Below are 57671 nucleotides of genomic sequence, written 5' to 3'. Positions count from 1 at the left end.
ATCCGGCAGTCACCGTGCAGTTCTCGCCGATCATGAAGATATGTCGTTTTGACGCCCGAGCGCGTCCTTAGACGCAGCCCGTATCCTCAGAATTGGGCAGCATTCCGACTCGAAGAGGGGCCAGCACCCCATCCTAGGCCGCGCACCGGTAGCGAGTTGACGGCCGTCAATATCGGCGCATAGCGGCCGCCTATCATCCTGCTGATGGTTGTAGTTGCGACGAGATCTGCCTTGCACCGCCCGACCGAACACCATTCTGCAGGCGTTGGTGTCGGCCCCGCAGTGTGGCCTGTTTCGGTCTCCAGACAAGGACCGCGGCGATGATGGAGCCTTCGTTCGATTTCAGCGAAGAAGTCGCTGTTTCGGTGGCGCGCTCAAGGCTGAGTCCGGAGCAAGATGTCCCGTCTTCTAGACGAGAACGGCTTGACGGATCGGGTCGGAACGCTCTGAAAGTGTTGTTTGCGAACAAGTTCTTCTTTCGCAACGGCGGCTCCGAAGTCGTGATGTTCGACGAGATGGAGTTGATGCGCAGGCGGAATGTTGACGTCGTCGAATTCTCCATGAATGACGATCGTAATATTCCATCACGCTTCCAATCGTACTTCGTTTCGCAGAAATCGTATCGCGCATCATCCAGACGCGAAAAGCTGAGATCGGCGTTATCCTTTATTCATTCATCCGAAGCTGTCTCGCAAATTGCGCGCCTCATCCGAGATGAGAAGCCGGACATATTGCACTGTCATAACATCTATCATCAGCTCACTCCCTCGATCGTCACCGCAGCGGCGGAAATGGGGGTTCCCGTCGTTCTCACGCTTCACGATTACAAACCGGTGTGTCCCGTCTATACGCAGCTTAGCAACGGACAGGTGTGTGCGAGATGCGGGGACGGCGCCTTCGAGACGATTCTCGCTCGCCGTTGCGCCGACGGTTCTCTAGGGCGCAGCGCTTTGCTTTGGGCGGAGGCGCGCTATCACGCGCTGCTGGGAAGCTATCATCGCGTCGGTAAATTCATTGCGCCGAGCAAGTTCATGTATGAGGCCATTGTCCGTCGGTTCGGTGCCGATAAGGTGGTTCATATTCCGAACGGGATAGACGCATCGCGTATCGATACCTCTGTCGGCGATGACGGATACGCACTGTATCTCGGGCGCCTGTCGCCTGAAAAAGGCGTTGAGGATCTCCTTAAAGCTCATGCGACAGCCCAAGGAGCCTGGCGGCTGGTGATCGCTGGCACTGGACCGCTTTTCGATGAGCTTCGGCGGAAATACCCTGCGGCGGAGTTCAGAGGGCATCTCACAGGCATCGACCTCGAGCGCACAATCAGGGGGGCGGGTTTGATTGTCGTGCCCTCCGTGTGGCACGAAAACAGTCCTCTCTCGATCCTTGAGGCGATGGCGCATGGCAAGCCGATCGTCGCTTCCCGCATTGGCGGAATTCCCGAATTGGTCAGGGACGGGACGACAGGTTTGTTGTTTGACCCTGGCGACGTTTCTCAACTCTCCGAAAACGTCAGAAGTCTTCTCGTCGATCGCAGTCGTCGCGAGGCGTTCGGCCGCAACGCACGCAAGATCGTCGAGAACGAGTACTCGCTTGAGGAACACGGTGCGACGTTGTTCTCGCTATACGAGGATCTGATTGCATCAGCCGGCCTACACAGGAAAGTTGGATCATAAAATGGACCTTACCGTCATTTCCACGTTCCGCTGCAACTCGAAATGTCAGATGTGTTACATCTGGCAGAATCCGACTGAGCCAAAGGAAGAGGTGTCGCTGGCTACGTTGTCGAAGCTTCCCTCCGGCTTCGACAATCTGAATGTGTCGGGTGGAGAGCCGACGCTTCGCAAAGACCTCGGAGAGATGATCGACCTTCTCTATCCGAAGGCAAGAGTGACGGAGATATCGTCGAACGGGCTGCATCCGGAGCGCCTCGTTCCGATCATCAAGAAACACCCCAACATCAAGGTACGCTTCTCGCTCGAGGGCGATCAGGAGACCAGCGATAGAATTCGCGGCGAGAAGGACGGTTACAGCACCAAGATCGCGGGACTTCGTATGTTGCGCGAAGCCGGCGGCACCGACCTTGGCTTTGCGATGGTCATCCAGGACGAAAACGTCGATCAGCTCGTCAATGTCTACGAGTTCGCTCGCAAGGAGGGATTCGAGCTGGCAACTTCCACGCTTCACAATGCGTGGCAGTTCTACAAGAACGACAATTACTTCTATGATCGGAAGGCAGTCGCGCGGAAGGTTGAGGGGCTTATTTCGGCGATGCTGCGTAGTCCGAAGCCAAAGAACTGGTTTCGGGCCTACCTGAACCTTGGCCTGATCGAGAAGATTCTCGGTCATGACCGGTTGATCCCGTGCAGTGCGGGTAAGGATTTTGCCTTCATCGACCCGTGGTCGGACGTATGGGCCTGCAACGTCCGCTCGGATCTCCCGATGGGAAATCTTGCGCGGGAATCATGGAACGACATCATGAATAGCGAGGCCGCTCAGCAGACACGGAAAAAGGTCGCGAGCTGTGGACAGAACTGCTGGATGGTGACGACCGCGCGGACCGCGATGCGGTCCAACGTGGTCCCTCAGCTTCCGAAAGGCGAGCCGTTGTTATGGGTCATCAAGAACAAGCTCAAGGTCTCGATCGGCAAGAGCATATGCTTTGACAGCTATATTGATTATTCCGACGTGCGTCCGTCGCCGCACGTCGAGCGAACGTCGTTCTTGAACAAGAATGTCAAGGCCCGGCTGGTCAAGGGCCGCATAACCCCGGACGAGCATTACCCGTTGCGAAAATTTATGAACAATTAGATTGGGAGGAAGTCCAGATGAGAAAGCGTGAGATCTACATGTTCGGCTTCCGTGGCTTCCCTCAAATTCAGGGTGGTATCGAGACACATGCGGAAAATCTCGCACCAAGGATGGTCGAGCTCGGCAGGCGGGTTACCGTCTGCATGCGGTCGCCCTATGTTCCGCCGGATGTCCCCAAAGTATGGAGGGGAGTGCGGGTACTGCGGCTGTGGACTCTAAGCAACAAGTACCTCGAGACTCTGCTCCATTCCGTAGTCTGCGCAATTGTTGCAATGGTGCGGCGTCCGGCACTGGTCCACATTCATGGCATAGGTCCTGCAATTGTAACGCCATTGCTTCGTGCTGCCGGCCTGCGGGTCGTCGTCACGCATCATGGTGAGGACTACAATAGAGAAAAATGGGGCCGGGCAGCGCGCATGGTGCTGAGGACCGGCGAAGCTCTCGGAATGCGCTACGCTACTAAGCGCATCGCGGTCAGCCGCAGCATAGGCGAGCTCATCACTTCCAAATATGGCAAACCCTGCGAGGTGGTGCCTAATGGCGTGGTATTCTCGGACTTGCCACAGCAGAGCGAAAAGGTGGTCGAGTTGGGATTAGAGCCAGGACGATACGTATTGACGGTCGGGCGGCTTGTTCCTGAGAAGCGACAACTCGATCTGTTGCGCGCATTCCTGGCAACAGCGCTGCCGGGATGGAAGCTCGCCATAGTTGGAAAGATCGACCACCGGAATGAGTACGCAGATCAGCTGGTTAGAGAAGCGGCCGGCCACCAGAACGTTGTCATGGCCGGATTTCAGACCGGCGACGGCTTGCGACAACTCTACGCCCACGCCGCGCTGTTCGTCTTGCCGTCGTCGCATGAGGGGCTGCCGATCGTGCTGCTTGAAGCCCTTAGCTATGGATTGCCGGTGCTGGTAAGTGATATCGCACCTAACCTGGAGGTGGTGGCTGATCCCGAACACATTTTCCATGTCGGTGATTGTGAGGAGTTGGGTACGAAGCTGTTGGCGCTGACGAAGACGCGTCTGAGCGCAACCGAGCGCGAAGTAGTACGCCGCGAGAGCGCCATGCGGTACGATTGGTCCGATATCGCATTGCGAACGCTGGACATCTACGATGACCTGCTTGGCCGCAAAGGGCAGCAAGGTGATCTGTCGCGCGCAAGCTGGGCCACCAGCGCAAGGTCGCAACATTCGGCATACGGCAGACCTGCCAACCATTGAGGTATTGCCAGAGCCTCTTGACGACAAAGTCTGGCAACATATGCGCGCCCCATGCGTTGATCGGGTTGAAGTGATGCTGCGCCCGGGCTGGCGGCGCAGAGGATTGTGGCGGTTACTCGGAGCCTGATTTCAGGTCGGACGTCCCCGGTTCGCAGTGCTGAGATCTCAGCTTTTGTGGTCGTCCCGCAACTATTGGGTAGGCGATGGCGCCGGCCATGGCCGACGGGCGTGGCGTCCAAAGTCTGCAGCCAGCGATCGAAATCCTGGCGAGTCACGGGCTTTTGCGACCGGATGCTATCGGTCGGCAAAGCTAGCCGCCAGCACTAGCTCGATTTCCCCCATTGCCTAGATAATGAACATAGATTGGGCTTCCGAAAGCGGCAGAACCCTGAAAGGCTCCGGGTTGGGGATTCGCAAGCCCGACGAAGCTAGCCAGGTGTCAAAGCGCCGGGCGTTGCTGGATTATGTGAGAATGAGCAGGGTGGATGAGCTAACGACCAGTGAGATTGACGAGCGGATCGTTTCGATCATGGAGCTGGCCGGTGAAAATTTAGTGCGCTTGTCCGATCCGTCATTCGAGTTCGTGCCGGAGCGGATGACAGGAGGGATATCGGCCATTCATCTGCGCCTGAAAGCGGAGCTGGCTGCGCTTCTTAAGCTTCGGACCGTATACGGCGATCTGATCCTTTGTCGCATTGTTGCCGGCAACTATCCTTGGACCCATGACCAATTGTCGCCGTATCAACATTTGAGACTCGCGTGGCTACAGCTCACGCAGCTGCGCAGCATGTTTGATCATTCCATGACTGAGCTCGAACGCCTTCACAACGAAACGCTAGAGTTGCTTTCTATCGATGTCGAAAGAGCAGTTTCTGATGGCTCTCCTCGAATGAGGGCGGTCGAGCGGAACACGCGGGCAGATCGCTGGTTCGAAGTTGTGCCGCAGCACGAAGCGCCAACGTTCGAGACCATGAGGATAGCAAGCGAGTTGTCGATCGATGACGCACTCATCGCGGAGTACTGTGACGCTGCGCGGCGCGAGCTATTGGGAGAGATCGACGCGACCGTACAAATCGTTAATTCCAGCATCGCTGGTTTTTTGTCGGACCATGGGGACGGTCTGATAGACCTTATTGGTCGTTACAACGACATGATCGAGAACCTCCAACTCCGGCATGGCCGGAAGTGAGGCAGGCTTCGAACTATCGATAATACGAAAGTTCTATTCATCCCGCAGAATTGGACTCATGGGATCCGACTCGCAGCTGACTGGCTGTTACCCTGCCTCCAGCGGAAACGAGCTCGTAGCTCACCCTTTGCCCTTCGATGAGCGTTGGCAGTCCGGCTTCCTCGACGGCGGACATATGAACGAATATATCCTTGCCTCCGCCGTCGGGCCTTATGAAGCCGTAACCCTTGAACTTATTGAACCAGACTACGAATCCGTTAGCCAAGGTTCCTCCGGCATCCGCATGATCTAGTCTGACGTAAAGATTGCGAAGCGTAGAAATTCACATCGGGCGTAGAATGACTTCTTTTTGCTCAAACACCGGTTGTTACCCCTTGGTCCGATGAGGGGTGAGTTTCGTTCATTCAGACTGACCAGCGCTGCAAAAATGCCGCGCATAAATCGAAACTCTGGGTCCAAGGGCTCACATCCCCACAATAGATATGCCAATTTTGCTGCGCAAATAAGCAATATGCCGCGTTTATTTGCAGATATGCTTCCTGCTTTGCGTGTGTTGTAGGCGCAAGCGCCTCTCGAAACTTCAATCAGCTTAAAATAGAATATGCTGCAGTTCGCTATTAGTTGCAAAGACGCAGTGGTAAAGTGATCGCGATCTGAAAGCCCGGTTAACTCAAAAAGAGCTACGGCAATATGGAATGTCGCGCAACGCACCCCTTTCGCGACAACCAGCTGGGGTCTGGGGCGAAATGCATCCGCGACGAGGAGGGATCAGCAGAGCAGGAGCCTGCCTTGGTCTCGTCGGGAGGCGCAAGTTTGACAGGTATTTGTGATATTCTACGACCGTCCGCGTGAGATGACGTCACTCGAGTGCCGGAGATTGAAGTCGAATCACCTCGTCAGATCGACAAGTCGGAGCGGGAGCTTTAGCCTACTAGCAATTTTCCTCACCGCCTGTGGCGTTCTTCCAAGGCTTCGTGAGACCGCGTGCAAGCTCTTTCCCTCTGAAATGAGCAGCCGTACCTGCTCGATTTCGTCATGGCTCCATGGCGGAGCAAGTTTTTGCTTGGCGGTCTGCGGGGTCAACACTATTGCGCTCCGTTTTAGGCGGTTACGAAGGGGCAGGGGTTTCGGGGCTAGGGAAGCGGCGTGAGCTGGTAAGTCGTGACAATTGGTCTTGTTTGCCCCGCATCATAGTTCTGGCTGGCTATAGCCTGGATGGCCTCGCGATGCCGATTATAGGTCGCGCGAATGTCCATTTCATCGGTGCCATCGACCGTTGCGCGATCAATAAGAGCGTCCCAATCAACTTTGCAGATCACTCGTTTGTGACCGTCAAACATCGCGAACAGGATACCGGAATGTAGGTCAACAACGGTCATCTCTCCGGAAGGGTCATGCCGAAGGGGCATCGCTGCGGATCTCCGTTGCGCACTTCGTCGCGCTGTTTGCTCCGGGGCTCAGGAGGTGCTCTCGCACTACGCCCTGTGCCGGCGGAGACTGCCTTGCACGAGCTGGAAGCTAGGGAAATGAAGCGATGTTGAATCTGATCACGGTCAAGTTGTGGGACCGGCCCCGGGCATCAAATTGCCTCATGCCAAAGGAGTTTGCTATCGACTCTCCGCAATAGCTGTCTCTGGTCCGCTTGTCCGAACCAGCGTCGCGCTCGATTGCGCCGCAAAGGATTCTGGATGGTTTGAGATCGCGCTGCTTGCGTTCTGCGCAGATTTTATGCTGTCGACGATTGATTGGGCGATTAGTGACTTCGCTTGGGGGGAGCAGCCATGACCGATCGACCGACTGTCCTCGTCACGGGAGGCGCCGGCTATATCGGCTCGCATGCCTGTCGGGCGCTGACTGCCGCCGGCTATCAGCCCGTCGTTTATGACCTCGGCAGGTCGCGTGCTGCCTGAGCGCGTGCTGGAGCTACGCGCGAGGTTGCAGGGCGAGGCGCACCACCTGCAGGTCTCTTCCATCGACAAGTTTCCGCGCATGACCGACTATGTAATCCCCGAGGGCGTACGCATTGCGGATGCCGACCGGGTTAGGTTGGGCGCACACCTGTCGCCTGGCACCACAATCATGCACGAGGGCTTCGTCAACTTCAACGTGGGCACACTGGGAGAGTCCATGGTCGAGTGGCGTGTCACACCAGGCGTGACTGTCGGCCGCAACAGTGATGTAGGTGCAGGCGCGTCCATTATGGGTACGCTGTCTGGTGGCGGCAAACAGGTCAACTCGGTGGGCGAAAGGAGCCTGATCGGCGCCAATGCCGGCATTGGCATCTCGTTGGGTGACGAATGCATTGTGGAGGCCGGGCTATATGTCACAGCAGGCAAGCAAGGTACGTACCCCCGAGGGCAAGATCGTGAAGGCAAAGGAACTGTCAGGTCGGTCAGGCTTGCTTTTTCGCCGCAATAGCCAGGGCGGCGCGATCGAAGGCGTCTACACAAACGGCGAACGCTGGGGCGGCCTCAACACCGAACTGCATGGCAATAGCTAGCATCCACCGATGGCTGAGGGAGTGCTGGGCAGCACCGTTCAGCCATGCGGTTCAGCATGATCAGAGCGCTTCGAGGAACGCGAGCATCCGGTCGTCAGGCCGGTGCGACCGGGCTAATTGCCACCTCGCCGACAGGGCCATGTGTGGACGGCTCCTGGTTGGCAAGGAGAATCTTCACTTTGCGGCGTTGGTCGGAGCGGCCATGTGTTCGGCCTGTTAGCGCGGTTCACGTGACCGCTGGCCATAATGCCCTCCGCGGATCAGGTCCCGGTCAAAACCACGCATTCGAAGATGCCATGGCCCATGTGGGTTGTCCTGATCGCCGGATCGACCGGCGCTGCATTAAGTGCTGTTCGCCCTTCCAACCGTTACGTCACACCCGAATGTCCGGCTGTGATCTCGTTCACGCCGTGAGAGCGGCGGGTTCCCTGTAGCGTTCGTTCCTGGCCATCATCGCCCATGCCATCCTGGCGAGCTTATTGGCGAGCGCGATCGCGGCGACCTTGGTGGGACGCCGCGCCAACAACGCTGTGAGCCAGGGCCGATGCCGCGCACCATGGATCTTGGCATAGCGGATCACGGCGAGTGCACCTGCCGTGAACAGGCTGCGTAAGTAGCGATCGCCTTGTTTGCTGATACTGCCAAGCTTGTCCTTGCCCCCGCTCGAGTTCTGCTTCGGCACGAGCCCAACCCAGGCCGAGAAATCCCGACCCGATCGGAAGGCCTTGGCATCGGCAACGCTCGCGACCAGAGCTGTCGCCAGCGCCGGCCCGACGCCAGGGATCGCGTCCAGCCGTTTGCTCGTCGCGCTTGATCGATGCCAGACGATAATGCGTCGGTCGAACTCCAGAATCTGAGCCTTCAGTGCCCGCAATTGACTGCCGAGAGCCGCAAGACATGCGCGGGCCACCTCCGGGAGCCGGCGGTCGGCTGTATCGGCGACGACTTCCAGCAATTGCTCGACACCCCGGCGCCCGACGGGAGCGACAATCCCGAACTCGGCAAGATACGCGCGGATCGAATTGATGACGGCGGTCTGCTGGCGAACGAACAGATGGCGCGCTCGATGAAGCATCAGGCCGCTCTGTTGCTCGACCGTCTTGGTCGGCACGAACCGCATGTTGGGTCTCGTGACCGCCTCGCAAATCGCCTCCGCATCGGTGGTGTCGTTCTTCTGCCGCTTGACGTAGGGCTTCACATAGGCCGGAGGCATCAACCGCACCGTATGCCCCAACGCCTGCAGTTCGCGGGACCAATAATGGGATGACGCGCAAGCCTCGATCCCCACCAAGCACGGTGACAACTTCTCAAAGAAGGACAGCACGAAACGGCGCTTGAGCTGGCGGCGGATCACCACCTGACCGGCTGCATCGACACCATGCACTTGAAAGACCGACTTCGCGATATCCAGACCAATCGTCGAAATTGACTGCATAGGCTGCTCCTCCGAATCGTGGGAGCCTCAAACGGCGCCCACTCCTTGGCACTCTCGTGCCCGTGGAGGAGCCGTCCACAGCATCAAAACCGGACCTCTCATCGCCAAGCCGTAGGGGCGATCCCGATATCTGCTACGGGAGCGCCTGTTTCGGCCGTGGGCAGTCAGGTCTGGTCTACCATCAAGTTCGGAAATCTCCGGGCAACGCGCAGACGGTCGCGAAGGGCCATGAAGCGACATTCAGACGCCCTTTACCGTTGCCTTCAGTTTGGTCATGGCGCCGGGACCTTCTCCACGTCCAGCAGGGCCCAAGCCTTGTCGAACAGCGACTTTGTTGGACCGTAGAGGCGGAATCTGATGGGCGGCGCGAACCCGCTGCATGGGTATTACGCGCCAGCGCGATGGATCAGACAGAACCGTACGTCGGAGTTTTCGGTCGCTCCGACCGTCAGCAGCATAACGTCCGAAGTGCGCTGCCCTTGGTTACGGCCCTAGCGATGCCCAATCGGCTGGACCTCATTTTTTCTGCTCGCAGCTTCGTGGTCGCGCATCTCGCACGGAGTGATCCTTACCGGACACCATTGAGCTATTGCTCATTTTTCGATCAGGCAAGCCTTCCAGGTTTGACTGACGGCGAACCCGTTCTTGAGAACCATCAACTTTGCTTGCCCGAAGACCGATACGCGTTGAGCGTGTGTGCGGGCGGAAATCAGCTTCTTCCTGAGCTTCAGTCCGTCGCGCGACCGTACTCTGGGGAGAGATGGGGGAGAATGTGATTGGATTTCGTTCAACGACCGGAATGACGTCTAACCTTCCCGATTGGCTCGATCTGGCGCGCGGGCTCGCAGCCGTCGAAGTCCTGATTTTTCATTCCTATCAACTACTGTTCGAAGAGCAGGTCCCCGGGCCAACCTACGGCGGCCCGATCGTTCTCGCCTATTCCTTGCTATGGGCTTTGAGCGGGCACGGTGTTGCGGCCGTCATCGTCTTCTTTGTGCTCAGCGGCTATCTGGTCGGCGGCCCGGCACTGGTTCGCGCGAAAAATGGTGAACTGAACGCCATAGATTATTTCTCCGCGAGAGCGTCGCGACTTTATGTCGTGCTGATCCCGGCGCTCGTGGTTTCCTTCTTCTTCTATGTATCGGCCAGGCACTCAGACAGATGGGAGGCATTTGTTGCGTCCCACCAATATCTCCTTGCAGCTTCTGGACTGTTCTCGGCCAGCGAGAGCCCGGCCGCAGCCCTGTGCAACGGGCTATTTCTTCAAACCATTGCCTGCTCAACATACGCAGGCAATCTTGCCTTGTGGAGTTTGTCCAACGAGTTCTGGTACTATGTGTTGATTTTTGCGTTGATATCAGTCCGCAAGAGGCCAGGCTGGAGTTTGGTGATCGTCGCGATCCTTGCGCTCTTCGTCGTAGCAGAGCGCGCGGATGTTCGCGGCTATCACACGGGACTGAAGTTCATCTTCTATTTTCTGATCTGGTGTGTCGGCGCCTTTGTCTATGCCATCGTGGCGCCGCTCTTGGTGTGGTTGCTCGGCTTTCTGATGTCCCTTGCCGGGATTTATCTCTTGCACGCCAAGGGGCTCTTGCCCGCGTGGGCAGCGTATCATCTGACGGTCGGCATACTCACCGCTACGGTTATCCTGAGCATAGAATTAACAAGTATATCGCTGCCGTCGTTTCTGCGTTTCGCGCGTGATCTCGCTAAATGGAGCTTTTCGCTCTACGCAATTCACTATCCGATCCTGGTCTTTCTCAATGTCGCCATGGCTGCCGACCATCGCGATTTTACGGTGGGGTCGCTTGGTCTCAACGTGCTCTTCATCGTGTGTTGCTTGCTGGCGTCGTTCATCTTCTATCTCCTGTTCGAGAGACACACGGACGCCGTTCGACCTTGGCTCAGGAACGTCATCAGGGAACGTCCATCCAAGCTGCGGGTGGAAAAGTCGCTACTTCCTTAGCGCATTTCATCCTAACCCTGCTCGACGACAGCCGAGCAATCGCCGACCGCGCAAAGGCCGCCGGCGTCGAAGTGCGCCTAGACGTATTTCCAGGGATGCTGCACTCATTCCAGATGATGGCTGGCCGCGCTTCCGAAGCCCTCGACGGTGAGGATCTCATGCAGGAGACGCTGTTCGAGGTCTTCGAATGCTCGCTTGCGCTTGCGGCGGGGGTGCTCGGGGATGTGTTTCCGTGCTTGGCTCTTGCCGACGATCCGGACCTGCCAACTCTCCACGATTACGCGTTGCGCGCGATGGAGCGCATCCTTCAACTCAACTCGATTGCTTGTCGAGAGAGCGCTCTACACGGGCTGGGACACTGGCAACGAGACTACAGTGAGAAGGTGACCCAAATCATCGATCGCCTTTGCGAGGCGCATTCTAAAGCCGACCTTCGGCTTTTGGCCTATGCTCAATCCGCCCGCTGCGGATGCGTGCTGTGATCCTTGAAACGGAGTCCGGCGCACATGGTGGAGCCGTGTCTAACGATCAGCACTGCGTCGCCAGTGTGGGAGTCCTGTTCGAACTTTGAGATTCCATCTACAAGATATCCGTTCGTTAGACGCCGCTGGCTGAAGCTAGCTCAAATTTGCCCATGATGGACTGGAGCGAGAGTTTAGTTGTTTCAATGAGTTAGAAGGCGGCGGGTGCACGATGTGTGCACCGGAAGATCAAAGAAAATCTAACAACAGCCAACGTGAGCAGCTTGAACTGAACGCGCTGCGGGTGTCAGCGGCGGGCTGATGTTCGGGAGGGGAGTGATCTAGTCTAGTTCGGCAAGCCGCGAATTTGCGTAGGTCAATTGCCGGGACTCAATTCACGGAATGGGCGGTTATGGAACGTGTCCATCGCTGCCAAACGCCACACGCCGTTAACGGGCCGAAATTTTTACGCGAGGTTATAAGTCTCAAAATCTTCAAGTCGTTGCCGTGCTGGGTTCGCGAATTTGTTGTCAATGACCATCTCGGCAATCGCTCTTAAAGCAGCGTCGCGCGTGGCGGCACTGGGTAGAAATGGGTCGAGGGGCGAGCCATCGTGAACGTCCGTTTGCAACGCGGCACATGCCTCTGCCAGTTCGTTGAAGCCGAGCATGCCCGTCGGGCCCGCGAAGGCATGGGCTTCTCGCGACAGATCCTCGCGATATGTTGGAGAAACCGGCTGGGAAAACTTGCGCGAAAGTTGTTGCGCCACGGGGCTTTGCTACCGATTTCGGGGGCTCGAAGTGTCCCAAGAACCGCCCTTTCCCTGTAATTTTCCCTATGAGCAGGGAATCCGCCATCGGAGACCGGTTTCGCCCGACTGCATCCGCCACCAGGGTTTTCAGACGCTTAGCAGAACGACGGCCGCAACGAACGCGAGCCGTTTTACAGTGCATCTTATAGCTTGTCCTCGCTTCGAGCGTCTCAACGAGCTGCCAAACGATGCGCTGCTATCGCGAAGTGCGAAAAGCCAGCAGCAATCGGGTCTGGTGCCTTGAGGCTTCGCTGATTCAGCCTGCTCAAAGTACGACGTTGTCGTGTGGGTGCCTGCGCGTTCACCGCAATCGTTCAGCAGGCTGGACGCACCGTGCCGTCGGACTGTGCCCTTCGTGGCGGGCCGTGATGTTTTGCTACAAGAGTGAACGATCTCACACTTGTCTCCGCTGAGGTAGCATATGCTGTCAACGCAACCGGCGGAGATGCCCATGCACCGAGGCCTGAATTCGTTTCGCCGCGCAATCGGTCTGTTCGAACTGGTCAGCAACGATGCCGCTGCGATACGCCTAAAATCAGACGCATTTCGGTCATTGAAACTTTGCAAGTTTGGATTGTGCTACGCCAGTGTCCGCAAGATCTGAGATCTGGGGAGGCGGCCATGATCTTAAGCTAAGCGCGATTGCCTTGTATGTTCTCGGTCCCGTTTGATCAAGAAGTGTGCGTGTTTGCTTGAAATTTTCATGATCACGGCCGGTTTGACGGCGTAAGTAGCCACGCTGCTGGAATTTTCTCGAATTCTCGTTGAGTCGGCATCAATGACGATAGCTTGTCACAATTGCCACCGCGACAATCCTGCCGGGAGGGGATTCTGCCAGTATTGCGGAAGCCGCCTCGTACCGCCGTCACCAGAACCCGATATCGCCGATCGCGACGAAGTGCAGCGCTTGCTTGAGGCGTTGCGCGAAAGCAAGCACGCTATCAACTCGATGCAACAGGACCTCGACACCGCGACGCGCGAACTGGATGAAGCAAGGGATGAGTTGAAGGTCCTGAGGGAAAAGGCAATCACCGACACGGTGAACGATGCCGAAGAGCGCATGGCCGAGCAAGGTCGCCTACGCGACCGTCTTGCGGAAAGCCAGAAGAGCGTCGAGACCCTACAGTCGGAGCTCAAGGCCGCGAGATCGCAGTTCGGCTCCGTTCAAGAGCAGCTCAAGGAGGAGGTCGCAGCCAGTCACGCGAAGATCGCGTCGCTCGCGCTTGATCTCGAGACGGCCAGGGAAAAGGTTGCGGCCGAGTTTCATGGCAAGGTCGCGGCGAGCGAGAAGCTTGTCGATGCACTAAAACAGGACCATGCCAGCGAGATCAGGAAAGTCGCAGACGATCACCAGGGGAAGATCGCGGCGCTGACGCACGATCTCGCGACGGCCAGGGAAAAGATTGGAGCAGAGTTCCATGGCAGGCTAGTGGCAGGCGAGAAACTCATCGAAACGCTGAGACAGCGGCATGCCAGCGAGATCGGGAAAGTCGCAGACGGTCACCAGGAGAAGATCGCGCAAAAGGAAGCGCTGATCGAGGAATTGACGGCGAAGCTGCAGGGACTCGCCGGAGGCGGCAACGCGTCCGTTCCGCCCGTTCTGCCGGTCACGACGACTAGGCGATCCTTCGGCACGATGGCGATGGCGGCGCTGGCGACGGTTTCGACCGGTGTCGGTGGCGCTGGAGGATACTTCCTTCTGCCCGGCAACGACTCGGCTCCCGACGATCTGCGGGCCAAGCTGGCTGAGGCGAACAAGCTCAATCGCGAAATGCAGGAGGCTTTGCGGTCCCAGCACGAGGCCTATGAGAGGATCAACAGCGATCTGAAAAGAGCTGAGAGTCAGATCAAGAACCAATCTTCGCCCAATCCCGGTACTGACGCGAACGAAGAGCTTCAGCGGCAGCTGACCGAGGCCCGCGCCGCAACTCAGCAGCAGCAGAGCAGGCAGGCGGCGCTTCAGGCAGAGTTCGACCGGAGCAAGCAGGACATTGCGGCGCGGGATCAGACCATCGAGCAGTTGAATAAGCAACTACGGGACGCCAAAGCCCCGGACACGCGGGCGCAGGATCCGAAGCCTCAGGACGCGAGGCCGCAGGAAAAGGACGTGCGGCCAAAGCCTAGAGGGCACAGCATCGATCTGGAAACCACGATCAGAAACTTCGAACGGGAATACGGTATTCCCAGAATTGGCAGGTGAGTTGCTTTCCCTGTGACCGAGATCCTGCCCTCAAATGCGGGCCTGACCTCATCTGCTATCGGCTGGACATCGCTGCCGGCCTTTACCCAGCAAAGACCGCGACGACTCCGCTCGGAACGTCGTGACAATGAATGATCGCGCAGCTGCGCCCGCTATGGGCACGGCAAGGGATTCTATTGCTCTTTTGGTTGCTCGCTGCAGATGCTTATCGCTAAGGGGAGAAAACCTCGATGCCCGTCGCACTTTCCTATCCAGGCGTCTACATAGAAGAAATTCCAAGCGGAGTCCGGACCATCACCGGGGTCGCGACGTCGATCACGGCGTTTGTCGGCCGCGCGAGCTCGGGACCCGTTGACAAGCCGATCACGATTTTCGGATTCGGTGATTTCCAGCGCCAGTTCGGCGGTCTCGGGGTCGACTATCCCATGAGCTATGCCGTCGCCGACTTCTTCCGCAATGGTGGCGGCCAGGCGATCATCGTCCGCATCTTCAAGTCGAAGGGCGGCACCGGGAAAGGGGGCGTCACCGTCGGAGGTCTTGCGCTCGAGGCGGCGAATCCGGGCGCATGGTCGAACGGATTGGAGGTCACGCTCGACGACAACGTCACTGACGATGCGGCTAAGCGACTCGGCCTCGCCAGGACCGATCTCTTCAACTTGACGGCCAGGCTGACGGTGAACGGACAGGTCGTCGCGCGAGAACAGTTCCTCAATCTCACGACAAAGGACACCACGAATTTGGCCGGCCGCGCGCAGCGGGTTGATCGCGTCCTACAGCAGTCGTCGCAACTGCTTCGTGTTCCGGATCCGTCGAAACTGGCCACAACGTCGGTCACGTTTCCTCCCGATCAGGGCAGCGGTGGCGCGACGGGAGGCGCAGGCGGCGGCGGTGCTGCGGCGGGCGGCGGGCAAGGCGGCGCCGGCGCGGCCGGAGCAGCAGGTACCGGCGGCGGAGCTGCAGGAGGCGGTGGCGATGCAGCGGGTCCGGGTGGCGCGGCGAGCGGCGGCTCGCCAAAGCCGAAATCCCTTTCCGGCACGGTCCATGTGCCTGACAGCGACGCCGAGGCGCCGGTCGATAAAGACACCTACACCGGCGACAGGGACAACAAGAAGGGACTGTTCGCGCTTGAAAATGCCGACCTGTTCAACCTGCTTTGCATTCCGCCGGACAGGCCCGGCGGCGACACCGATCTGGCGGTCTACAAGGAGGCAATGAGTTACTGCACCCAGCGGCGCGCCATGCTGATCGTGGATCCGCCATCGAGCTGGGGCGACAACTTCGCAGTCGACGATCCGATCGGCAAGCTTACCGCACTCGGCTACAGCGCTGACCATACGCGCAACGCCGCGCTGTTCTTTCCGCGGGTCGCGGCTCCCGATCCGCTCAGCAAGGGGCAGCAGGCGACGTTTGTTCCATGCGGTCTGGTCGCCGGAGCGATGGCCGCAACGGACGCGAGGCGTGGCGTGTGGAAGGCACCCGCCGGTCTCGACGCGGGATTGAGCGGTATAGACGAACTGACGACGAAGCTCACCAATGGCGAGAACGGGGTGCTCAACCAGATCGGCATCAACTGTCTGCGCAACTTTCCGATCTATGGCAACGTGATCTGGGGCTCCCGTACGCTGCGCGGCGCCGACCAGATGGCGGACGAGTACAAGTACATCCCGGTGCGCCGGCTAGCGCTCTTCATCGAGGAAAGTCTGTTCCGTGGTACGCAGTGGGTCGTATTCGAGCCGAACGACGAGCCGCTCTGGGCGCAGATCAGGCTGAACCTCGGCGCGTTTATGCACACCCTTTTTGTGCAGGGCGCCTTCCAGGGACAGACGCCGGCCGCCGCCTACTTCGTGAAGTGCGACAAGGAAACCACCACGCAGAACGACATCAATCTCGGAATCGTCAACATTCATGTCGGATTTGCGCCGCTGAAGCCTGCCGAATTCGTGGTGCTTCGGATTCAGCAGATCGCCGGAAACATCCAGACTTGAAATAGGGGGAAGCCATCATGGCTCAGTTCAGTGTGAATACGACCCGTTTCGACCCCTACAAGAACTTCAAGTTCAGGGTGAAATGGGATGGCAAATACGTCGCGGGCATCAGCAAGGTCGGTGGCCTCAAACGCACCACCGAGGTGGTCAAGCATCGTGAGGGTGGCGATCCCAGCAGCAGTCGGAAGTCCCCGGGCCGCAGCGAGTACGAGGCAATTTCGCTCGAGCGCGGTGTCACCCACGATACCGAGTTTGAAAAATGGGCAAACAAGGTCTGGCACTTCGGTGCCGGGCTCGGAAGCGAGATCTCGCTGAAGGACTTTCGCAAGGACCTGCTGCTTGAGGTCTACAATGAGGCCGGGCAGGTCGTGATCACCTACAAGCTCTATCGCTGCTGGGTGTCGGAATATCAGGCCTTGCCCGACCTCGACGCCAACGCCAACGCGGTGGCGATCCAGCATATCAAGCTGGAAAACGAGGGTTGGGAACGCGACGAGAGCGTCGTCGAGCCGACCGAACCGACCTTCACCGTACCCGCCCAGTGATGCGATGGCGGTACCGTCGACACAGCATCTGCTAGCGGCCTGGGAGCGCGGGCGAGCGGTGTCGGGACAGGATGAACGCGCACTCGCGCTATTGACGGCGGCGCACGCAGACCTGCCGCGCGCCGCCGTCGCCGAACTGCCCATCGGCGAACGGGATCGCCGGCTACTGACTCTGCACCAGGACTTGTTCGGTCCGCGGCTTACGGCGCTGGCAACCTGTCCCGAATGCAGTGCATCGCTCGAACTCGAATTCGATGCCGAAGCGTTTGGCGCAGCCCTAGAGGATGAGTTCGCCACTGAACAGGCTGATGCTCCATTATCGTTCAGCCATGACGGCTATGACATTGTGTTTCGTTTGCCGAACAGTCGCGACGTGCTGGCCTTGCGCCAGGGCCGGCCGGATGAAGAGAACAAGCTCCGTCTGCTCGAACGTGTGGTGCTTCGTGCATCACGCGACGAACAGGAGGTTCCGGCGGCAAACCTGCCCGCGGCCGTAATCGACGCCCTGGAAGGGCGTCTGTCACTTGTCGATCCGCATGCCGATATTCGGCTCGATCTGGATTGCTCCGCGTGTCGGGCGCGATGGCAGGCGCCATTCGGCATCGTGTGCTTTCTCTGGAGCGCGGTCGATGCGTGGGCGCTGCGCCTGTTGCGTGATGTTCACCGGCTCGCGCGCGCCTATGGCTGGCGCGAGGCCGATATCCTGGCGCTCAGTTCGCCCCGGCGGCAATGCTACCTGGACTTGTTGGACGAATGAGCGGGTACCTGACCAACCTTGTGCGACGTGCAACGGCATTGGAGCCTGCCGTCAGGCCGCGCCTGCCGTCGATCTTCGGCCCGATGCCGGCCTCCGAATGGGACGGCCCGACTGAGACAAGCGACGATAATTTCGCCTCTGAAGTCGTTGCGCCGCGGCACGAAAACCCGATGACACGAACATCGGTGCGGCCGCCTCAGACTCCAGTTGGGCGTGAAGTTCCCACGCGGCAGGCCAGCGCGCCGCAGCGATCCACCACCTCGCATCCGCGTGCGAGCGGGATCATCGCGCCGCCGGTCGGGTCCATCGCAGCCGCGACCGGGACAGATCGCCCTTCCGCGCATCCGGGCGAGGCAACAGCGGAAACGGTTGGTGTCCCGCTCGAGCCGCCGCCACGCGCAGAGCCGGATGACGTGGTTCGCAGCAGCGGTTCGACGGTGGAAGCGTCGGGGCGGGCATCGACCCGCCCAATTTCGAATGCGGCGCAGAGCAGTGAGCGCCGCGGACATCCCTCCGATGCGCCGTTAGCCGATCCGGCTCCCATTGCTGTTTCGGCCCCGCGACGCGTCAATGTGAAGCATCCGGCCAGCGATGATCGCGATGAACCACCGCGGATCATGGCGACTGAGCGCGCGAAAGCTCGCGAAGCGCACAATCGCATTGAGCCCACGGGTCCACTACACGTCACGCGCGCTGATTTGAGGCCTGACATTACCGAACCATCGCACCAATCCGCGGTTGATTGGAACGACGAGACAGCCCGGGAGACGATAGAGCCTCGGGCGACGCCACGCCGGCGCGACGAATTCGATGTGAGGCGAGGGTCGTCGCAGGCCCCCGCGCATTCGCGCCAAAGCCAGGCCGCGCGACGCGAAGGTTCGCGCGACGAGCGATCGACGGCTACGGAGCCGGTCATCCAGGTAACCATCGGAAGGGTCGAGGTGCGGGCCTCGACGTCGGCCGAGCCCCGGCAAAAATCGCGGTCGTCAAGCGGTGCAACCAGTCTCGACGACTACCTTCGCCAGCGTTCCGGGCGGAGCAGCCCATGAGCAACTCCGCAGCCATCGCTGCCGTCACGGCGACACTTCGCAACCTCCTTACCATGGGTGTGGCGACCGACCCCGACCTGGTCGATACCACAGTCACTATGCAGCCGCTGGATCGGGCCCGGACCAATGGCAACAGCGCCAATCAGATCAACATCTTTCTCTATCACGTGATGCCGAGCAACAGCTGGCGCAACATGCCCTCTCCGACGACAGTGCGCCCCGGGGAGTTCGGCGCTCCGGTTCTCGGACTCAATCTCTATTACCTGATCACTGCGTTCGGCCGCGACAATGATGCGCAACGCCCGTTCAGCCATCAACTGCTCGGCCGCGCCATGAGCACGCTGCACGATCATCCGCTGCTCGGCGCCGACGAGATCAAGGCGGCTCTTCCTGACAATGATCTGTGGAATCAGGCGGAGCGTGTTCGCTTCACGCTGCAACCGCTCTCGGTAGACGAGATCGCAAAGCTTTGGCCCGGATTTCAGACCCAATACCGGCTGTCGGTGGCCTACGAGGCCGCTGTCGTTCTGATCGACAGCACGCGATCCGTCGTGACGCCGCTTCCGGTTCTCACTCGCGGTCAGTCCGACCGCGGCATCTCTTCGCTGGCGAACGCGCTCTCGCCGTTTCCGACCATCGACAGCGTGGCCCCGCCGAACAAGCAACCGGCGGCCCTGCTGGGAGATGCGATCACGCTCGCCGGGCGCAATCTGTCCGGTGACCAGGTCACCGTCAAGTTTACCAACCCGCGGCTGGCCGCGCCGGTTGAGTTGCCGGTCGATGGTGCGTCGAGCGATTCCGAAGTCATCGTCAAGCTGCCCAACGAGCCGGCCAATTTGCCAGCCGGGCTGTACACCATTGCCGTGATGGTCCGGAAGCGGGCTGAGTCCGACCACACCAGCAACGAAATGCCGCTGGCGGTTGCCCCGCGGATCACGTCGCAACTGCCGATCGAGGCCCAGATCGTGCAGGGCACGGTGACGATCCCCTTGACCTGCGCGCCGCAGGTCCGCCCCGAGCAGCGCGTCGCGCTGCTGCTCGGCAGCCGCGAGATCCCGGCAGCGCCGCGCACGGCGCAGACCGACCAGCTCGCGTTTGTGGTCGCCGACGCGATTGCGGGGGAATTCTGGATCCGCTTGCGCGTTGACGGCGTCGACAGCCAGCTGGTCGATCATTCGAAACGGCAGCCGTCCTTCATAGACACACAGAAGGTGAGGATCAGATGAGCGAGGCGGCAAAATGGGAGGCGCTGAATTCGCGTCATCTCGCGGCCGCCATGAAGCGGCTGAAGCTGCGTCTCGAGCGGCTTGCGAGCGGAGATAAGGCAAAAGCGCCGGCCGCCCGCCCGGAGACGCCGGCCGCCAAACCGCGAGAGGAAGGCCTGCCGGCGTTCCTGATGCTCGAACGGACGCTTGGCCTTTCCCCGTTCGAGCGCGATCTGCTGCTGCTCTGCGCCGCCGCCGAATTCGACAGCGCGTTCCCTTCCTTGTTTGCAAAGGCACAGGGCGATCCCGGCCGCACGTCGCCGACATTCGCGCTTGCCCTGTCGTTGCTCGATGACCCCACCTGGGATGCGCTGTCTCCGGAGCGGCCGCTGCGCTACTTCAAGCTGATCGAGATCAATCAGCCGGGTGCCCAGGCGCTGACCGTCAGCGCGCTGCGGGCCGACGAGCGCATCGTCAACTATCTCAAGGGTCTCAACTACCTCGACGATCGCCTGGCGCCCTATGTCGCCGCGGTCGAATCCGCTTCCCCGGCCGCCGAGATGCCGCCCTCGCAGTGCGAGCTCAGCCGGCAGGTCACCGCACCCTGGCAGCTTGCCTCCACCACGGCGCCGCCGCCGATCGTTCAATTGCTGGGAGCCGATCCCGGCGGCAAGCAACTGATTGCGCTTGACGTCGCCGCGCAACTGAGGCGGCGGCTCTTCCGTATGCCGGCCGACGCGCTGCCGGCGCAACCGGCGGAGCTGGAGATGCTGGCCAGGCTGTGGCAGCGCGAAAGCCTGCTGCTTCCTGTCGCGCTCTGGATCGATGCGCAGGAAATCGACGCTTCCGATGCGCATGCTGCGACGGTCCGTCGATTCCTGGCCCGCTCCGGCGGGTTCGTGATGTTGTCCGTGCGCGAGCCGTGGCCGCGGCTGCTGCGCGAATCCAGCACCGTCGACATCCTCAAGCCGACGATGGACGAGCAGCGCGCGGCCTGGCAGCGCATTTGCGGTGAAGGTGACGCGCAAGGACCGGCGGCGTTGGCCAGCCAGTTCAATCTCAACATCGCCGATATCGCCAGGGTTGCCGCGATCACCAAAGCCGAGCAGGGCTCCGAAGAAACCCCGTTGCGCGACCGGCTGTGGGACGCTTGCCGCGCGCGGGTGCGGCCGATGCTGGACGCGCTGGCTCACCGCATCGAGCCGAAGGCGAGCTTCTACGATATCGTCCTGCCGGCGGAGCAAACCGGTCTGCTTCATCAGATCGCAGCGCAGGTCAACCAGCGCGGCAAGGTGTATGGCGAATGGGGTTTTGGCGCCAGGGCGAACCGCGGGCTCGGCATCAGCGCGCTGTTTGCCGGCGACAGCGGGACCGGAAAGACGATGGCGGCCGAGGTCATCGCCAACGAATTGCGGCTGAACCTCTATCGCATCGATCTTTCCGCCGTGGTCAGCAAGTATATCGGCGAGACCGAGAAGAATTTGCGCCGGCTGTTCGATGCGGCCGAGGATGGCGGCGCGATCCTGTTCTTCGACGAGGCCGACGCGCTGTTCGGCAAGCGTAGCGAGGTCAAGGACAGCCACGACCGCTACGCCAATATCGAGATCAACTATCTGCTGCAGCGCATGGAATCCTATCGGGGGCTTGCGATCCTCGCCACCAACATGCGCGGCGCGCTGGATAACGCCTTCACGCGGCGGCTGCGTTTCATCGTCAATTTCCCGTTCCCCGGCGTCGCGGAGCGGCGGGCAATGTGGCAGAAGGCATTTCCGCCGGAGACCCCGGTGCGCATGCTCGATTACGACCGCCTGGCGCGCCTCAACCTGACCGGCGGCAGCATTCACAATGCCGCGCTGAACGCGGCTTTCCTCGGAGCCTATGCAAACTCGCCGGTGACGATGCCGCTCGCGCTTGCCGCCGCGCGGGCGGAATTCGTCAAGCTCGACCGCCCGGTCAACGAAGCCGACTTCCGCTGGCTCGAACCTGCGGGAGCCAGCGCATGAACATCCGTCTGCATATCGAACGGCTGGTGATCGATGGCTTGCGTTTGAATGGCTCGGACGGAGCGCTTCTCAAGGCCTCGCTCGAAGCCGAGCTCGGCCGGCTGCTCGCGGACCGCGGCGTCAGCGGCGAGATCGCCGCGGGCGGGGCGGTGCCGTGCGTCGATGCCGCGCCGATGCAGGTGACGCGTGAGGCGACGCCCGCCCAGATCGGTCGCGGGATTGCGCATTCGGTGTTTTCGGGGATCGCCAAACAATGAGTGGACGCACCCTGGCCACCGCACAGAAGCAGACCGCGACGCCGATGGCGCCGGGCCGCATTCTGCAACGCAAATGCGCATGCGGAAATCATGCGATGAGTGGGCAATGCGAGGCCTGCAAAGGGAGCAGTGGTTCCGAGGGGAAGCTTACGATCGGATCTACCACCGATCCGCTGGAGCAAGAGGCCGATCGGGTTGCGGATCGTGTTGTGGCTGCGCCTGCGTCGCATTCCGATGCTTCAGTGAATTCCATTCAACGTTTCGCGACGACAACGGGTCAAGGCCCCGGTGTCGCACCGCCCAGTGTTGAGCGAGCCTTGGCCGGACCGGGAACGCCGCTTCGCCCGGACCTGCGGCAGGATATGGAGCACAGCTTCGGCTACGATTTCAGCAAGGTGCGCCTGCATACCGATGATGCGGCAGCGCGATCGGCCCGCGACATTTCGGCCAACGCCTACACGTCGGGGAATGACGTTGTGTTCGGCGCGAGCAAGTTTTCGCCGGAATCGCCAGGTGGCCGGCGATTGCTCGCCCATGAGCTTGCGCATGTGGTGCAGCAAGACGGTTCGGGTCATGGCGGGTCCTCCGGCCAGGCCCTCGTTCAGCGTGACAGCACCAGTTTTCCGCCAATCTCTCCCGATGTCGCAAAGAGCTGGGGAATGCCACCTGCTGCGGCGAAGGACACCGGGAACGCGCACTCGGCTCCACCGGAACATCTTCGTCCAAAGCAACAACCTCGTACGCTCGAACAAGTTATCGCGGCCGGGAATGTCGATCCTCACAAGGCCAAGGTCGACAAAGACCCGCCGATGATGGCTCTGGGGGACAAGTTCAAGAAGGTGATCACGCTCGCGCTTACCAAGAAGCTCAAAGGAGAGGGGCTGGAGCGGCTGAACGAACTGATCACTCCGGAAGCCATTGGCATGATGGCGGCCTTTACAATCGTTTACGTTGCCTCGCAACTCACGCCAGCAGGTTGGGCCGCGGACATCCTCGTCGGCATTCTGCTCGCGGCGACGGTACTGATGCTTGGCAGGGAAGTCATTGAGATCGTCAAGCTACTAATAGAGTTCTGCAGGAAAACCTCCAACGCAAAGAGCGAAGAAGACTACGACGAGGCTGCAACGCTATTTGCCCGGGCGATAAGCAAACTCGGGATAGATATTATCCTCGCGATCCTGTTCCACAAGGCAGGCAAGCTCGCCGATCTGAAACCTCCCGGACCTCGTTCACCCGGTATCGTTGAGATACTAAAACCGCGCGGCGGCCCCACAACCATCAGGCAGCCCGTGCTCCAGCCGGCTGATGGCCTGCACGCCGTAACCGCTTCTGGCGTTGAGTTCATACCTGCTCAGCCCAAGCCTACGGGATTAATGGCGGAAGGGCAGAGCGGCGTTGGTGGCCCGAAGGGCGCCAGCGTCGGAGGCGCGGGCAAGACGCCGGCGGGCGGTGGGCCCACCGGCCAAGGTGCCGGCAAGCCGCCGCAAAAACTACCCGGGAAGAATCTTGCAGCGGCCGATGCGCTAGCCAAAAAGAAACCCCCTAGGCCGGGCGAACTGATCGAGGAGGGGAAGGATCTCGTCGATTCAAGCAAGGCTGAGCCTGAAGCGAAATCTTCTGATCCGAAATCTTCACGAGCCGAGTCTACGGCAGGCGAACCATCCAGAAGCACGCTCCGGAAAGAGCTGCGACAGAATCTCGAAAAGCGCATTGAAGATCTGCAATCACGCATCGACGAGGTTCTGCAGGAAAAGAAGCTGGTCCAGAAGGAGTTGCAATCGATCAACAATGAACTGAAGTCGATTGATGAGCAGCTAAAGACCTCCAAAGACAACAGCGCCCTGCTGGAGAGAAGGCGGAATTTGGAAGCTCAGCGCGAGAAGCTGAAGAAGCGTGAGGCCGAGGAATTGGGCTCGACCGCAGATCTCGAGCTGCAGAAGCAACAGGCAAAAGATCTCATAAACGCGACCGGAGCCGATTATCTCAAGGCGCTCACCGACGCTGCATGCAAACGCAAGGAGTACACGGAGGTAAAGGCGGGCGGAAAAGATGAAGTCTTTGGAACGACCGGCCTCGATCTGGAAGTCGATCATGTCTATCCAAGGTCGAAGATTTTTGAAATCCCCGGCTTTGAGAAGCTGTCTTGGGAGCAACAAGTCAAAATATTCAACTATCGAAAAAACCTGAAATTGATTCCCGCTGAAGTCAATTCATCGCGCGGAAACATGCCCTACAAGGACTGGGCCCGAAACAACCCGTCGTCCTATGCGAAAAATGAAGCAGCAATGAAAAATCTGAGCGCTCTCGAGACAACGATGGAGGCCGAAATAGTCAACCTGATCAAAAACCCGAACCTTATCCAGTAGCTGCGAAATGACTGGCAAAACAATGGCGCGAAGCTTATTATGACCTCTTTCCCCGGCTCACCGAAACTCCTCAAGGGCGGCATCGTGCTGCTCAATCCGGATTCCGGCGTGCCGGCGCAGATCGTGGTGCTGCAGTACAATCCCGATACGCTGAGCCGCACGCTGCAGCCCCAGGGTATCGGGCCGGAGCCGGGCGACCGCCTCGAGGCGCTGCGGCTCAAATCGCCGCCGATCGAGACCATCAAGCTCGAGGCCGAAATCGACGCGACCGACCAGCTCGAAACGGCAGCATCGATCGTCGCCCGGCTCGGCATCTTTCCGCAGCTCGCCGCGCTCGAGGTGATGATCTATCCGACCAGCGCGCAGCTTGCCGACAACAACAGCCAGTCGCAGCGCGGTGTGCTCGAGATTGCACCGATGGAGGCAGCGCTCGCGCTGTTCGTCTGGAGCCAGTCGCGCGTGCTGCCGGTGCGGCTGACGGAGTTCAGCATCACCGAGGAAGCCTTCGATCCCAATCTCAATCCGATTCGCGCCAAGGTCAGCCTCGGCATGCGCGTGCTCACGGTCAACGATCTCGGCTTCGCTCACAAGGGAGGAAACCTGTTCATGGCCTATCTGCAGCAGAAGGAACAACTGGCCCGTGTGGGCGCGCAGGGCGCGCTCAGCGCCCTTGGCCTGAAAGGGATTCCATGAGCGCCGCATTGACCCAGGTCCCGCCCATGAGCGCGCAGGGGACGATGTTCGGGCCGACCAGCCGTTACTTTGGTCTCGCGACGACGTCCCTGCAGACCCGGGACGGCCAGACCGTCATCTACCTGACCCGCCGTTTCGTGCCGCAACCCGGTCAATTCGCGCTGCTGCAGACGCACAGGGTGGTCCAGGGCGAGCGCCTCGACAACATCGCCGCGCAATTTCTTGGCGATCCCGAAGCATTCTGGCGGCTGTGCGACGCCAACAACGCCATGCGTCCGAACGAACTGACAGAAACCATCGGCCGCCAGCTCCGCATCACGCTGCCACAGGGAGTACCGCAAAGCTAATGCTGAAGGGATTCTACCTCACGCTTCTGATGGGACCGACGGTGCCAGTGCCGGCGCCGCAGGCGGTCATCGATGCGCTGACGAGTGCCCAGGTGACGGTCAGCGCCGGACAGGCCAGCGGTTTCCAGATGACATTCGCGATGAGCAAGAAATCGCCGCTCAATACCCAGTTGCTGCCGGTCGGCGCCTTCAATCCGGGAATCCGTGTGATTCTCGTCGCGACGGTGAACAGCCTGCCGACCGTGCTGATGGACGGCATCATCACGCAGCACACGGTCACGCCAAGCAACGAACCCGGACAGTCCACGCTCGCGGTGACCGGGCAGGACATCAGCCTGATGATGGACCTTGGTAATGGCGGCGTGATCGGCGGTCTGCTGGAGATAGCAATCCCGTTTCCCAGCCTGCCGACGGTGGGGATCGTCGAACTGGTGCTGCTCAAATATGCCACCTACGGCATCATTCCGCTCGTCGTGCCGCCACTGCAGGTCGACGTTCCCCTGGTTACCGATGGCTGGCCCACCAAGACATCGTTCGACAGCGATCTCAATTTTCTCAAGAGCGCGGCCGAGGACGTCGGCTACGTCTTCTATGTCGATGCGGGTCCGGTCCCCGGGACCAACGTCGGCTATTTCGGTCCGGAGATCAGGATCGGCGTCCCGCAGCCGGCCCTCAACATCGACATGGACGCGGAGACCAATGTCGAGTCGCTCAGCTTCACCTATGACGGCATGGCGCGCGTGCAGCCGACGATCACCATCATGGACCCGATCACCGGAAAGATTCCGATCCCCATTCCGATTCCCGATGTCAGCATCCTGCGGCCGCCGCTGGCAATACGGCCGGCGCTGGCGATGCGTTCGGCTCCGCTGGAGGATGTCGCGAACCTCGATCCGATTCCCGCCGCGCTGCTCGGCATCGCCGAGTCGGCAAAGCCCGACGCGATCACCGGTTCCGGAACGCTGGACGTGCTGCGCTACGGACGTCCGCTCAAGGCGCGGCAACTGGTCGGGGTCAGGGGAGCGGGGACCGCCTATGACGGCCTGTACTATGTCAGCAGCGTCACCCACAGCATCAAGCGTGGCGAATACAAGCAGAACTTCAGCCTGGCGCGGGAAGGGCTGATTTCACTCACGCCGCGGGTAATCCCATGAAGGCCAGGACCAAGAAACGATTTTTCGGGAAGTATCGCGGCGTCGTCGAGATGAATGCCGATCCCGAACTGAAGGGCCGCATCCTGGTGATGGTGCCCGACGTGCTGGGGGCAGTGCCGACCACCTGGGCGTTGCCGTGTCTGCTGAACGCGGGCGTGAAGAGCGGCATTCATGTGATTCCGGCGGTCGGCACCAACGTGTGGGTCGAGTTCGAGCACGGCGATCCCAACAAGCCGATCTGGACTGGCTGCTTCTGGGGTTCGACCACGGAAGCGCCGGTAACTCCGCCGCCGCAGAGCAATCCGATCGTGCCTCCGGATGTCGTCGTGCAGACAGTCGCGCAGAATACCGTCTTCGTGAGCGGAAATCCTGCAACCGGAATCACCCTCTCGTGCGGTCCGCCCCTGCTGCCGACCTCACCGCGCATCACCATAACGCCGGCCGGTATCATGATCACCGACGGCAAGGGCGGATCGATCAGCATTATCGCCGGCGTTGTCGCCATCAATGAACTGGCTCTTGTCGTGAAGTAGTCGCACCGGAGGATCAACAGTGCCTGGGTTTCTGGTCAATCTCTCGACAACCGTCACCTGCACGCATCAGGGGCCGGCGAAGCCGACGATGACGGCTCCGAACGTCCTGGTGATGGGCCAGCCGGTTGCCATGCAGACGTCTGTCTATGTCGTCACGCTCTGCACGCTGCCGCCGCCTCCGGGGGCCAATGGTCCCTGCGCGACGGCGCCGACCTGGTTCAATGCAGCAAAGCGGGTATTCGCGAATGGCGTGCCTGTGCTGCTGCAGGACAGTCAGGCGCTGTGCATACCGAGCGGTACCCCTCTGATTATTTCGGCCAACCAGGCCCGCGTACTGGGGATGTGAGGTCATGAACATCGCTTTTCCGCTCCACTTCGACAGCCACGGCCGCACCGCGACAACGGACGACGACACCCATATCCGCGAGATGATCGAGCAATTGCTGTTCACCAATCCCGGCGAACGCGTCAATCGTCCCGATTTCGGCAGCGGGCTCCTGCAGATGGTGTTTTCTCCCAACAGTCCGGAAATGGCGGCCGCAGTTCAGTTCTCCTTGCGCGGCGCGCTGCAGCGCTGGCTCGGTGATCTGATCGAGCTCCAGGACCTGCAGGTCACAAGCCAGGAGTCAACGCTTACGATAGGAGTCCAGTACGCCAGGCGACAGACCGGCGAGACCCGGATCGTGCAGATAACGCGGGCGGTGTAAGTCATGGCATCGAACTCCTCCGAATTCTGCCGCGAGCCGCAGCGGCGTCAGGACATCCGCAAGGGCGGTTCCACCGGCATCGACTACATCGAAGTCAGCGATGACCGTTTGACGTTGACGGTGTTCTTCCTGAACCGGATCACAAGGCCGATCGTTCCCGCCAATGTCGCGATCACCGGCGGGGCGCGGGTGCGCGACATCAAGGTGACCGGCGTTCGGCTGCGTGGTCCCGAGGACGCCGACGGCGACAACAGCATGGAGGTCGCAATCGACCGTCCGGGCGACGGGTCGACCTATACGTTGAGCCTGGTGGACCTCGATGACGACGGCGAGCCGACGGACCGCGTCCTGCCCGGCATCGATCCCCGCTATGCGCGGGCCAACTTCAGCTTCCGGCTCGACGAGGTCTCGGATGTCGACTGCAAGCAGCCGCCGGCAGCTCCAAAGGCCGTTCTGCCGGTACCCGAGATCAACTATCTCGCCAGGGACTACGGCTCTTTCCGCCAGCTGATGCTGGACCGCCTTGCCGTGACGGTCCCCGCATGGCGGGAGAACCATGTGCCGGACATCGGCATCGCGCTGGTCGAAGTGCTGGCCTATGTGGCCGATCATCTCAGCTACTACCAGGATGCGGTGGCGACCGAAACCTATCTTGGCACCGCGCGGCAGCGCATTTCGGTGCGCCGTCACGCCCGGCTGGTTGACTTTGCGATGCATGAAGGCTGCAACGCGCGCGCCTTTGTCTTCGTCGACAGCGGCTCGCAGGATGTCACCATCGAGGATCCTGCCGCGATCCTTTTCGCGGCCGGCTACGATGGACCCAGGCCTCCTCAGGGGGGCCCGCTTCTGCTTGATCAGATGTCTTTCGGGCCGGCGGACCGGCCCGTGATCTTTGAACCGATGGCCGAGGGAATGATCGCCCTCCACGCCGCTCACAACGAGATCTCGTTCTATGCCTGGAGAGATCGCGACTGTTGTCTGCCGGCAGGGGCGACCTCGGCGACGCTGCGCGACGAGTGGAAGGAAACAGCCGCGGCCGAATACACCACGGCCGAAACGCAGCCGTACGAAAAGCCCAGAGCGCGCAAGCGATCGGCCAAATCGTCCACCGGATACGCTGTGCAAAGCGCGCCGCCAAAGGAGCCGCCGGCAACGCACAGCGGCGAGCGCCAGCTCAATTTGCGGCCGGGCGATATTCTCCTTTTCGAGGAAGTCAAAGGACCGGAGACAGGGAAGGCCGTCGACGCGAATCCCGCCCATCGCCATTTTGTGAGGTTGACCGAGGTCAAGCAGGGACGCGACCCGCTGTTCGACCAGCCGGTTCTGGAGATCACCTGGGCAAGGGAGGACGCACTTCCGTTCGCGCTGCGGCTGTCGAATGCACTGGATCCCCCGGGCGAGAGCACTGTCAGCGTGGCCCGCGGCAATATCATCCTTGCAGATCATGGCGATTGGACCGGGCAGGGCAGCCGGATCGTTTACGAGGATTTGTCCGCGCCGGTGTCGGGGAAGAAGTTCCGGCCGGCGCTGCACGCGGCACCACTCACGTTCCGCGATCCGAAGGTCGATCGGGGCGCGGCCATGAAGCAACTGCTGCAGGACCCGAGATCGGCGATACCGCAGCTCATCGTGTACAGCATTGCTCCGCGGCTCGACGGGGCGGCCCCGCCTTTCACCTTTGCGGATTTGCAGCAGCCGGCGCGCCTTGCCGCGCAATTGAATCAGGCGCAACCGGATCCGAGCCGCTCGGATCAGAAACTGTCGGACCCGGAACAGGAATTGGCGTGGCTCAATTTTCGCGATCGGATGTCGGTTGCTGCAGAGGGACCGGCGCCAATACCGAATGATCCGGCGAATGCGGAGAAGTCGGCCGGAGCACTGAAGGACAAACTCAAGTCGCTGCTGCGGATCTGGACACCGCAGCGTGACCTGCTTTCGAGCAGGAGCAACGACCTTCACTTCGTCGTCGAGATCGACAACGAGGGTGTCGCGCACTTGCGCTTTGGCGACGGCAGGAACGGCAAGGCGCCGGAAATCGGAGAGAATTTCGCGGCAACTTATCGGGTGGGGATCGGATCTGGCGGAAATGTGGGGGCCGACACGATCACGCAAATCGTAACGAGCTCGGAGACCCTGCACAAGGCTGCGATCACCGTGCGCAATCCGCTGCCGTCGACGGGCGGGACCGATCCCGAGTCGATCGAGAAGGTGAAGCTGCTGGCCGCCAAGGCCTTCCAGGGCGAACTTGTCCGCGCCGTCAGCGCCGACGATTATGCGCGCCTCGCCGAACGCAATCCCAGGGTGCAGCGGGCTGCGGCCGAGTTGCAATGGGTTGGAACGCGATACGAGGCGCATGTTGCAATCGACCCGCTCGGCACGGAGGAGGTGGATCCGGCACTGCTTCGGCAAATCCGGGTTTACCTGTTCCGCTTCAAGCGCATCGGGCACGATGTGATCGTTGTCCCGCCGACCTATGTTCCGATCGACGTCGCCATGACCGTGCAGGTGCAAAGCGGTTTCGCCACGGGGCATGTCGAGACGGTGCTGCGCGGGATCTTCTCCGATCGCACGTTGCCGGACGGCCAGCTCGGATTCTTTCATCCCGACAATCTCAGCTTTGGCGACAGTATCCACGCCAGCAGGCTGATGGCTGCGGCGCAGGCTGTCGGGGGTGTGGAGAGCGTCATCGTCACCAGGCTGCAACGCCGCTTCCAGGCTCCCGACGAAAAGCTTTACGACGGCGTCCTGCCGATCGGTCCGCTCGAGATCGCCCGTCTCGGCGGCAACAGCGCGTCGCCGGAAAACGGCAGGTTCGTTCTTACGGTGCGAGGTGGGCAATGACCGAGCCATGCGACTGCTTCACGACGGCGGCGGCGCAGGTGCCGAGGTCGACGGTCAACCGCCCCGGGCTCAGCGCGCTGAGCCACCGGATCGGAACCTATCCGACCTTCGTCGAGGCGATGAAGGCCAAGCTTTCGCATTTCGATCTGTCCGGCTTGAAGACCCGCGAGCCCGGAGATCCCGCCATCGCCTTGCTCGATGCCTGGGCGATGGTCGCCGATGTCTTGACCTTCTATCAGGAGCGCATTGCCAATGAAGGCTTTCTGCGCACAGCGGTCGAGCGCCGTTCGGTGCTGGAGCTTGCGACCCTCGTCGGCACAGCGCTGCGTCCGGGCGTTTCGGCATCCGTCAGCGTCGCCTATACGCTGGATCAGAACAGCGCGGCGACGATTCCGGTCGGCAGCCGGGTTCAGAGCCTGCCTGTGCAAGATCAACTGCCACAGATGTTCGAGGTTTCCGATAACCTCGCCGCGCGGGCGGCGTGGAACAATCTCGCGCCACGGCTGACCAGGCCGCAGATACTGGATGCGAAAGGCCCGACGATCTACGCGGCCGGGCTCTCGACCAATCTCAAGTCCAACGATCCACTGCTCGTGATTGCCAGCGATCCGGTCGTCAGGACCATCGCCGCCGTCGAGCCGGAGCCACCGCAGGCGCGCACCAAAATTACCCTGTTCGGTTCTGATCCGCCACAGCAACTCAACGCGAGCAATGTAGAGGTACCGGCGTCCCGGATCACCAACTTCGTCGCATTGTTGCAACCCCTCGCCAAGCTGCCTGCCGCGTCGCCAGCCGACCCGCTCGAGATCGCGCGCCGCCTGCCGCTCGCCTTTGCGCCGGACTCAGGCACTGTGCCGCTGATGGTGCGACTGCTGAAACCCGAGGCGCGAACACAGTTCTTCGATGCCGTGCGGCACGCGACCGTGGCGCCGCCGCCGGGCGGCGCGGTTCACGCATTTCGGGTCAAGGCCGCACCCTTCGGACACAACGCGCCCCTGAAGCCGGTTACCGATGAGGATGGCATCGCCATCGGCACCGAGGAGTGGCCGTTGTCGCATGCAGTCTCGATCAGCGTGGTGATCTCGCGCAAGACACGGCGGGCGCGGGATCTCGGTGCCGTGGTCGATATGGAGACGCTGTTCAGCGACGCAAGAAAGTCGGTCCTAGTGCAGATCGCGCGCGGATCGGAGAAGGCGAGCCAGTCCTTCGACCTGCCCAACGACACTTCGTCCTTCCGGGTCGGCCGATGGGGCGTCGTCGCCACGTTTGAGAATCGAACCTTCACGCTGAAGTTCGATGATTTCGCCTGGTCGTGCGAGATCGGTCTTGCCGAAGAGGCCACGGTTCTGACGGTGAATACGAACGGGCGCACGTTCGAGATGCCGATCGGCCATGCGGCCGAGAATGCGGCCGGCGGCGAACGACTGCGGGTTTCGACCATGCATGGTCTTGCAATCGATCGCGTAGCGCCGCTCGCGCCTGAGCCGCCGAACGTGATCGACCTCGATGCGGCCTATGACCAGATCGCTCCCGAGAGCTGGGTGGTGATCGATTTTGCGGGGACGCGTCCAGCGGTGATCGCGCAGGTCGAAGAAGTGCACAAGGTCTCGGTTGCGCGATACGGCATCACCGGGCGGGTGACCCGCCTGCGGTTGACCAAGCCATGGCTTGGACCGACCGACCTGATGCTGTCGGCGGTGCGGCCGGTGAGCGTGCTTGCGCAGAGCGAGCAGCTTGAGCTCGCGGAAACGCCGATCGAGGAGAAGATCTTTGGCGACACCGTCGAGCTTGCCGATTTCTATGGCGACCTTCCAGTCGGCCGCCGGCTGATCGTCGAGGGTGAGCGCACCGACATCGAGGCGACCAGCGGCATCAAGGGTGCGGAGCTCGTCACCGTGGCGGGCGTCGATGTGCTGCCGCCCGACGGCGATCCAGCGTCCTATCCGGGCGAACGCGTTCATTCCCGGCTCAAGTTCGCGACCCCGCTCGGTTATGCCTACAAGCGCGACACCGTCGTGATACACGGCAACGTTGCCTCCGTCACCCACGGGGAAACCAAGCGCGAGGTGCTGGGCAGCGGCGACGCGTCGCGGGCGACGCAGCGGTTCACGTTGAAGCAGGGACCGGTCACGCATCTTGCAGCGTCGACGCCAAGCGGGACAAAATCGACGCTTGAGGTTCAGGTCAACGGCGTCCCCTGGACGCAGGTTGACTCGTTCACCGATGCCGGCCCGTCCGATCGCTGCTACGTCACGCAAACCGACGAGGCCGACAAGACGACGATCATATTCGGCGACGGCGTCAATGGTATGCGCCTGCCGACCGGGCAGGAAAACGTCACGGCGTCCTATCGCATCGGGCTCGGCTCCGAGGGAAATGTTTCAACTGGCGCCATCAGCCAACTCGCGACGCGACCGTTCGGCGTCAAGGCGGTTGTAAGCCCGTTGGCAACGAGCGGCGGTGTCGATCGGGACGTCATCGACCAGGGCAAGGCAAACATCCCGCGCGCCTCGGTAGCAATGGATCGATTGGTCTCCGTCGAAGACTACGCCGGCTTCGCCAGCCTATTCGGCGGCGTAGGCAAGGTGGCGGCGATTGCGGTACCCGGTCGCCGGCCCCTCGTCTACCTGACGGTTGCAGGTCCAACCTGGCAGGAAAACAAAAGGGTGACGCAATACGACAATCTGCGGCAGGCGCTCGCGCTGGCTGGCGATCCCAACATCTTTTTCAGGATCGACACGTGCGAGCTCATGCTTCTGATCGTCGCGGCGCGGGTAACCATGAGGTCCGACTGCGTCTGGGCGAATGTCGAGCCTAACATCCGCGCCGCCTTGATCGATCGCTTCGGATATGAATGGCGCCAGCTCGGCCAGTCGATCGCCTTGAGCGAGGTGGCCGCCGCCATTCAGGGCGTCCCGGGTGTCGCCGCAGTCAACGTCGTCACGTTCGATTCAGTGAGCGCGTCGGATGTCGACCTCGACAGCAGCCTCCGGCGAAAGTTGGCCAGCCTTGGCGTTGGGCCGCCGCCGTCCTCGATCGAGGTCCGGCCGGTGCGGATCGATCCTGTGACGCTGAAGCCGCTGCCGGCCCAACTCGCCTTTCTGAGCGCGGAGCTGTCCGTCACGCTGATGCTCTCGGAGGTCGCCCCATGACCGTCACAACCGATCGCCCCGACAGGCCGGTGAACGAGCGCCTCTACAATCTCCTCCCGGTGGTCTACCGGCAGCGGGACGCCGAGGTCGGTGCGCCCCTGCAGCAACTGCTCGGGTTGATCGGCGAGCAGGTTGACCTGATCGAGAGCGATATCGCCCAACTCTACGAGAACTGGTTCATCGAAACCTGCGATGACTGGGTGGTGCCCTATATCGGCGATCTGATCGGCTATCGGCCCCCCGCCGGGACGGGGGTGGTGGATGGCGCGGGCGCGCAACCGAACAGCAGAATTCTCTCGGCGCGGAGCGAGGTCGCCAACGCCGTCCGTCTGCGCCGTCGCAAGGGATCGTTGTGGCTGCTCGAGCAATTGGCCGAGGCCGTGGCAGGTTGGCCGGCGCGCGCCGTTGAGCTGGGGCGCCGGCTCGGACAGACGCAGTCGATCGATCATCTGCGGTTGCGCCGCGGCGGAACGATCGATCTCCGTTTGACGGAACGGCTTGAGCTGCTCGGCACCCCCTTCGATTCGGCGAGCCACGCGGTCGAAATGCGGGCCATCAACTCGGATCGGTCGCTGGGCGCCTACAATGCCGACAATGTCGCGGTCTATGTCTGGCGCCTGCCGGTCTATCCGGTGACGCGAACGATCGCCTACTGCCTCGAAGAGGCCGGCGACCATTGTTACACGTTCAGCATTCTCGGCAATGACGCCCCGCTCTACACGCTGCCGGTTCCCGATCCCGAACCCGAAGACATTGCTGGTGAGAAGAACCTGCCGGTGCCATTGCGCCGTCGCGCGCTCGAGCGGCGCGTCACGGTCGATGGTGTCGAGCACATCGAGGCGTCAGCGCATTATTACGGCGACGGCAGGAGCCTTGCCGTCTGGGCGCCCGGCTGGGCGGGAAACTCCAACGCCGTGCCGGTGCCGGCCTCGCGCATCATCCCGGCTGATCTGGCCGACTGGCGGTTTCGTCCACCGCACGGCTTCGTCGCCATCGATCCCGAACTCGGCCGCCTGGCGTTTCCGCCGACGCAATCGCCGACGGGGGACGTCATCGTGTCCTACCACTATGCGTTCGGCTGTGACATCGGCGGCGGCGAGTATCAGCGCACGCCAGATGTCCCGGCGGGCGTGCGAATCTACCGCGTCGGCGAGGGCACCGAGTACACGACTATCGCACAGGCACTTGATAGCTGGCGCACGGACGGTTGCGACAAGGCCGTGATCGAAGTGGTAGACAATGGCGTTTATGCGGAGGAGATCGACATCGACTTCGACAAGAAGCGCAGCCTTGAAATTCGAAGCGCCAATCAGAGGCGGCCGGTGATCAATCTGCTCGATCGGCGCGCGGGCCGCCCGGACGCCTTCATGGTCAAAGGCGGCGACACCGGAAGCCGGTTTGTTCTCAATGGTCTGCTCGTGAGCGGGCGCGGACTGGAGTTTCGCGGCACGTTCGATGAGATCGCGATCCGGGACTGCACGCTGGTGCCGGGTTGGTCGATTCAAAGTGACACGAGGTTTCACCGCCAGACCGAGCCGAGCCTTGCGCTGATAAATGTCTCGGCCCGCCTTAGGATCGAGCGGAGCATCGTCGGTGCCATTCACGCCGCGCAGGAGGACGTGACGGTCGATCCGGTCGCGCTGCAAGTCAGCGACAGCATGGTCGATGCCACCAGCGACGACCTGCCGGCGATTGGCGCCATCGAAGGCGCGGTTGCCCCCATCACGCTGACCGCGAAGCGCGCGACTTTCCTCGGACACGTTCATGTCCACGCGGTCGCGCTCGCCGAGAACTCCATTTTCACCGACCATATCAAGGTGGCGCGTCGTCAGTGGGGCTGCATCCGGTACTGCTACGTGGCGCCAAACTCGCGTACGCCGCCGCGATACTATTGCCAGCCGGACCTCGCCGAAAAAGCGATCGAGGAGAGCGAGCAGGGGGCGGAGCGTCTGTCTCGGGCCGAACGGCACACGTTGCGCCATGCGGAGCAGCTTCGCGTCGCGCCGCGATTTGCGACGATCCATTACGGCGAGCCGGCCTATGGTCGCCTGGCAACGGACTGCGCCGAGGAAATCAGGCGCGGTGCCGAGGACCGGTCGGAACTCGGCGTATTCCACGATCTATTCGAAGCGCAACGCGCGGCGAACCTGCGTGCTCGACTTGCCGACCATGTTCCGGCCGGAACCGAGGTCGGAATCATATTCGCCAGCTGATGAGGGTATCATGACGGGAGATTTTACTCGTGACAGTTTCGGGCCGGAAAAGGGCTTCACGCGGGTTCTCATGCAGCAGGGGCGCCCGCAGCTTGATGCCGATCTGAACGAACAGGTCGCCATCTTCTGGCATTACTGGCGAACCATGCTGACTGATCTGGTTGGACCTTATGCCGGCCCGTACGATCGATGCGGCTTCGGTGTCGTCACGCGCGAGGTGATGGCCAATGCGGTGTCGGCGCATGAACGGGAGGAGTTGCAAGCGCTTTTCAAGGACCCCGGCGAATTCCTGCTCAGCCCCGGGCGTTACTATGTCGATGGCATCCTGTGCGAAATCAAGCATTATCTGGCCTATTCCGCTCATCTGGAGCATGACGAGAGCCTGCTCGCGCCCAAGCGGAACGTGCCTTACCTTATTTATCTCGATGTCTGGGAAAGACCGGTCACCTCGATCGAGGATGAAACGATCGGCGAGCCGGCGCTCAACGGAATAGATACCAGTCTGCGCGCCCGGGTCACTTGGCGTGTTCGGATCGCGGAGCTGGATAAGAGCATCTATGGCAGCGGCGATTGCAACAAGGTCAAGGAGCACTGGTCAAGGATCACGCATGCCTGGCAGCCGGAGCACCGGGGGCGCCTCAAGGTGGGCGTTTCCGAGACGGCCGAGAGTGCCGAGCGCGATCACCGGCATCAGGAGGCAGGCTACCGCGGACCGCACAATCAGCTCTACCGCGTGGAGATCCATCATGGCGGCGTGGCCGGTGGCGGCGCGTCGGGGGCGACGTTCAAGGTTTCGCGCGAAAATGCTTCGGTTATCTTTCGGATTGCCGCGATCGAGGACAGTATAGTCACGCTTGATACGTCGGGCCGGGATAGGCGCTTCGGCCTGCGCACTGGTGACTGGGTCGAGATCGACGATGCGGCTGGGTACGGCAAGGCGCCGGGCCGGCTGTGGCAGATTCAAAAGGTCGATGCATCCCGCCGCCAGATCACGCTGGACGGTACGCCACGACACGGCAATCTTTCGCACCGGCCCCATCTGATGCGGCGCTGGGACCACAAGGCGGGAGACGCCAAGCGCGGCGGACTCGAACTGCGCGATGGGGCCGTGGTTCTGAAGGAGGGTGAAGGCAACAACAACTGGCTTTCGCTGGAGAACGGCCTGCGGATTCAATTTCACAAGTCAAACCCCGCCAATATCTACCGGCCCGGCGATTACTGGTTGATCCCGGCGCGCGTCGCTACCGGCGCGATGTGGCCGCAAGAGCACGGCCGCCCCAGGGCTCTTTCGCCACACGGTATCGAGCATCACTATGCGCCGCTCGCCATCGTGTCGTTCGGGTCGGCCGGCGTACTCGAGACGCAGGGCGATTGCCGTCTCAAATTCAACGTACCCGTGGCCTTCTAAGCGCGTATTCAGAAGAAGTTCGTCGCAGTTCTCGACAAATACCTGCCGGGCGAGAACAAGCACGACTCCAACATCGTTTACGCCTATATATCGGCGCAAACCCTGGTCCATATCCTTCAGCAATGCGGGGATGACCTGACCCGCGCCAACGTCATGAGCTGCGCCTGCCCAGTGCCATTTCTATTTATTGTCACCGTAAGGAATGGCCGCAATTACCGGACCCAGTATTCTCTTCTCCATTCGATTCGGGCATGCAAATAGTCGCAGCGTCGGAGGTGCCGATGCAATGTGCTGAAGCAGCCGACGTAACGAAAATCAATCACACGGCCTTGAAGCGTGAGCCAACGTGGTCACATTGTTCACATTCTATTGAGTTGTTTCCGGAACTACGCCGACGCTGCGCCGCGTGTGAACTAATCATCGGTACGTTTGATCAGCGTAGATTTCGTTGCCGAAGCTAATTTTTATTTTGGTTGAATATGAGTCGTTCTCGGCGTTTCATCATGTGGCTCACGCTGAATGTGAATTGGCGACAGAATGTTTCCAACGAAAAGCTGCGGCCGGAGAATCGGAATGCGATTGAATGAAGGCCATGTGCACTCGGGCGTTCGTGTGCACCATGTGTGCACTGAGAATGCAGATGCGACGATTTGGCTTCGAATGGAGGCGAATATGATCCTGGAAAAGCAGGCATAAACAGGGTCGCTCGGGCCAGATTTGGCAGTTCGTCCAATCCCTTATAGGATCGACTTGAGGCACAAAAGATCAATGAGATGAATGGCTTAGACCACCGCTTTTCCGTGGCACCCATGATGGACTGGACCGACCGGCATTGCCGGGTGTTCCACCGTCATCTCACGCGGCGAGCGCTGCTCTATACGGAGATGCTGACCACTGGCGCCGTCATCCATGGCGACCGGGAGCGGCTGCTCGGGTTCGATGCGTCGGAGCACCCGGTGGCGCTTCAGCTTGGCGGCTCGGATCCGCGCGAGCTCGCGCAGGCGGCGCGGATCGGCGAGGCGTTCGGCTATGACGAGATCAATCTCAATGTCGGTTGCCCGTCCGATCGCGTGAAGGATGGCCGCTTTGGCGCCTGTCTCATGGCGGAGCCGGAGCTGGTGGCGAGGTGTGTCGATGCGATGAAGCAGGCGGTCGGCGTTCCTGTCACGGTGAAATGCCGCATCGGGATCGACGACCAGGACCCTGAAGCGGCGCTCGATACGCTTGCGCGCGCGGTGGTCGCAGCGGGGTGCGATGCGCTGATCGTGCATGCCCGGAAAGCCTGGCTCAACGGCCTGTCACCGAAGGAGAACCGCGATATCCCGCCGCTCGACTACGAGCGCGTCTATCGGCTCAAGCGCGCGATGCCTGATGTGCCCGTCATCATCAATGGCGGCATCCCAGGCATCGACGAGGCGAAAGCGCATCTCGAACACGTCGATGGCGTGATGCTCGGCCGCGCCGCCTATCAGGATCCATGGCGGCTGCTCTCCGTCGATTCCGATATCTTCGGCAAGGCGGCGCCGCATGCGACCATGCAGGACGCGCTCGAAGCGATGATGCCTTATATCGAGGCGCAGCTCGCGCGCGGCACACGCCTGCACGCCATCACACGGCATTTTGTCGGCGCATTCCACGCCGTGCCCGGCGCGCGCGCCTTCCGCCGCCATCTTGCCGAGCAGGGGGGAAAGCCGGGCGCCGGTCTCGACGTGCTGCGCGATGCGATCGCGCGCGTCGGTGTGCGTGCGCCGGTCGAGGCGGCCGCCTGACTGCCGCCACGTGAAGAGCCGGATCGCAACATCCGGCTCCTCGTCGGTCGGTCTCAGCGGAACAGGTCGAAGTGATAGTTCACGCCGACGCGGAAGGTATGGAATTTCGCAGCGTTCCAGTCCGGCAGGTCGTCGTGCTTGAACTCGGTGTAGAGATATTCGGCCTTGGCCGACCATTTCGGCAGGAACGCCCATTCGACGCCGCCGCCCGCCGTCCAGCCCATCTTCATCTTGTTGATCGGCCCGTCCTTCAATTCGCCGGCGGCAAGACCGGCGGTCCCGAAGAACAGAAGACGTGAATCCATCGTCGCGATACCGGCGCGGGCGCGGCCGGTCATGTACCAGGGCAGGCTGACCGCGGCGCTGTTGAGCGCGTCGTGGTTCTTGATGTCTCCGCCTTCGAAGTCGTTCTCGATGCCGACCACGAACATCGGCGAGAGCTGGTAGTTGTAGCCGATCTGCACGCCGCCGACGGCGCCCTTGACCTTGCCGCCGCTCGTGCCGACGAGATTGTTGAAGGCGTCGTCGCCGCTCTCGGCATAGCCGGCGTTGAAGCCCGCATAGAGACCCGTCCACGAATACACCGGCTGCGGTGCCGTATAGGCGGAGGCGGGCGCTGCATAGCGCGGCGACAGGTCCGCAGCGCTGGCGCTGCCTGCGGCGAATGCCGCCGCGAAGGGCAGGGCGCGCATCGCGCGGCGTAAGGCGGATCTTGCAGTCATGATTTTCAATCTCCCACTTGCCGCGTCCCTCTGGGCGCAGCGCCTGTGTCCAACCCCGATCCGGGAACGCGATGGTTATAAACCGACTAGGCGGTTTGTAAATGGCGCAAATGCCACACTCCGCGATCTATCGCGGGCGTCGCGGAAAGATCCGGCCGATTGGTTCTGGATATTGCGGAAGGAGCTCGACGCGGGGCAGGTAGCGCCCCTCGTCGATCTCGCGCCGGACATGCGCGGCGATCTCTTCCATCGGTGCAAACCAGACGTCGCCTTGCGCGACCGTCCGCTCGAGGAAGCCGGCGAACACGTGCCAACGCGCGAGCCGTCCCGTTGCGAAGGGGTGCAGCGTCGGTATCCACAACCCGCCATAGGCATAGGCCGCCTCGAATTCCTCGAGGAAAGCCGCAAAGCCGTTACTGGGGCTGCGTATCGGCATGAAATAGTCGAGGTCGAAGGACTGGACATATTGTGGCCAGTCGTCGAGCCCCCAATGCGTCGGCAGCTCGATCAGCTCGCCGCTGTTCGCCCTGCTCTTGATGACATAGGGCACGTCATCGCCCATCAGCGAAGCATCATAGGTGAAGCCTCTCGCCAGCAGCAGGTCGAGCGAGCGATGCGAGAAATTGTAGAGGGGCGCCCGCCAACCGCGTGGCGCCTGTCCCGTCGCCTTGCGGATGATGTCGATACCGAGATCGAGCCAATAGGCCTCCTCTTCCTGTGTCTGATCGAGCGGGTTCTCGTGAATATAGCTGTGATGCCCGATCTCATGGCCGCCGGCGAGCATCGCCTCGATGGCGACGGGATATTGCTCGATGCACCAGGCCGGAACGAAGAAGGTCTGCCGGATTCCAAGCTGCCGATAGGTCTCGACGATGCGCGGGACCGCGACGGTCGGCCCATAGCGCAGCATGGAGATGCCCGAGACGCGCTGATTACCGTCACCGGGATGCTCGACATGGATCAGGCTGTCGGCATCCATGTCGAATGTCAGGCAGCAGGCGCACTTCGCGCCGTTGGGCCAGCGGACGGGATTGGCGATCATGTGTGTCGTCTCCGGACTCCGTCTCCTGCTCAAGGCCCAGCGGCGGCGGTTTAGGGCCCATGCATCGAGCGTGCCATCGCTTGATCGCGCACTGATAGATGGTGCCGATCGCTACGGCGGATTCTTCATACCAACTGGAACGGAATCTGCTTCTGCCGATGCGGACAATCGCCGATCGGAGGAAACATGGCACACGGGTATGAAGACGGCAGACTTGATCTGCCATTTGTCGGGCATTGCACCTTCGGCAAGCGACCCGTCTGTCTTGAGTGGGACAGGCTCGACGCCGATGTCGCGGTGCTCGGGGTGCCCTTCGACATGGGTACGCAATACCGCTCGGGCGCGAGGTTCGGGCCGCGCGCCATCCGCGAAGCCTCGACCCTTTTCTCCTTCGGCCATGGCGGCGCCTATGATCACGAGGATGACGTCACCTATCTGCCGCTCGACAAGGTGCGCATCGTTGACGTCGGGGACGCCGACATCGTCCATACCGATACGTCCAGGAGCCATGCCAATGCCGAAGCGGCGGTCCGCAAGATCCTCGAACGGGGCGCGCTGCCCGTCGTCCTTGGCGGCGACCACGCCGTCAACATTCCCTGCGTCAGGGCCTTCAGCGGGCATGGCCCGATCCATATCGTCCAGATCGATGCTCATCTCGATTTCGTGGACGTGAGGCATGGCGTGCGCGAGGGACATGGCAATCCAATGCGCCGCGCGGCCGAGCAGGCCCATGTCACGGGCTTGACCCAGATCGGCATCCGCAACGTGTCTTCGACCGCCCGCGAAGGCTATGAGGATGCCCGCGCGCGCGGCTCCACCATCCTCTCGGTCCGCCAGGCACGCACGCTCGGCGCCGAGGGCGTCCTGGACCGGATTCCGAACGGCGCCCGCTATTATGTGACGATCGACATCGACGGCTTCGATCCCTCGATCGCACCGGGAACCGGAACGCCGAGCCATGGGGGCTTTCAATACTACGAGGTGATGGAGATTCTTCAGGGCCTCGCGAAGCGAGGCGAGGTCGTCGGGATCGACCTCGTCGAGGTCGCCCCCGCCTACGATCCTGCCGGCGTAACGGGCATTCTAGCGGCGCAGGTGCTGATGAACTTCCTCGGCTACATCTTCGAAGAGCGTTCGCAGCGATAGTGCTCAAGAAGCGGCCGCGCCGCGTTATCAGACTGCGGCCGAGTGGATGGCGCGTCCCGCCGCCACGTGCCCTAATCGACCGCCATCCGCGAGCGGCGGGGGCTGCTCTGGAGCTCCGGATAGCCGGTGAGCATCAGCTTGTCGGCGCGCACGCCCCAGCTCTCCAGGCGGTCGAGGAAGCTCATGCCGAGCAGATTGGTCTTCATCTGTCCGCGCTGCACGACGAGGGCTGGCACCGATTTCTCGACGAGGTGGCCGACGGCAAGGCGGTCGAGCGTCAGCCGGGCGGCCTTGGTGTGGCCGCCCGCGGTCTCCAGGTCGACGTCGTATTCGAGCATCTCGAGCGGCAGCCCGATCGCCTTTGCGGTTTCCCAGGTCAGCACCACGGAGGTCGCACCGGTGTCGATCACCATCGGTGCGGCGACGCCGTTGATCTTCGCGCGCAGCGCGAATTCGCCGCCCTGTCCGCGGTGGATCTGCACGGCGGGGGCCGGCGCGACGGTCTGGGCGCGGAAGATGTGCGAGACCTTGTTGCTCGCGCGCGCGATCTGATCGGGATCGCCATAGGCGACGACGGCACCTGCGGTGCCGGCGAGCATGACGAGAACGAGCAGGAAGCGGATCATCGCGCACCTCCATATGCGCGCGGGCCGGTCAGGCGCGTTTCTGCGATCCCGCGATCGGCGCAAGTCCGGCCTCCGCCATGCGCGCCGGCAGCAGCGCCATGACCGAGAGCCGTTCCGCGCTTTCCATGGCGTGCCAGCGCGCGATCTCCGGCAAGGTGCGGCCGCAGCCGAAGCACAGCTTGGTCTTGGGATCGATCATGCAGACGGCGACGCACGGCGTTTCTTTGCTCATCCGGGTATAGTGAGGGATCGTCGGGCATTTCTGCAAGCATATCGTTAAGACCCCGTGCCTGCGCTCATGATTGGCTTGTGGCGCGGCCGGCGCTTCTCGTCAGGCATGACGGAGCCCTCCGGCTGGAGCGGCGGAGAATCATCCGACAGCGGCGCCAGCGCGCTCATCACGCGCTCCGGCGGGAAGGTGACGATCACCTCGGTGCCGATGCGCAGTTTCGATTTCAGCGTGAACGTGCCGCCATGCAGGTCGATCAGGTTCTTGGCGATGGGCAGGCCAAGGCCCGCGCCCTGTTCGGCCGATTTGATCGAGTTGGAGCCCTGGCCGAAGGAAGCGAGCACGACCGGAATCTCGTCCTCGGGGATGCCTGAGCCGGTATCCTTCACCGAGAGATATTGTCCGCCCGAAGCGGTCCAGCCGGCCTTGAGCCAGATCTCGCCGCCTTGCGGCGTGAACTTGATCGAGTTGGAGAGCAGGTTGAGCACGACCTGGCGGATCGCGCGCTCGTCGGCCCAGAGCCGCGGCATGGCCTGCTCGAACACCTCGTGGATGGTGATGCCGCGGCTCGATGCGCGCAGCTTCATCAAATGGTGACAGTCGGCGACGATGCCGACCAGCGACACGGCTTCCTCGTTCAGCTCATAGCGGCCCGCCTCGATCCGCGACAGATCGAGAATCTCGTTGATGAGATTGAGCAGGTGCACGCCGGAATTGTGGATGTCGGCCGAGTACTCCTTGTAGACCGGCACCGCGTGCGCGCCAAAAATCTCGCTCTTCATGACCTCGGAGAAGCCGAGGATGGCGTTCAGCGGCGTGCGCAGCTCGTGGCTCATCTGCGCGAGGAAGCGCGACTTGGCGACATTGGCGGATTCGGCGCGGTGGCGCGCTTCGTCGGAGATCGCCTTGGCCTGCTCGAGCTCGCCGATCAGCGCGTCCTTCTCGGCGCGCGCCTCGAGCGTGGCGAAGGTCGAGGAATGCAGCCGATGCGCCAGCAGCACGAAATAGCCTTCGGCGCCGAGCGCGAGCGCGGCCAGGATGTAATTGTCCAGCGAGCCGGTCACCGCAAAGCTCAATGCCATGGCGACTGCGACCGGCGCGGTGGCGGCAAGGGCGGCGATCGGCAGATTGGCGGCGAGCATGCTCGATACTGCGATCACCAGCAGCATCAGGAACATCATCAGTGTTTCCGTGACCATGTCGAGCACGGGATGGATCAGGATCGCCATCCAGCACAGGCCATAGAGCAGGTCGAGCACGACGAAGCGCGTCCGCCAGGCGCGCGTCGCGGTGGGCGAGGCGGGCTCGGTCAGGAAGCGCCGGCAGCTGCGGACCATCGCGCCGTGGATGCAGAGCATGCCGGCGGTCCAGGCCGCGGCAGGGATCGGCTGCATCCACAGTCCGAACAGCACGCCGGTCGCGACCACCAGCAGCATCACGACATAGGAGGCCGACAGCCGCGTCTGGGCATATTGGCGCAGCATCTCGGCGTCGAAGGCCGGCCGGGTTCCACTGGTCGACGTTAACTTATCGCGCGCCTCGCGCACCCGCTGCGCCGCAGCCCTTCGGCTGCTCGCCGATGGAGCGCTTACCGGCTCGGCCGGAAGCTGCACAACCTCAGGCTTTTCAGCGGGGTTACTCATCAAGCAACACGATTCCTGCCCACGCCGGACGCGGGCCTTCTGCATTGTCTATCTCTGGCAAGAAATCCTTAAGAGCTGACTTAAGGAGCTAAAGAATTACGTTAACCGGGCGTTAATCTGGACCCGGCCTGAGCTGCTCAATGCAGCGCCGCGTGCTGGGCGATGTACACCACCGCACCGGCCAGATAGCCGGCGAGCGCGGGGCCGGCGATGCGGCGGGCGTACCAGAGGAACTCGATGCGCTCGAGCCCCATCGCGGCAACCCCCGCGGCCGAGCCGATGATCAGGATCGAGCCGCCGGTGCCGGCGCAATAGGCGATGAACTCCCAGATGAAGCTGTCCGGCGGATAATGCGCGAGGTCGTACATGCCCATGGTCGCGGCGACCAGCGGCACGTTGTCGATGATGGCGCTGAGCAGGCCGAGGACGACGACGATGACGTCCTGGCGGCCGATCGCGGTATCCAGCCAGCGCGCCAGCATCGAGAGCAGGCCGGCGTGCTCGAGGCAGGCGACCGCGAGCAGGATGCCGACGAAGAACACGATCGAGCTCATGTCGATCCGTGCCAGCGCGTGCACCAGCGTGAGGGGCTGGCGCACATGCTCGTCCTTGTGGCGGTGCACGATCTCGCCGACCAGCCAGAGCACGCCGAGCCCGAACAGGATGCCCATGAAGGGCGCCAGATGCGTCACCGCCTTGAACGCGGGCACCGCGATCAGGGTGCCGAGCCCGAGATAGAACATCAGGTTGCGCTCGAACCGGTCGACGACCAGCAGCCCGGTGTCCTTCGACGGCGGTGCGATGGTCTTGCCCTTGAGCGAGAAGCTGATGAAGACGAGCGGCACGAGCAGATTGAGGAGCGAGGGCAGGAACACCGCGCTCATGATCTTCAGCGGCGAGATCTGCCCGCCGATCCACAGCATGGTCGTGGTGACGTCGCCGATCACGGTCCACGCGCCGCCCGCGTTGGCGGCGATGACGATGAGGGAGGCGAACAGCAGGCGGTCGTCGCGACGGGCGATCAGCTTCTGGATCAGCGAGATCATGACGATGGTGGTCGTCAGATTGTCCAGGATCGCGCTCAGGAAGAACGTCACGAAGCCGATCAGCCAGATCAGCGCCACCTGGCTCGTGGTGCGGATCAGCGAGGTGATGACCTCGAAACCGTCATGGGCGTCGATCACCTCGACGATGGTCATGGCGCCGATCAGGAAGAACACGATCTGCGCGGTGGAGCCGACGGACTCGTCGAGCTGGCGGCCGACCAGCGCGTGGTCGCCGGTCGCAACCGCATAGATGGTCCACAGCAGCCCCGCGCCGAGCAGCGCGGAGGCGCTCTTGTTGACGCGAAGCGGGTGCTCAAGCGCGATCGCCGCATAGGCGAGGACGAAGATGGCGGTGATCGCGATCAGCAAGGTCGTCAGGTGTCAGCGGTTGAGGCGTGCAAGCAGGCTGGACGTATCCCAGCGTTTGCCGCCCATCTTCTCGACTTCGGCGTAGAACTGGTCGACCAGCGCGGTCACCGGCAAATTGGCGCCGTTGCGGCGGGCCTCCGCGATGCAGATCGAGAGGTCCTTGCGCATCCATTCGACCGCGAAGCCGAAATCGTATTTGTCCTCGTTCATGGTCTTGTAGCGGTTCTCCATCTGCCAGGACTGTGCCGCGCCCTTGGAGATGGTGTCGATCACGGCGGCGACGTCGAGGCCCGACTTCTTGGCGAAATGGATGCCCTCGGAGAGGCCCTGGACCAGGCCCGCGATGCAGATCTGGTTGACCATTTTCGTCAGCTGGCCGGAGCCGGCGGGCCCCAGCAATTTGCACATCCGCGCATAGGCCGCGATGACCGGCTCGGCGCCGGCATAGGCATCCTGCGCGCCGCCGCACATCACCGTCAGCACGCCGTTCTCGGCGCCGGCCTGGCCGCCGGAGACCGGCGCGTCGACGAACTTGAAGCCGGCCTTGGTGGCGGCCGCGTCGAGCTCGCGCGCGACCTCGGCGGAGGCGGTGGTGTGGTCGACGAAGGTCGCGCCCTTCTTCATGCCGGCGAAGGCACCATCGGGGCCGATCGTGACCGCGCGCAGGTCATTGTCGTTGCCGACGCAGCACATCACGAAATCCTGGCCCTCGGCGGCGGCCTTCGGGGTCGCCGCGGTCTTGCCGCCGAACTTGTCTGCCCATTCCTTCGCCTTGGCCGCGGTGCGGTTGTAGACGGTGACCTCGTGGCCCCCTTTTTTCACGAGGTGTCCGGCCATGGGGAAGCCCATGACGCCGAGACCGAGGAAAGCGACTTTAGCCATGTGTGGTACCTTGTCCGTAGTTTGGGTTTTACGGTTCTTGCCGGGCGAGGGGCGCCAAATCGGCGTCCTGGAACTTCCGCCGCGAGGGCGGATCGGAGGCGCACCATAAACCGTTAGGCCGGGAGGGCAACGGCTTCGTTTGGCGGCCCCCTGTGCTAGGATGGCGGGACTTAAGGACTTCAAAAAAAGGGAGCGAAAGCATGGGCGGCGTGAGCGTTGGCGTCCTCGATCATTTCAACATCCGGACCCGGAATCTGGCCGAGACAGTCCGCTTCTACGAGGACGTGCTGGGCCTGGAAAACGGCGCCCGGCCGAATTTCGCCTTCCCGGGCGCCTGGATGTACAGCGAGGGCAGGCCGGTGGTGCACCTCGTCGATATTTCTCCGACCCCGGAGCCACAAAAGCCGGATTCCGGCGTTGTCCATCACGTCGCCTTTGTCAGCCGCGGTTTTGACGGCATGAAGCAGCGACTGACGTCCAAAGGGATGAAATTCGACTCCCGCCAGGTGCCCGGCGGCGACCTCTGGCAGATCTTTGTGCACGACCCCAACGGGGTGATGATCGAGCTGAACTACGAGGCGGCCAGGGAGCAGGGGGCGGCGCCCGCCGAGATGGCTGACGATATCGGCAGGCAGTAGCCTTTTGGGCGTTTCCGCTCTAATGGGGCACATCTTGGACTCATGGAGATGCGCTTTGAGCGTGACGCAGCAACAGGTTCTCGACAGCCTCGCCCGGATCAAATCGCCGCGCGGGGTCGCGCTCGCCAATGCCAATGTGCTGAGCGCGATCAGCGCCTCTGACGGCAAGGTGTTCTTCTCGATCAATGTCGACGCCGCGGAGGCGCGGGCCTGGGAGTCCGTCCGGGTGGAGGCCGAGGCCGCCGTGCGCGCCATTCCCGGCGTCACCACCGTGATGGTGGCGCTGACCGCCGAGCGCAAACCGGGCTCTGCACCTCCTCCGCCGCCCACGCCAAGCCGCGGCACGCCGGGCGTGCAGCCGGTCCATGCCCACAAGCCGCCGCAGGGCGGCCAATCGCCGATGGCGCGGCAATCCGAGATTCCGGGCGTCGCTGCGGTGATCGCGGTCGCCTCCGGCAAGGGCGGCGTCGGCAAGTCGACCACCGCGCTCAATCTGGCGCTGGGCCTGCGCGACCTCGGCCTCAAGGTCGGGCTGCTGGATGCGGACATTTACGGCCCCTCGGTGCCGCGGCTGACGGGCCTGCACGACAAGCCGGAGCTCAACGACGAGCGCAAGATGATTCCGCTCCGGCGCTTCGGCCTCGCGATCATGTCGATCGGCTTCCTGGTGGAGGAAGAGACCGCGATGATCTGGCGCGGTCCGATGGTGATGTCGGCGGTGACGCAGATGCTGCGCGACGTCGCGTGGGGCCAGCTCGACGTGCTCGTCGTCGACATGCCGCCGGGCACCGGCGATGCCCAGCTCACGCTGGCGCAGAACGTGCCCCTGAAGGGCGCCGTGATCGTCTCGACCCCGCAGGACCTGTCGCTGATCGACGCGCGGCGGGGGCTTGCGATGTTCCGGAAGGTCAACGTGCCCGTGCTCGGCATCGTCGAGAACATGAGCTACTTCCAGTGCCCGCATTGCGGCACGAAATCCGACATCTTCGGCCATGGCGGGGCGCGCCACGAGGCCGAGAAGCTCGGGGTCCCGTTCCTGGGCGAGATCCCCCTGCACATGGCGATTCGCGCCACCTCGGACGCCGGCAATCCCGTCGTCGACAGCGAGCCGGACGGCCCCCATGCGGCGATCTACCGCGCCATTGCGGGCCAGGTCCGGGACCAGCTCAAGGGCGCCATCGCGGCGGCCTGAGCGAGACGAGGCCAATCGATTGGGGACATGCGACTTTCGTAGAGCCCCGTCATGCCAATGTCGCGTTCCGCAGGCGGGGCTTCCGTGTTAAACGCCCACGGCAGTCAAGCCCCTTCGGTTCGACGCGGGCCAATCGCGTCGCCGGAATGAGCGGCGGCAAAGAGGAAGTTCGGGGAAACGCCCCAGCAAGGAGAGACCTGAAGATGAAGCGTCGTGATTTCCTGAAAGTGTCGGCAGCAGGCGCGGCGGCGACCGCCGCGGTGGCCTCGCCGGCGATCGCGCAATCCTCGCCCGAGATCAAGTGGCGCCTGACGTCGAGCTTCCCGAAGTCGCTCGACACCATCTATGGCGCCGGCGAGCAGGTGGCGAAGTACGTCGCCGAGATGACTGACAACAAGTTCCAGATCCAGGTGTTCGCCGCCGGCGAAATCGTGCCCGGCCTCCAGGCGCTCGACGCGACCTCGAACGGTACGGTCGAGATGTGCCACACCGTCTCGTACTACTATGTCGGCAAGGACCCGACCTTTGCGATCTACGCCTCGGTGCCCTTCGGCCTCAACGCGCGCCAGCAGAACTCCTGGTGGTACCAGGGCGGCGGCATGGAGCTCGGCACCGAGTTCTTCAAGAAGTCGAACGTGATCGGCTTCGCCTGCGGCAACACCGGCGCCCAGATGGGCGGCTGGTTCCGCAAGGAGATCAAGACCGTTGCCGATCTCTCCGGCCTGAAGATGCGCATCGGCGGCATCGCCGGCCAGGTGCTTCAGAGGGTCGGTGTGGTGCCGCAGCAACTCGCCGGCGGCGACATCTATCCGGCGCTGGAGAAGGGCACCATCGACGGCGCCGAATGGGTCGGCCCCTACGATGACGAGAAGCTCGGCTTCGCCAAGGTCGCCAAGTACTACTACTATCCGGGCTTCTGGGAAGGCGGCCCGATGGTGCACGCCTTCACCAACCTCGACAAGTGGAATGCGCTGCCGAAGAACTACCAGGCGATCCTCACCAACGCGATGGCCAACGCCAACAGCTGGATGGCCGCGCGCTACGACATGCAGAACCCGGCTGCGCTGAAGCGACTGGTTGCCGGCGGCACCCAGCTGCGTCCGTTCACCAACGAGGTGCTGGAAGCCTGTCTCAAGGCGACCAACGAATTGTGGGCGGAGATCTCGGCCAAGAACGCCGACTTCAAGAAGTCGATCGATGCCATGCAGGCCTACCGCTCCGACGAATATCTGTGGTGGCAGGTCGCCGAATACACCTACGACAGCTTCATGATCCGCTCGCGCACCCGCGGCTGATCGCCGACCAAGCTGTCAGACTGAATGGCCCGGCCTCGTTCGCGAGGCCGGGCTTTTTCTGTGCCGAGGGCAGTGCCAAACAAAAAAAATGGAAAACAACCCCATGCACAGTAGAAACGGGGTGAGGGCCCGTTAGCTGGTGGATGCGGCCAACAGCTTGATGCGTCGGAGCAAATCGGTGGGACCGAGCAATCATCGCGCAGGCCGGGTCAGCGCCGCGAATTCGCCTGGCATTTAGCGTTCGGTATGGCATCGGCGTGTGGCGCGCGTCTGCTTCCACATCGTCATTGCGAGCGCAGCGAAGCAATCCAGAGTCCCTCTGCGGAAAGATTCTGGATTGCTTCGCTGCGCTCGCAATGACGAGCGGATAGAGTTGGGCCCACTCTGCCGCTTCAAGTCGCTCTATGCATCGACCGGCAAAAGCCCTTTGACCCGTCGGGCAAAACAGTGGTATTAATCGATCATCGGATAATCAGAATTTCGGCGTGACGGCGAAGGTGCTGACAACGTTTTGGGCCGGTCAGGCCGTCGGTCGCTTAGTGATGATCGCTTTTGGTTCCAGCAATGATCCGGCCGGATAGCCAGAACGAACCTGAGACGATCCCGCCGACGATGGGCGCGCGAGGGAGCAGACTCGAATCGATCACCACGTCATAGGCTCCACCGTATGTTTCGACGAGGGCCCAGTAGAACACGTGGCCTGTCTGCGTATTGATCTTCTCGTCCGCGGCAAGCACGTGACCGGTGAAGATCGCCCGCGCCTGCGGAGGGACGCGGGAATCGCCATCTGGCGTGAACAGTCCGGAGGGGATGAACGACTGCGATGCATATTTGAGATCGCCCGTCTGGCTCGCGTCGAAGGCTGCGACTGTCTCGAACGCTGCGATCTCGCGAGCGAATGCCGCAATCTGAACGTCTTTGTGTGACGGCAGAGACAACCGCTCATGCAATCGATAGTCGGGCGCATCGAAAACAAACGGGTAGCTCCCGCTATCGGCCTCATCCACGGGGGCGGCCCAGCCGTGGAAGGAGCCATCCAGCCTGCTCGGACCAGCCGAGGCACGCCGAGAGGTCAAGCCGACCCGAACCGCCGAACGGCCGGCGTAATGGGGGTTCATCCCGACCAGATCGTCGTTCTCGTTGACCTGAAGCCAAATTTCCGCACCGCTCGGATCCGACCAGCGAAAGTAGGCGCCACCCGGAGCGTCCATCCGTTCCGCAAGCGGGCCGATACGATTTGCGAGCTCGGTCAGGTCCTGACTTGATGCGACCGGCAGGCCGATCGTCGAAAAATTGGACGCCATGGACCTCTCCAATACCGCGAACGTGCGCTCATCCATTCGCAGTCGGAGCCGACGACAGTCAATGAGAATTCGCGATTGAACCCGTTGCGTCGGGCAAAACAGTGTCAAAAAGCAACAATCGCATAATCCGAAATTGGCGCGGCGCCGATCGCTGGGACTGACGATGAGCTTCGATCCCGATGACGTTCAACGCGCGCTGCGCAGGTCATGGTCGTTGTCGACCGCCAGCCAATGGACCTCGTACAATCCAGCGGCAGGACAATGCAACGTCGCCTCGCTGCTGATTCACGACCTCTTCGGCGGCGAGTTGCTGAAGACGCCTCTGCCGGTGCGGGTCCCCGAATGCACTAGTGACCCACCAGGGCGGCCTAGAAGCGCCAAGCGTGAGCGGCCCAACATCGGCCGAGCCCTTGCCGGCTAGGTCGGCCGATATCCATTCTTATGTTAGCATGATCGCGGATCGCGTTGGGGGCTTGCCATGATGACGCATGCAAGGCTGCTTGGAATCGTTGTCGCTGTAACGTGGCTCGGGTTGTCCGCGGCATCGGCGGCCGGCGGTATGTCGAAAGATATTTGGAAGGGTGCCTGGAAATTCGAGATCGATCGCCAGGATCGGCCGTACCTCGGCTATTACGACACCAGGGGCAAGACAGTATTTCGCATCGGCTGCGGCGCGCATTTCGAGATGGATGCGGTCTATCCGGGGGAAGCGCCGAAACAGGACCACACCAAGGCCTCCATCACGATCGCCAACGGCAAGACGCAGATGGATTTCGCCGGCTTCACCTACGCCGGTCCCGAGTCCTTCCCGCCGAACACCACAATGTTCAACCAGCCGGACCTCGACTATCCCGAGCTTGCCGAAGACAAATGGCGCGCGCTGGAAAATCGCGTCTTCGATCTTCTGGACTCCGGGCAGCCGCTGACGATCTCGGCCGAGGGCAAAAGGTACGTGCTGCCGCGGGTCGAGCTGCCGCGCTGGCGGCCGCGCTTCCAGAAAATCTGCTGACGCGCCCGCGACGTGCTTCAGGCTCCGAAACCGGAGCCTCGGATCACGCGCTACGAACTCTGCGATTGTGAACGGACTGCCCCGCCCCCGACAGTTCCTGATCCGCCCGCGCACCCGTGGCTGATGATGATCCAAGCGCTACGCCTTAAGTCGCACGCCGCAAGACTCGCGCCTCCAGAGGAGGCCAGGCTTTTTCTCTGCCGCAGTGCGATGACGATGGAATTCCGTTGGGCCTTGCGTCATGCTGTCTCCAAGCCTCGGCAAGAAGGCTCCACAGTTTCGATCCATCAGGGCAGGAAATCATGAAGAGAAGAGACTTCATCAAGGTCACAGGACTCGGTGCGGCCGGCGTCGCCACGCTCGCGGCTCCCGCGATCGCGCAGTCGATGCCGGAAATCAAATGGCGCATGCCGACGAGCTGGCCGAAATCGCTCGACACGCTCTTTGGCGGCGCCGAGATGATGTGCAAGATGGTGGCGGAAGCCACCGACAACAAATTCCAGATCCAGATCTTCGCGGCCGGCGAGATCGTGCCGGGCCTCCAGGTGCTGGATGCCGTGCAGAACGCCACCTGCGAGATCGGCCACACCGCGTCCTACTATTATTTCGGCAAGGATCCGACTTTCACCTTCGGCTCGGCCGTGCCGTTCGGTCCCAACATGCGCATCAACCAGGCCTGGTATATGCAGGGTGGTGGGCGCGAAGTCCTCAACGAGTTCTACAAGAGCTACAACGTCGTCTCGCTGCTCGCCGGCAACACCGGATGCCAGATGGGCGGCTGGTTCAGGAAAGAGGTCAACACGCCCGAGGATCTCAGCGGGATGAAATTCCGCATTGGCGGCTTCGCCGGCCGCGTGCTCCAGAAGCTCGGCGTGGTGCCGCAGCAGCTTGCCGGCGGCGACATCTATCCGGCGCTGGAGAAGGGCACCATCGACGCCGCCGAATGGGTCGGCCCCTATGACGACGAGAAGCTCGGCTTCTACAAGATCGCGCCGCATTATTACTATCCCGGCTGGTGGGAAGGCGGGCCGATGCTGCTCGCCTTCGTCAATCTCGACAAATGGAATGCGCTGCCGAAATATTACCAGAGCGTGCTGGAGCAGGCCGGTCACTACGCCAACAACTACATGATGGCGCGCTACGATACGGCCAATCCGCTGGCGCTGAGGAAGCTGCTCGCGGGCGGTGCCAAGCTGCATGCCTTCTCGCCCTCGATCATGGAGGCCTGCTACAAGGCGGCCAAGGAGCTGCATGCGGAAGTCGGCGCGACCAACGCCAACTTCAAGAAGGTCCACGACTCCCTCGCGAAATTCTCCAGCGACGGCTACGCCTGGTTCCAGGTCGCCGAGGTCGGCTACGACATCTTCATGGCGCGGCGGTCGCAGAGCTGATCGCGACACCTGTCGCACGCAGCGCCCCGGAGCGAAGGCTGCGGGGCGCTGCTGTCGCAGCTTTGGAGGTTCCAGACTCAAAATATGAAAAACAACCCCATGCACAGTAGACCAGGGGTCAGGGCAAGACGCTCTGTGGATGCTGCCAACGGTCTGATGCGTCGGGACAAATCAGCGCAATCAGGCGACGATCGCGGAGCCGGGCCAAGTGCCGCGTTGTCGAGAGCCAGAGCTGCATCATCAAGTGCACGACCCACAACCCTCCGGGCCCCCCCGGCGATGGGGTTCGTTTCCGCCTTCGCCCTCCGGGATTGCGCGAACACGCCGCTCTACGGATCCTGCGGGCAACGGAGCCATTTGACTCGTCGGGCAAAACAGTGGCAAGAGTAGATCATCGCATAATCCGAAATTCGCGGCCTTCGGAAGCTCCGTGCAAGCTGGGTTAGGGTCAGCAGCCGAACATGCTTCAGTCGCTATGGGGGCCATTCATGATCGGCGCACTGCTTGTTGTCTTGTCAATTGCGCTTCTGTGGTTCTTCCTGCCTCGTCACGGGCAGCCGCACCGATGGATGGCACTGCCGTTCATTGAAACGGCAGTTCCGCTGCTTGTCGTGATGGCGTTCACAGGTGGTCTGACGATGGTGATCGAATACGTGTTCTGAAGTCGCTACGCGCATGTTCGAAGCGTCGAGGCCGGTCTAACCCTCGATGTCATACTGCTTACTGAGGTGATCGCCGATCTGGACCAGCATGGCGACACATTCGGGATAGCCGGGACGATCGGAAGTGGCCTGATCCGCACTGGCTCGAAACTCCCAGGAGTTGCCATCGCGTACGATGGAAATTGCCATTCCATCGGGGCAGTCGGCGTGAACCTTCAACTCGGCCCTCGCCATTGCGATCAGTTCGCTTTCGGTTTTGGCTGGTTTGCTCATCAAGCTCATCCTTTCGTCCCGGGACAGAAATTTGCCTATATTCGCCAAATTAGCAAACAAGTCCTCGCGGGCAACTGATGCGGATCAGATCCGACGATCAGCCGAGGCGGGCCTGGAAGCTGACCTCACCGACGGGCATGGATGTCGTTGGGGCCCGGAAGCCGCAACGCCTTGCATTGCGCTCCAACGGCCAGCATTCGGGGCTTTCTCAGAACGCCTCTGATCGGCTGACGGGGGGCCTGACGGGGGGGGCCGATCGGCCCGCCGCGCGTTTTTGTCGCTGGCCGAGGCGTCCGGGATGGTGGAAGAGGGCGAAGATGCGGCCCTGGCCGTACGATGGCACCGGAACATCCGGCGGGACTAAAATGCGCCTTCTGATCGTCGAGGACAATGCCGAGCTGTCGCGGCTGGTTGCCAGCGGGCTGTCGGCAGCCGGCTACGAGAGCGAACATCGTCATTTGGCGCGCATCTGCTCCCACGGCGTCATTGCGAACCAACGGGTCCGCGCCAAGCGCGGCCCGATGACAGGCTCCGCGAAGCTCATCTGAGAAAGAAGAAATCATCTTTCGCAGAAAGGGAACCGTATGCAAATGGCTGTTGCTGTTTATGCGTTACCTCGACTACATCTTCTCTGACAAAGTCAAACAGCCTTCGCACCTCTATCGCAGGCTTCTGCTCCATTCTCTTCACCAACGCCTCTGCGAATGGACTGTTTTTGCCATCGCCATCAAGAGCAAATTCTCCGTGTTTCGCGGAGTAGACGACCAGCGTTCCGGGTTCTGGCTCTATACGACCGAGCCCTTTCCCGACGACAGAAGAACCAATCCCGTCAATGCCTCGGGATGCCGATGCGACACCAACCTGCTTTGCATATGGATTGTTGCGACACGCATCGAGAATAACCAATCGCAGTTTCTTGCTGGCTTCAGCGGCGTTCAGCAGGTATTCCATATTGACCATTTGATTTGAGATGCTGTTCTCGTCTGCCATTTGAGCGTCAATCGGAACCATATAGTTGACGCCACCGACCTCCATTCCGTGCCCCGCGAAATAGATGGCCGCCCAGTCAGACATTTTGGCCGTTTTCTCGAAATCTTTAAGCGCAGCCATCATCTCTGCCCGAGATAGATTGAGCTTGATCGTCACGTCGTCAAAACCAACATTACGCAGCGTTCGTGCGAAGAGTTCTGCATCACGTGTGGGGTTATCGAGCGCTGGCACATTTCTGTACTTGCTGTTGCCGATAATGAGCGCCACACGTTTCCCACCCGAAGGCGCCGCAGCGGGAGGCGTCCCAATCTCGTTTGGTGCCGCTGCCGCAGCGGGTGAGTTGCGTAAGTCCGCTCGTTGTTTCTTGTCTAACGCTAACTGGAGATTTTCCTGTGCAACCGCGTAGTTGGGGTTCAGCCGCACAGCTTCTCTATAATCACTGATCGCTTTGTCCAGATCGCCTTTTTTGCTCCACGCCGTTCCACGATGATTGTATGGATTTGCAAGCTTTGGATTTAACCGAATCGATTCGCTCAAATCGGCGATCGCTTTGTCGTAATCGCCCTTGAAGCTCCAAGCCAAGCCGCGAACGCTGTAGGTAACCGCATTCCGTGGGTTGAGTCGTATCGACTCGTTCAAATCAGCAATCGCGTTATCGTAACCACTCTTGCCGGTCCAAGCCAGACCGCGATTGCTGTAAGCAATCGCATTCTTCGGGTCCAACCGTATCGACTCGTTCAAGTCAACGATTGCTCTGTCGTAGTCACGCTTGGCCATCCAAGCCGAACCACGGCCGCTGTAAGCCGCCGCATCCCTCGGGGTCAGCCGAATTGACTCGCCCCAATCGGCGATTGCTTTGTCGTAGTCGCCCTTGTGGTAGAAAACCGTGCCACGATTTTGATAAGCGATCGCATCCTTCGGGTTCAGCCGGATCGACTCGTTCATATCGGGGATCGCTTTGTCGTAGTCGCCCTTCATCGCCCAGGCTCGACCACGATTGCTGTAAGAAGACGCCAACTTCGGATTCAACCTTAGCGCTTCGTCGAAATCGGCGATGGCCTTGTCGTAATCGCCCTTGGCGCTCCAAGCTGACCCGCGGTTGTGATAGGCGATCGACACGCTTTGACTCTTGGGATTTTGTTTGATGGCTGTGCTGCAGCCTGCGATCACTCCGTCGACGCTTCCTCGGTTACAAAGGTCAACGGCTGATTGTGCAGTGGCCGTACAAAGCCCGACCATGACATCAGCAGCAAGCACAAAAGAAATAAGCAGCAACCTTCTCATTGTACCCTCAAAGGATTTCCAACTGCATCAATCATGATCACGCGGAGGGTTCGATCAAGAGATTTTTCGGTGTTTCCGACTTGTGGCCAGAACCGGCAATGCCTTGTCACGCTCCGTCAGCCGATATTCGCGGCGAGGACACGCCCTGATCGCCTGACACGAACCTGACGTCCCAAGCGCCCGGCCGGTCAGGTGTTTTTTTACTGGCTGAATCCGGACGAATGGTAGAAGAGAGCAAGGATGCGGCGCGAGCCGTGGTCACACCGGAACATCCGGCGGAAATGCGATGCGCCTTCTGATCGTCGAGGACAATGCCGAGCTGTCGCGGCTGGTTGCCAGCGGGCTGTC

General features: G+C 61.6%; 50 protein-coding genes and 1 pseudogene (1 of these 51 only partly in view). 37 read left to right on the top strand and 14 right to left on the bottom strand.

Translation table 11 applies throughout. The features are described from left to right. Positions 1-320 precede the first annotated feature (320 nt). The 4 genes from BM118_RS07195 to BM118_RS07180 all read left to right on the top strand — a co-directional run bounded on the left by BM118_RS07195 (position 321) and on the right by BM118_RS07180 (position 5223). Positions 321-1676: a glycosyltransferase family 4 protein gene (locus tag BM118_RS07195; RefSeq protein WP_092183498.1), complete on the top strand. Its 1356-nt coding sequence runs from the start codon at positions 321-323 to the stop codon at positions 1674-1676. Position 1677: 1 nt separating this feature from the next. Further along, complete coding sequence (locus BM118_RS07190; protein WP_092183496.1) at positions 1678-2811, top strand: radical SAM protein; 1134 nt, start codon at positions 1678-1680, stop codon at positions 2809-2811. 17 nt (positions 2812-2828) lie between these two features. Continuing rightward, the gene (locus BM118_RS07185; RefSeq protein ID WP_092183494.1) at positions 2829-4034 is read left to right on the top strand and encodes a glycosyltransferase family 4 protein; all 1206 of its coding nucleotides are present in this window, start codon (positions 2829-2831) and stop codon (positions 4032-4034) included. Between the two features lie 472 nt (positions 4035-4506). Then, complete coding sequence (locus BM118_RS07180; RefSeq protein ID WP_143099433.1) at positions 4507-5223, top strand: hypothetical protein; 717 nt, start codon at positions 4507-4509, stop codon at positions 5221-5223. Between the two features lie 37 nt (positions 5224-5260). Here the strand turns inward: BM118_RS07180 and BM118_RS07175 are convergent, their stop codons facing one another. Together BM118_RS07175 and BM118_RS07170 are read right to left on the bottom strand one after the other, a co-directional pair. Next, the gene (locus BM118_RS07175; RefSeq protein ID WP_092183490.1) at positions 5261-5488 is read right to left on the bottom strand and encodes a cold-shock protein; all 228 of its coding nucleotides are present in this window, start codon (positions 5486-5488) and stop codon (positions 5261-5263) included. Between the two features lie 868 nt (positions 5489-6356). Continuing rightward, positions 6357-6602 (bottom strand): DUF1488 family protein, encoded by a 246-nt coding sequence (locus BM118_RS07170; RefSeq protein WP_177234072.1) that lies wholly within the window; start codon positions 6600-6602, stop codon positions 6357-6359. Positions 6603-7004: 402 nt separating this feature from the next. Between BM118_RS07170 and BM118_RS40010 the strand changes: the two are divergent. Both BM118_RS40010 and BM118_RS07165 read left to right on the top strand, forming a co-directional pair. After that, positions 7005-7109 (top strand): annotated as a pseudogene (locus tag BM118_RS40010) (NAD-dependent epimerase/dehydratase family protein); the annotation flags it as partial. Positions 7110-7122: 13 nt separating this feature from the next. Continuing rightward, positions 7123-7641: a DapH/DapD/GlmU-related protein gene (locus BM118_RS07165; RefSeq protein WP_249762101.1), complete on the top strand. Its 519-nt coding sequence runs from the start codon at positions 7123-7125 to the stop codon at positions 7639-7641. 485 nt (positions 7642-8126) lie between these two features. Here BM118_RS07165 and BM118_RS07160 read toward each other — a convergent pair whose 3' ends face one another. Beyond that, positions 8127-9158, bottom strand: coding sequence for an IS110 family RNA-guided transposase (locus tag BM118_RS07160; RefSeq protein ID WP_092183486.1), 1032 nt, complete (start codon positions 9156-9158; stop codon positions 8127-8129). 760 nt (positions 9159-9918) lie between these two features. On the opposite strand from BM118_RS07160, the gene BM118_RS07155 reads away from it, so the two are divergent. Then, a complete protein-coding gene (locus tag BM118_RS07155; RefSeq protein WP_244550072.1) occupies positions 9919-11124 on the top strand; it encodes an acyltransferase family protein in 1206 nt (401 codons plus the stop codon). Further along, a complete protein-coding gene (locus BM118_RS42195) occupies positions 11058-11606 on the top strand; it encodes an alpha/beta hydrolase family protein (protein WP_092183482.1) in 549 nt (182 codons plus the stop codon). The genes BM118_RS07155 and BM118_RS42195 overlap by 67 nt, the downstream gene beginning before the upstream one ends. A 445-nt stretch (positions 11607-12051) precedes the next feature. On the opposite strand, the gene BM118_RS07145 is transcribed toward BM118_RS42195, so the two are convergent. Further along, on the bottom strand, positions 12052-12354 hold the full coding sequence (locus tag BM118_RS07145; protein WP_092183480.1) for an Hpt domain-containing protein: 303 nt from the start codon (positions 12352-12354) through the stop codon (positions 12052-12054). Between the two features lie 820 nt (positions 12355-13174). On the opposite strand from BM118_RS07145, the gene BM118_RS07140 reads away from it, so the two are divergent. The 19 genes from BM118_RS07140 to dusA all read left to right on the top strand — a co-directional run bounded on the left by BM118_RS07140 (position 13175) and on the right by dusA (position 39580). After that, positions 13175-14596 (top strand): zinc ribbon domain-containing protein, encoded by a 1422-nt coding sequence (locus BM118_RS07140; RefSeq protein ID WP_143099432.1) that lies wholly within the window; start codon positions 13175-13177, stop codon positions 14594-14596. Positions 14597-15021: 425 nt separating this feature from the next. Continuing rightward, positions 15022-16581: a phage tail sheath family protein gene (locus BM118_RS42190; RefSeq protein ID WP_244550071.1), complete on the top strand. Its 1560-nt coding sequence runs from the start codon at positions 15022-15024 to the stop codon at positions 16579-16581. Positions 16582-16598: 17 nt separating this feature from the next. Next, positions 16599-17126 (top strand): phage tail protein, encoded by a 528-nt coding sequence (locus BM118_RS07130; RefSeq protein WP_092183474.1) that lies wholly within the window; start codon positions 16599-16601, stop codon positions 17124-17126. 58 nt (positions 17127-17184) lie between these two features. Continuing rightward, the gene (locus BM118_RS07125; RefSeq protein WP_210189032.1) at positions 17185-17883 is read left to right on the top strand and encodes a T4 family baseplate hub assembly chaperone; all 699 of its coding nucleotides are present in this window, start codon (positions 17185-17187) and stop codon (positions 17881-17883) included. 1045 nt (positions 17884-18928) lie between these two features. After that, complete coding sequence (locus BM118_RS07120) at positions 18929-20158, top strand: Pvc16 family protein (RefSeq protein ID WP_092183470.1); 1230 nt, start codon at positions 18929-18931, stop codon at positions 20156-20158. Continuing rightward, on the top strand, positions 20155-22140 hold the full coding sequence (locus BM118_RS07115) for an ATP-binding protein (RefSeq protein ID WP_092183468.1): 1986 nt from the start codon (positions 20155-20157) through the stop codon (positions 22138-22140). Before BM118_RS07120 ends, BM118_RS07115 begins: the two co-directional genes overlap by 4 nt. Beyond that, complete coding sequence (locus BM118_RS07110) at positions 22137-22397, top strand: hypothetical protein (RefSeq protein WP_092183466.1); 261 nt, start codon at positions 22137-22139, stop codon at positions 22395-22397. Before BM118_RS07115 ends, BM118_RS07110 begins: the two co-directional genes overlap by 4 nt. Further along, positions 22394-24763, top strand: coding sequence for an eCIS core domain-containing protein (locus BM118_RS07105; RefSeq protein ID WP_092183464.1), 2370 nt, complete (start codon positions 22394-22396; stop codon positions 24761-24763). The genes BM118_RS07110 and BM118_RS07105 overlap by 4 nt, the downstream gene beginning before the upstream one ends. A 39-nt stretch (positions 24764-24802) precedes the next feature. Next, positions 24803-25456, top strand: coding sequence for a hypothetical protein (locus BM118_RS07100; RefSeq protein WP_092183462.1), 654 nt, complete (start codon positions 24803-24805; stop codon positions 25454-25456). Continuing rightward, entirely contained in the window at positions 25453-25803 is a 351-nt protein-coding gene (locus tag BM118_RS07095; protein WP_210189031.1) for a LysM peptidoglycan-binding domain-containing protein, read from the top strand. Before BM118_RS07100 ends, BM118_RS07095 begins: the two co-directional genes overlap by 4 nt. Beyond that, on the top strand, positions 25803-26957 hold the full coding sequence (locus tag BM118_RS07090) for a hypothetical protein (RefSeq protein WP_092183459.1): 1155 nt from the start codon (positions 25803-25805) through the stop codon (positions 26955-26957). Before BM118_RS07095 ends, BM118_RS07090 begins: the two co-directional genes overlap by 1 nt. After that, entirely contained in the window at positions 26954-27490 is a 537-nt protein-coding gene (locus BM118_RS07085; RefSeq protein WP_092183457.1) for a phage baseplate assembly protein V, read from the top strand. The genes BM118_RS07090 and BM118_RS07085 overlap by 4 nt, the downstream gene beginning before the upstream one ends. Positions 27491-27509: 19 nt before the next feature. Continuing rightward, the gene (locus tag BM118_RS07080) at positions 27510-27836 is read left to right on the top strand and encodes a PAAR-like protein (RefSeq protein ID WP_092183455.1); all 327 of its coding nucleotides are present in this window, start codon (positions 27510-27512) and stop codon (positions 27834-27836) included. 4 nt (positions 27837-27840) lie between these two features. Further along, positions 27841-28197, top strand: a complete 357-nt coding sequence (locus tag BM118_RS07075) for a GPW/gp25 family protein (protein WP_092183453.1) — start codon at positions 27841-27843, stop codon at positions 28195-28197. Between the two features lie 3 nt (positions 28198-28200). Beyond that, positions 28201-31038, top strand: a complete 2838-nt coding sequence (locus BM118_RS07070) for a putative baseplate assembly protein (RefSeq protein ID WP_092183451.1) — start codon at positions 28201-28203, stop codon at positions 31036-31038. After that, a complete protein-coding gene (locus BM118_RS07065) occupies positions 31035-34190 on the top strand; it encodes a baseplate J/gp47 family protein (protein ID WP_092183449.1) in 3156 nt (1051 codons plus the stop codon). The genes BM118_RS07070 and BM118_RS07065 overlap by 4 nt, the downstream gene beginning before the upstream one ends. Next, complete coding sequence (locus BM118_RS07060) at positions 34187-36403, top strand: hypothetical protein (RefSeq protein ID WP_092183447.1); 2217 nt, start codon at positions 34187-34189, stop codon at positions 36401-36403. Before BM118_RS07065 ends, BM118_RS07060 begins: the two co-directional genes overlap by 4 nt. Before the next feature lie 10 nt (positions 36404-36413). Then, positions 36414-37811 carry a DUF6519 domain-containing protein gene (locus BM118_RS07055; protein WP_143099430.1) on the top strand — a complete coding sequence of 466 codons (1398 nt, stop codon included), beginning with the start codon at positions 36414-36416 and terminating at the stop codon, positions 37809-37811. A gap of 773 nt (positions 37812-38584) precedes the next feature. Further along, entirely contained in the window at positions 38585-39580 is a 996-nt protein-coding gene (gene dusA / locus BM118_RS07050; protein ID WP_092183443.1) for a tRNA dihydrouridine(20/20a) synthase DusA, read from the top strand. Positions 39581-39633: 53 nt separating this feature from the next. Here the strand turns inward: dusA and BM118_RS07045 are convergent, their stop codons facing one another. After that, on the bottom strand, positions 39634-40302 hold the full coding sequence (locus BM118_RS07045; protein ID WP_177234071.1) for an outer membrane protein: 669 nt from the start codon (positions 40300-40302) through the stop codon (positions 39634-39636). Positions 40303-40429: 127 nt separating this feature from the next. Continuing rightward, on the bottom strand, positions 40430-41344 hold the full coding sequence (locus BM118_RS07040; protein ID WP_092183441.1) for a polysaccharide deacetylase family protein: 915 nt from the start codon (positions 41342-41344) through the stop codon (positions 40430-40432). A gap of 186 nt (positions 41345-41530) precedes the next feature. Between BM118_RS07040 and speB the strand changes: the two genes are divergently transcribed. Next, positions 41531-42490, top strand: coding sequence for an agmatinase (gene speB, locus BM118_RS07035; RefSeq protein ID WP_092183439.1), 960 nt, complete (start codon positions 41531-41533; stop codon positions 42488-42490). 71 nt (positions 42491-42561) lie between these two features. Here the strand turns inward: speB and BM118_RS07030 are convergent, their stop codons facing one another. The 5 genes from BM118_RS07030 to BM118_RS07010 all read right to left on the bottom strand — a co-directional run bounded on the left by BM118_RS07030 (position 42562) and on the right by BM118_RS07010 (position 47285). Then, a complete protein-coding gene (locus tag BM118_RS07030) occupies positions 42562-43116 on the bottom strand; it encodes a TIGR02281 family clan AA aspartic protease (RefSeq protein ID WP_092183437.1) in 555 nt (184 codons plus the stop codon). Between the two features lie 28 nt (positions 43117-43144). Next, positions 43145-43348 carry a DUF1289 domain-containing protein gene (locus BM118_RS07025; RefSeq protein WP_027544558.1) on the bottom strand — a complete coding sequence of 68 codons (204 nt, stop codon included), beginning with the start codon at positions 43346-43348 and terminating at the stop codon, positions 43145-43147. 44 nt (positions 43349-43392) lie between these two features. Further along, positions 43393-44988, bottom strand: coding sequence for a sensor histidine kinase (locus BM118_RS07020; protein WP_177234070.1), 1596 nt, complete (start codon positions 44986-44988; stop codon positions 43393-43395). Between the two features lie 137 nt (positions 44989-45125). Then, entirely contained in the window at positions 45126-46403 is a 1278-nt protein-coding gene (nhaD, locus tag BM118_RS07015) for a sodium:proton antiporter NhaD (protein ID WP_092183433.1), read from the bottom strand. 12 nt (positions 46404-46415) lie between these two features. Further along, positions 46416-47285, bottom strand: a complete 870-nt coding sequence (locus BM118_RS07010; RefSeq protein ID WP_092183431.1) for an NAD(P)-dependent oxidoreductase — start codon at positions 47283-47285, stop codon at positions 46416-46418. 200 nt (positions 47286-47485) lie between these two features. Between BM118_RS07010 and BM118_RS07005 the strand changes: the two genes are divergently transcribed. The 3 genes from BM118_RS07005 (at position 47486) to BM118_RS06995 (ending at position 50410) form a co-directional block, all read left to right on the top strand. Further along, positions 47486-47923: a VOC family protein gene (locus BM118_RS07005; protein WP_092183429.1), complete on the top strand. Its 438-nt coding sequence runs from the start codon at positions 47486-47488 to the stop codon at positions 47921-47923. A 55-nt stretch (positions 47924-47978) separates the two neighbouring features. Continuing rightward, a complete protein-coding gene (locus BM118_RS07000) occupies positions 47979-49115 on the top strand; it encodes an Mrp/NBP35 family ATP-binding protein (RefSeq protein ID WP_177234069.1) in 1137 nt (378 codons plus the stop codon). A 203-nt stretch (positions 49116-49318) separates the two neighbouring features. Continuing rightward, the gene (locus BM118_RS06995; RefSeq protein WP_027544552.1) at positions 49319-50410 is read left to right on the top strand and encodes a TRAP transporter substrate-binding protein; all 1092 of its coding nucleotides are present in this window, start codon (positions 49319-49321) and stop codon (positions 50408-50410) included. Between the two features lie 536 nt (positions 50411-50946). On the opposite strand, the gene BM118_RS06990 is transcribed toward BM118_RS06995, so the two are convergent. Beyond that, positions 50947-51714, bottom strand: coding sequence for a hypothetical protein (locus tag BM118_RS06990; protein ID WP_092183425.1), 768 nt, complete (start codon positions 51712-51714; stop codon positions 50947-50949). A gap of 163 nt (positions 51715-51877) precedes the next feature. On the opposite strand from BM118_RS06990, the gene BM118_RS42735 reads away from it, so the two are divergent. The 4 genes from BM118_RS42735 to BM118_RS41250 all read left to right on the top strand — a co-directional run bounded on the left by BM118_RS42735 (position 51878) and on the right by BM118_RS41250 (position 54776). Further along, entirely contained in the window at positions 51878-52135 is a 258-nt protein-coding gene (locus BM118_RS42735; protein ID WP_092183423.1) for a YunG family protein, read from the top strand. 138 nt (positions 52136-52273) lie between these two features. Continuing rightward, complete coding sequence (locus BM118_RS06980) at positions 52274-52723, top strand: hypothetical protein (protein WP_244550069.1); 450 nt, start codon at positions 52274-52276, stop codon at positions 52721-52723. 302 nt (positions 52724-53025) lie between these two features. After that, the gene (locus BM118_RS06975; protein WP_092183419.1) at positions 53026-54114 is read left to right on the top strand and encodes a TRAP transporter substrate-binding protein; all 1089 of its coding nucleotides are present in this window, start codon (positions 53026-53028) and stop codon (positions 54112-54114) included. Positions 54115-54602: 488 nt separating this feature from the next. Beyond that, entirely contained in the window at positions 54603-54776 is a 174-nt protein-coding gene (locus BM118_RS41250) for a hypothetical protein (RefSeq protein WP_177234068.1), read from the top strand. A gap of 36 nt (positions 54777-54812) precedes the next feature. Here the strand turns inward: BM118_RS41250 and BM118_RS06965 are convergent, their stop codons facing one another. After that, positions 54813-55049, bottom strand: coding sequence for a hypothetical protein (locus BM118_RS06965; RefSeq protein WP_177234067.1), 237 nt, complete (start codon positions 55047-55049; stop codon positions 54813-54815). Positions 55050-55414: 365 nt separating this feature from the next. Here BM118_RS06965 and BM118_RS42180 point away from each other — a divergent pair, with 365 nt between their 5' ends. After that, positions 55415-55597: a response regulator gene (locus BM118_RS42180; protein ID WP_092183415.1), complete on the top strand. Its 183-nt coding sequence runs from the start codon at positions 55415-55417 to the stop codon at positions 55595-55597. On the opposite strand, the gene BM118_RS06955 is transcribed toward BM118_RS42180, so the two are convergent. Beyond that, positions 55590-57323, bottom strand: coding sequence for a tetratricopeptide repeat protein (locus BM118_RS06955; RefSeq protein WP_092183413.1), 1734 nt, complete (start codon positions 57321-57323; stop codon positions 55590-55592). The two genes, BM118_RS42180 and BM118_RS06955, sit on opposite strands and share 8 nt — an antisense overlap. A gap of 286 nt (positions 57324-57609) precedes the next feature. Between BM118_RS06955 and BM118_RS06950 the strand changes: the two genes are divergently transcribed. Beyond that, positions 57610-57671 carry the start of a response regulator transcription factor gene (locus BM118_RS06950; RefSeq protein WP_027544547.1) on the top strand. Its footprint extends 613 nt past the window's final position, so only the first 62 of its 675 coding nucleotides appear in the window; it begins with the start codon at positions 57610-57612; its stop codon lies off the right edge, out of view.

Source organism: Bradyrhizobium sp. cf659 (assembly GCF_900113725.1).
Classification (GTDB): domain Bacteria; phylum Pseudomonadota; class Alphaproteobacteria; order Rhizobiales; family Xanthobacteraceae; genus Bradyrhizobium.
The sequence above is the reverse complement of the archived record's forward strand: the minus strand, read 5'-3'. Positions and strand labels throughout refer to the sequence as shown.

Coding starts and splice junctions, on each gene's coding strand:
- BM118_RS07120 (WP_092183470.1), top strand. CDS start 18,929: ATGAGCAACTCCGCAGCCATCGCTGCCGTCACGGCGACACTTCGCAAC.
- BM118_RS07020 (WP_177234070.1), bottom strand. CDS start 44,988: ATGAGTAACCCCGCTGAAAAGCCTGAGGTTGTGCAGCTTCCGGCCGAG.
- speB (WP_092183439.1), top strand. CDS start 41,531: ATGGCACACGGGTATGAAGACGGCAGACTTGATCTGCCATTTGTCGGG.
- BM118_RS07085 (WP_092183457.1), top strand. CDS start 26,954: ATGAAGGCCAGGACCAAGAAACGATTTTTCGGGAAGTATCGCGGCGTC.
- BM118_RS42180 (WP_092183415.1), top strand. CDS start 55,415: ATGCGCCTTCTGATCGTCGAGGACAATGCCGAGCTGTCGCGGCTGGTT.
- BM118_RS07040 (WP_092183441.1), bottom strand. CDS start 41,344: ATGATCGCCAATCCCGTCCGCTGGCCCAACGGCGCGAAGTGCGCCTGC.
- BM118_RS07160 (WP_092183486.1), bottom strand. CDS start 9,158: ATGCAGTCAATTTCGACGATTGGTCTGGATATCGCGAAGTCGGTCTTT.
- BM118_RS06975 (WP_092183419.1), top strand. CDS start 53,026: ATGAAGAGAAGAGACTTCATCAAGGTCACAGGACTCGGTGCGGCCGGC.
- BM118_RS07045 (WP_177234071.1), bottom strand. CDS start 40,302: ATGACTGCAAGATCCGCCTTACGCCGCGCGATGCGCGCCCTGCCCTTC.
- BM118_RS07130 (WP_092183474.1), top strand. CDS start 16,599: ATGGCTCAGTTCAGTGTGAATACGACCCGTTTCGACCCCTACAAGAAC.
- BM118_RS07075 (WP_092183453.1), top strand. CDS start 27,841: ATGAACATCGCTTTTCCGCTCCACTTCGACAGCCACGGCCGCACCGCG.
- dusA (WP_092183443.1), top strand. CDS start 38,585: ATGAATGGCTTAGACCACCGCTTTTCCGTGGCACCCATGATGGACTGG.
- BM118_RS06995 (WP_027544552.1), top strand. CDS start 49,319: ATGAAGCGTCGTGATTTCCTGAAAGTGTCGGCAGCAGGCGCGGCGGCG.
- BM118_RS07065 (WP_092183449.1), top strand. CDS start 31,035: ATGACCGAGCCATGCGACTGCTTCACGACGGCGGCGGCGCAGGTGCCG.
- BM118_RS07110 (WP_092183466.1), top strand. CDS start 22,137: ATGAACATCCGTCTGCATATCGAACGGCTGGTGATCGATGGCTTGCGT.
- BM118_RS07155 (WP_244550072.1), top strand. CDS start 9,919: ATGGGGGAGAATGTGATTGGATTTCGTTCAACGACCGGAATGACGTCT.
- BM118_RS06980 (WP_244550069.1), top strand. CDS start 52,274: ATGTCGAAAGATATTTGGAAGGGTGCCTGGAAATTCGAGATCGATCGC.
- BM118_RS41250 (WP_177234068.1), top strand. CDS start 54,603: ATGATCGGCGCACTGCTTGTTGTCTTGTCAATTGCGCTTCTGTGGTTC.
- BM118_RS07070 (WP_092183451.1), top strand. CDS start 28,201: ATGGCATCGAACTCCTCCGAATTCTGCCGCGAGCCGCAGCGGCGTCAG.
- BM118_RS07190 (WP_092183496.1), top strand. CDS start 1,678: ATGGACCTTACCGTCATTTCCACGTTCCGCTGCAACTCGAAATGTCAG.
- BM118_RS42735 (WP_092183423.1), top strand. CDS start 51,878: ATGAGCTTCGATCCCGATGACGTTCAACGCGCGCTGCGCAGGTCATGG.
- BM118_RS07095 (WP_210189031.1), top strand. CDS start 25,453: ATGAGCGCCGCATTGACCCAGGTCCCGCCCATGAGCGCGCAGGGGACG.
- BM118_RS07100 (WP_092183462.1), top strand. CDS start 24,803: ATGACCTCTTTCCCCGGCTCACCGAAACTCCTCAAGGGCGGCATCGTG.
- BM118_RS07115 (WP_092183468.1), top strand. CDS start 20,155: ATGAGCGAGGCGGCAAAATGGGAGGCGCTGAATTCGCGTCATCTCGCG.
- BM118_RS07140 (WP_143099432.1), top strand. CDS start 13,175: ATGACGATAGCTTGTCACAATTGCCACCGCGACAATCCTGCCGGGAGG.
- BM118_RS06965 (WP_177234067.1), bottom strand. CDS start 55,049: ATGAGCAAACCAGCCAAAACCGAAAGCGAACTGATCGCAATGGCGAGG.
- BM118_RS42190 (WP_244550071.1), top strand. CDS start 15,022: ATGAGCTATGCCGTCGCCGACTTCTTCCGCAATGGTGGCGGCCAGGCG.
- BM118_RS07025 (WP_027544558.1), bottom strand. CDS start 43,348: ATGAGCAAAGAAACGCCGTGCGTCGCCGTCTGCATGATCGATCCCAAG.
- BM118_RS07030 (WP_092183437.1), bottom strand. CDS start 43,116: ATGATCCGCTTCCTGCTCGTTCTCGTCATGCTCGCCGGCACCGCAGGT.
- BM118_RS07105 (WP_092183464.1), top strand. CDS start 22,394: ATGAGTGGACGCACCCTGGCCACCGCACAGAAGCAGACCGCGACGCCG.
- BM118_RS07010 (WP_092183431.1), bottom strand. CDS start 47,285: ATGGCTAAAGTCGCTTTCCTCGGTCTCGGCGTCATGGGCTTCCCCATG.
- BM118_RS07055 (WP_143099430.1), top strand. CDS start 36,414: ATGACGGGAGATTTTACTCGTGACAGTTTCGGGCCGGAAAAGGGCTTC.
- BM118_RS07005 (WP_092183429.1), top strand. CDS start 47,486: ATGGGCGGCGTGAGCGTTGGCGTCCTCGATCATTTCAACATCCGGACC.
- BM118_RS07180 (WP_143099433.1), top strand. CDS start 4,507: ATGAGCAGGGTGGATGAGCTAACGACCAGTGAGATTGACGAGCGGATC.
- BM118_RS07195 (WP_092183498.1), top strand. CDS start 321: ATGATGGAGCCTTCGTTCGATTTCAGCGAAGAAGTCGCTGTTTCGGTG.
- BM118_RS06990 (WP_092183425.1), bottom strand. CDS start 51,714: ATGGCGTCCAATTTTTCGACGATCGGCCTGCCGGTCGCATCAAGTCAG.
- BM118_RS06955 (WP_092183413.1), bottom strand. CDS start 57,323: ATGAGAAGGTTGCTGCTTATTTCTTTTGTGCTTGCTGCTGATGTCATG.
- BM118_RS07060 (WP_092183447.1), top strand. CDS start 34,187: ATGACCGTCACAACCGATCGCCCCGACAGGCCGGTGAACGAGCGCCTC.
- BM118_RS07090 (WP_092183459.1), top strand. CDS start 25,803: ATGCTGAAGGGATTCTACCTCACGCTTCTGATGGGACCGACGGTGCCA.
- BM118_RS07170 (WP_177234072.1), bottom strand. CDS start 6,602: ATGACCGTTGTTGACCTACATTCCGGTATCCTGTTCGCGATGTTTGAC.
- BM118_RS07185 (WP_092183494.1), top strand. CDS start 2,829: ATGAGAAAGCGTGAGATCTACATGTTCGGCTTCCGTGGCTTCCCTCAA.